Here is a 57,671-nt window from a genome sequence, read left to right on the forward strand (position 1 = left end):
CCCGTGGTGGTCGGGCCGCCGGTGTGCCAGGGAATGATGTGGTCCAGGTGGCGGATGGGCGCGTCGCAGTACGGGGTGCGGCAGGTGTCGTCGCGGGCCTGGATGAAGCGGCGGTGCCCGGGCGGGAAGAGCCGGGCGCGGGAGTCCATCCCCACGAGCTCGCCGGCGCCGGGGTGGGTGTAGACCCGGCGGAGCCAGAGCCGGAACGCGGGGTCATTGGCGCTCCCGGCGGCGCCGCCCGGTCCAGGGCGACCACTGTGCGCCGGACCGCCGGACTGGCCGTCATCGTTTCTGTCCGTGTTTCTGTCCGTGTTTGGGGCCGCGGCGCCGGGTGCAGGCGGACCACTGTATCCCGGGGGACGGCCGGGTCCGGGGGGACGGCGGCCGCCCTCGCCGCTGTGTGCATCCTTTGTGCCGTTGATGAGGGTGCGGGCCCAGCCGGCGGGGACGGTCCCGTAGCCGGGGAGCCGGGCGGGTTCGGCGCCGGCCTGGAAGAGGGTGCGGTCGGTGATGATGAGCTGGATTTCGACGCCGGTGATCCCGCCGGGGGTGCCGGTGGTGCGTTCGACCAGGGCATCGGCCATGAGCTGCCCGCGGCCCCTCGGGTCCCCGGCGGCGCGGAGGGTGTCGGCGTGCCCGGTGAGGGCCTTGTAGACGGCGACGCCGGCGGTCACGGGCAGCAGGGCGGTCAGGCAGGTCATCGCTTCGGGGGCCGGGCGGAGGCTGACGTGCCGCTCGGTGGCGGCGTGCGCGGCGCGTTCGGTGACGGAGCGGGGGTCACGCCGGTACGCGGCGGCCCGGGCCCCGGCGACCAGGGCCCGGTCACCGGCCCCGGCGAACGTCCCGGCGTCGGGCGCCAATTCCTCGTCGACGGCGGCCCGGTCCGCGGCGCTCAGGCAGGCGGTTTCGCGAACGAGCAGGGTGGCGCGCCATTCGTTCAGCTGGCCGGTTTCCAGGGCGGTGAGGGTGTGCGGCATCTCGGTGATCAGGGCTTTGGCCAGGCCCAGGAGCCGGCCGCCCCTGGCCGGGGATTCGCGCCGGGCCAGGGCGATCTGCGCGCCGATCCCGGCGCCGAGCTTCTCGGCCGGGACCCCGAGCCGGGCTTGTTCGCGGCGCTGGAGCAGGTCGAAGGCCACGGCGAGCCGGGCCTGTTCCGCGGTCGCGGCGGATTTCCAGTCCTCCAGTTCCCGGATCCGGTCAATGATCCCGGCACTGTCCGTGGGCGGACAGCCTAAGCCCACCGGTCCGGCGGCCAGCCGGCCCGCGACGGCCGCCTCCCTGGTGCCCGGAATGGCGGCGGCATCGCCCTCGGCGGGGCCGAAGCCGGCGTCGCCGTGTCCTGCCGGAACCACTTCGGGCCCCTGATTGCCGTCCATGAATCCAGTGTTTCAGGGACCTCTGACAATCAGGTTCTTTCCTGCGGATCGTACGTGCCCGCTCCACCGGGTCACCCGTCCTCCACCGGAACCCCTCCTGCCGGGGAGCGCAACGCGCACAATGTGAACTAAGTCTGCTCAGGCCTCAGCCGGGGAAAAAGCGCCTCGGAATTGCCGCGGTCTATCGCCGCGCGCACGGAGGGGTCCAGCGGATAATTTTCATACTCCATATTCAGGAAATCGATCGCCGCAGAGGGTGCGAACGGGAAGTCAGTTCCGTATGTGATGCGGCCCGGGTCAGCTACCTCAAGCAGGCTGGGCAGGGCCGCCGGGCTGGCGGATAGGGCCACGTCGTAATAAAACCGGCGCAAGATGGACTGCTTCTTATCTCCCAGCGCCGCCAGTGCGCTGAGGGCCAGGCCCTTATCGTTGAGCATCGTCAGCAGGATCCTGTAGGCGATGTAAGGCACGAAGCCGCCCGCGTGGGCCAGGATGAACCTGATTCCCGAGAACTTTTCCATCGCACCGGACAGGATCAGGCTGATCGCGGTGCGGGTCGTGTCGAGCAAGAAATCTGCGGCAAAGGCGGGTATGCCCGGCACCGCCGGACCGGGCAGTTCAGCGGGGTGGATGAACACTACGGCCCGGCGGTGGTGCAGGAACTCCAGAAGAGGCTCAAAGCCAGGATCGCCCAGATAGCGGCCGGCGTTGTTGGCCAGCAATACGATCCCGTCCGCGAGCAGGGTGTCCAGGGCGTACTGGGCCTCCGCCAGGGCGCCTTGCACGTCCGGCAGCGTGAGCGTCGCGAAGAACCCGAACCGCTCAGGCCGGGCCGCGACCACCTCCGCACAGTATTCGTTGATCTCCCGCGCCCGCCGACGTGCCTCCGCAGCGTCCCCGAAGTACACGCCGGGAGTGGACAGGGACAAGATGCCGGTCTGCACGTCGTGCCTGTCCATGAACTTCAACGCTGAGCGCTCGGACCACGACGGCAGGCCAATGCCGCCGGGGCGGATGCCCTCTTCAAGCATCCAGCGCGCATACCCGGGCGGAACGATGTGCTGATGCGTGTCAATGCGGTACGGCCGGCCCATCCGGATCCTTGTCCACGTCGTTTCGCTGATATGCGGGCCCTCAGCGGATGTGAACAATCTACTCGCAAATCCGACCCCTGAGCAGACCGCCGAACGGTGCCTGGGACTGCGCTAGACCGTCACTGTGTGCTCTTCGAACTTCTGTGTACCAAGGCCGCGGGCGCTGGGATCCGTTCTCTTAGTCGCCCTGCTGGTTGTCCGTGGTCAGCGCGCGTCCGGGGGTCGAGGTGACAGGTGACGGCAGAGGCTAGAGCGCGTAAATGAACGTCCTGAAGGACACATGAACAGGTGCCGCCCCGCCCACGTGAAAGTAACAATCCATGAGCAACAGCAAAACGCGCAGACCCTATCCCGGAACTACGACCGCCAAGTGCCTCGGCCCCTAGCCATAGGCCTCAGGAATCCACTGACAACAGCATTGAGATTCCTTCTATTTGTGCTTCCGGTTAGGCGGGCCCGACCCAGTAGCGGCGTTTGCCGTTGCGGCTGTCTTCGTAGACGCCACCGTTCTTTTCGATTGTGGCCCGGGAACCGGCGTTATCTTCATCGCAAGTGAGGAGAATTCGGGCGATGCCCAGCTCCCTGGCAATTGGCAGGGCGTTGGCCAAGGCGGCAGCTGCGTGGCCGCGGCGCCGTGCGGAGGGCCTCACGCTGTAGCCGATGTGCCCACCCTGATTGAGAAGGAAATCGTTCAGCTCGTGCCGGATGGCCAGTGAGCCAAGGAAAGTGTCACCGTCCACGATCCACAGGTATGTGCAGGGTACGTACCCTGTTTTCCTCGGGCTCTCCGGCCGGGCATCGTTGACGAGGGCATCGACGAAGCGGCGGAACGACTGGTCATCTTCGAGTTCTTCCAGTGGCCAGTCCTCCGCACCCGCGCCGTCCCGGTGGGCGCCGTCAAATTCGGCGGATCCTTCCAGCCAGGAGGAGTGATAGATGACGTCCGGAGCGATAAGGCGAGGCATTACACGATCGTATTCGAAGGGTTCTCCTTTTCTCAGGAGTTGGTCCGGTCCTCGGTGCACCGGGCAAACCCTCAGCGCCCACCTTGCGCAAAGCCCGCAGGCCCGAAAGCGCCGCCGCATCCGTGCCGAAAGGGCCAACACGGGGCCCCTGGAACCGCTCCGTATTTCAGATCGGTAACGGATGCTCCTATGCTTAGCTGGAGCCTTTGTAAGGATTTGGGGGCGAGTAGTCGTGAGGAAACCGGTATATGAGTAGTGTTCTGACAATCCGCGGAGGCGTCCCGCTAACTGGCCGCGTCACCGTTCGCGGGGCCAAGAATCTTGTCCCCAAGGCCATGGTTGCCGCCCTTTTGGGCAATGAGCCATCGGTGTTGCGCAACGTGCCTGAAATTAAGGACGTCGAGGTTGTCACGAGCCTGCTCCAGCTGCACGGCGTCAGGGTGGACAAGGATCCCGTGACCGGCGATCTGACGCTTGACCCGAAGGGCGCCAAGACGGCCTCCAGCACGGCCATCGACGCCCACGCCGGCGATTCGCGCATCCCGATCCTGCTGTGCGGGCCGCTAATCCATGCCATCGGCGAGGCCTTCATCCCGGACCTGGGTGGCTGCAAGATCGGCGACCGTCCGATCGATTACCACCTCAATGTCCTGCGCCAGTTCGGCGCCGTCGTGGAAAAGCGCCCCGGCGGCATCCACATCTCCGCGCCCAACGGGCTCAAGGGCGCCAAGATTGCGCTGCCCTACCCGTCCGTGGGCGCCACCGAGCAGGTCCTGCTGAGCGCCACGCGCGCCGAAGGCATCACCGAACTCTCCGGGGCGGCCACCGAACCGGAAATCGTGGACCTGATCGCGGTGCTGCAGAAGATGGGCGCCATCATCAGCGTCCAGACGGACCGCACCATCCGCATCGAAGGCGTCCGGGACCTCGGCGGCTACAACCACCGCGCCCTCTCGGACCGCAACGAGTCCGCCTCCTGGGCTTCCGCGGCCTTGGTCACCCGCGGCGACATCTTTGTCGAAGGCGCCACGCAGCGCGACATGATGACCTTCCTGAACACGTACCGCAAAGTCGGCGGCGGCATGGACATCGGCGACGACGGCATCCGCTTCTACCACCGCGGCGGCAAGCTCAACCCCCTGGTCCTCGAAACAGACGTGCACCCCGGATTCATGACGGACTGGCAGCAGCCGCTCATCGTCGCACTGACCCAGGCCGAGGGCGTTTCGATTGTCCACGAGACCGTCTACGAGAACCGGTTCGGCTTCACCGATGCACTGATCCGCATGGGCGCCAATATCCAGGTCCACCGCGAGTGCCTCGGCAGCGTGCCGTGCCGCTTCGGCCAGCGCAACTTCCTGCACTCCGCCGTCATCTCCGGTCCGGCGCAGCTCAAGGGCACCGACATCGACGTCCCGGACCTGCGCGGCGGATTCAGCCACCTCATTGCCGCCCTGGCCGCCACCGGCACCTCCCGCGTCACGGGAATCGACATCATCAACCGCGGCTACGAGCGCTTTACCGAGAAGCTCGCGGGCCTGGGCGCCGATTTCGACATCACCTCGGCCAAGTAGCGGGGGACCCGTGAAGGAATCGGCCAAGAGCCACGTCACGTTCGTGACAGTCGCCGGGATCATCCGGCCCGTGATGAACCTCCTCATGGGAAAGAAGTGGGAAGGCCTCGAAAAGCTCCCCGCCGGGGGCTTCATCGCCGCGCCCAACCACTGCACGGAAATCGACCCGCTGGTGGTGGGGCACATGCTCTACAACCAGAAACGGATGCCGCATTTCCTCGCCAAGGCCGGCCTCTTCAAGGTGCCGGTCCTTGGCGCCGTCCTGCGCTCCACCAAGCAAATCCCGGTGGAACGTTCGACGACGGGGGCGAACCGTTCGCTGCAACTCGCCAAAGAGATCGTGAACGAAGGCGGGGCGATCATCATCTACCCAGAGGGAACCCTGACCCGGGACCCGGCACTCTGGCCGATGAAAGGGCACACCGGTGCCGCGCGGATGGCACTGGAGAGCGGCATTCCCGTGGTGCCCATCGCCCACTGGGGTGCCCAAGAGGTCTTCCCGCGGTATGCGAAGCGTTTCTACATTTTCCCCCGCAAGACCTCCCGCCTGGTGGTCGGGGATCCCGTGGACCTGAGCGCCTTTGAGGGCCGCTCGCTGGACAAGGCGACGCTCGACGCAGCCACGAATGCCATCATGGACGCCATCACCGGCCTCCTGGCGGGACTGCGTGGAGAACAACCGCCCGCGCAACGCTGGAACCCGGCGGCGCACAACCAGCCAACGCACGGCCGTATAGACCCGGACGTCACAGAGTGACGGCGGATTTGGCGATGTCGGCGGCCCGCGAATCCGGGTCCGCCGCCACAGTGGCCGTCCTGGGGGCAGGCTCCTGGGGCACGACCTTCGCCAAGGTCGTGGCCGACGCCGCCACAGCCTCCGGCGTCGAACGAAATATCCGCCTCTGGGGCCGGCGGCCCGAAGTCGTGGACCAGATCAATACCATGCACCGCAACGAGCAGTATCTGAAGGGCATCACGCTGCCGGCCAGCATCACGGCGTCGAAGGACGTTTCCGAGGTCCTGGCGGGCGCGGAGCTGGTCATTCTGGCCGTGCCGGCACAAACCCTGCGGCCGCAACTGAAGGCCTGGAAGGAGCATCTGGCGCCTGGGGCCGTCGTGGTGTCCCTGATGAAGGGCCTCGAGCTCCACACAGATGCCCGCATGAGCGAGGTCATCGGCACGGAGCTGGACCTGCCCGCGGACCGGGTCGCCGTGGTATCCGGTCCCAACCTGGCCATGGAGATCGCCCGGGAAGAGCCAACGGCATCCGTCGTGGCCTGCACGGAACCGGTCACCGCAGGCTGGATCGCGCGCAGCTGCACCGCGCCCTATTTCCGCCCGTACACCACCAACGATGTGGTCGGCGTCGAAATCGGCGGGATCGTCAAGAACATCATTGCTCTGGCCGTGGGAATCTGTGAAGGCAAGCAGATGGGGGACAACACCAAGGCCTCGGTCATCACCCGCGGCTTGGCCGAAACCTCACGGCTGACCCTCGCCCTGGGCGGCGAAGCCCGGACCATGGCGGGGCTCGCCGGCCTGGGCGATCTCGTGGCGACCTGTTCCTCGCCCCTGTCCCGAAACCACACGGCCGGCAGGCTGCTGGGCAAGGGGCTGACCCTCGACCAGGTCACCGCCGAAATGAAGCAAACGGCCGAAGGCATCAAGTCCAGCCAGGCGGTCCACGAACTTGCCGGAAAGCTCGGCGTCGATATGCCGATCACGGCCGCCGTCGTCGCGGTCCTTGCCGGAAAACTGTCCGTAGACGAACTGGGGCCGCTGCTGCTGTCCCGGGACCTGAAACCCGAAGGCGATTACTGAGAGTGTCAGAGAACAACATGACCACAGACGGCCGTACGGGCCAGCCCAAGCCCCGCGTGGCGGTGCTGTTCGGCGGTCGCTCCAGCGAGCACGCCGTCAGCTGCGTGACAGCCGCCGGCGTCCTGGGAGCCATCGACAAGGACAAGTACGACGTCATCCCGATCGGGATCGCCAAGACCGGCCAGTGGGTTTTGGCGTCCGGCGGAACCGACGAGTGGTCGCTCTCCGCCTCGTCGCTGCCCGAGGTGGCCCCCTCGGCGCAGACCGTGACCCTGGCCGAGATCGGCGGCGAGCACCAGCTGATCGTCGCAGCCCCGAACACCGTCCCGCAGGAGCTGGGCGCCGTCGACGTCGTCTTCCCGCTGCTGCACGGGCCCTTCGGCGAAGACGGCACCATCCAGGGCCTCCTGGAACTGTCCGACACCCGCTACGTGGGCGCGGGCGTGCTCGCGTCCGCCGTCGGCATGGACAAGCACTTCATGAAGGTGGTCTTTGAATCGGCCGGGCTCCACGTGGGACCCTACATCGCCGTGACTGACCGGCAGTGGCGCAACGATCCCGAGACCGTCCGCAAGCGCGTGGACCAGCTCGGCTTCCCGGTCTTCGTCAAGCCGGCCCGGGCAGGGTCTTCCATGGGAATCTCCAAGGTGGACTCCCTCGAGGGCCTCGACGCCGCCATAGAGATCGCCCGCGAGCACGACCCCAAGCTGGTCATCGAGGCCGGCATCACGGGCCGCGAGATCGAATGTGCCGTGCTGGAGGGCCGGGGGACCGATGCTCCCCGGACGTCGATGCCGGGTGAGATCTCCGTCGCGGGCGGCGGCCATGAATTCTATGACTTCAACGCCAAATATGTGGACGACGCCGCAGCCCTCAGCTGCCCGGCCGACCTCCCCGAAGAAGCGATCACCCGTGTCCGGGAACTGGCCGCGGTCGCCTTTGACGCCGTCGGAGGCGAGGGACTGAGCCGGGTTGACTTCTTCTACACCCCTGATGGCGAACTGATCATCAACGAGATCAACACCATGCCGGGGTTTACGCCCAAGAGCATGTACCCGCAGATGTGGAAGGCCTCAGGACTGGGCTACGCCGATCTGATTGACGAGCTGATCCACCTGGCCCTGCACCGCAAGACCGGCCTGCGCTAGAACCGCGCTGCGCTGGAACCGGGCGGGCGCGGATGTGCCTGTCCGGGCCTACTTGCTGGTGGGGAGGTTCTGCAGATCCTCTTGACCCACACATTTCCGGGTTGCCGGGATCTTCAGCGCGGCGGCGGAGAGGTCCGCCAGCACGGTGGCCGAACTGATCTTGTCCGGGTCCATCAGGATCTCCGTGGCCGGTTCGCGGCCGAACGTGGTCAGCGTCCACACGGGGTCGCCTTCCTTGATGACCCAGTCGACGTCGTTGACGCTGACACAGCGGTCGGTCGTGGGTCCGGGAACGTTGACGCCGCAGCGCAGAATCACTTGGGACGGATCGCCCCAGGCCGCAGTGGCCTGTGCGTTGGTCTTCCGAAGCTTGGCATCGCCGATCGCGTCCGGCAGGGCCAGCATCATCGGCGCGCAGGCCGCGTTCGCGGCATCCTTGGCAGGCGTGACGTCGACAACCGGGGAACACGAGGTCAAGGCCAGGCCGGCTGCGGCGGCCGCCACAGTCACGGACAGGCGCGCGGAAACCAGACGGCTGAAAGGGAGCATTGATCCAGCTTATCCCGGTCCGCGTGGCGCTATGGTCCCGGTTTGGAGAGTAAAGGTAGCATCTCTAGGAACAGCCTGACTCTTACCATCGAGTAGACTGGGACCTCGTGCATCAGTGGGGCTCTGCCGACAATGACGTTAGTGTTGGCCGCATAACGCACACCTGATTCAATCTCGCACTGTGGGGGAGGGACTGTCGATGACGTCGTGCAGCCGAAAAAAGTCTATACGAGTGGGGCTGGGAGCTTTGATCCTCGCCGGCTCAGTCATGGGCACGGCGACAGCGGCAAACGCCGCGGTAGCCGTTCCCCACCCTCTCATCCGATTCCTGACCACGACGCCGGATCCTTCGCCCGGCGGTGGCTCCGGTGATCCTCTGCAGCCAGCGGACCCCGCTCCTGAGCCTGCACCTGCTCCCGACCCTGTTCCGGTCCCTCCGGCACCTCTTCCGGAGCCAGCCCCGGCTCCTGCGCCCGCACCAGCCCCGGCTCCTGCGCCCGCACCGGCGCCTGCGCCAGCCCCCGCACCGGCGCCTGCGCCTGCGCCAGCCCCCGCACCGGCGCCTGCGCCCGTGCCTGCTCCGGTGCCAGTACCCGCTCCTGCGGTGGTAATTCCCGCTCCTGTTCCGGTGCCCCCGCCCGTCGTGGTCCCGGTCCCCGAGGAAACCCCCTCGGAAACCCCGACCCCAACACGTACGCCCACACCGGCGCAGTCCACGGCTCCCGCTGTCATCGCGACGCCCACTCAGCCGCCGGTCATGGTGAAGTCCGAAGTTCAGGCCGCCGTGGCCGTTGCTACCGGCAGCCCTCTGGCCGTCCAGGCCATCACTGTGCTGGTCCTGCTGGGCCTTGGCTTTGCCTACTTCCGGTTCATCGGTTCGAAGAAGGCCACCGGCGTTCCCCGCACCGGTAAGTCCTGAGCTCCATGCAGGATGAAGTCCTCGTGGAGTCAACTGCGCCGAAGTCCGTGAGAGGCAACCTGCAGATCACGCTGATCACACACTCCTATTGGCCGGAGCAGAGCCCGCCGCAGCGGCGCTGGACTGCCATGATCAAGGAGTTCACGCACTCCGGCTGGGATGTCGACGTCGTGACTCCGGTGGCGCACTATCCCTTCGGTCGGCGGGCCCTCCCGCGCTGGATGGCCGGAAGGCCGTTCCGGCTGCGCAACGGCCAGTTCACCGAAAAAATCCTCCACGTTCCCTACCTGCGCCACGGCAACTCCCGCGCCGCGCGCCTGCTGGACCAGTGCTACTCAGCCCTCATGTCCGTCCCCGCCGGGATGATGGTCCGCAAGCCCGACGTCGTCATTGTCACCGCTCCGGGGCTGCCTTCGCTGGCTGCTGGCTACGCCCTGGCCAAAATGCGCCGCGTCCCGCTGATCGTGGAAATGCGCGATGCGTGGCCGGACCTGGCCCGCGACGCCCGCCTGGTCCAAGGCAGTGTCAAAAGCGTTGTGGAGCACGTGGTGGACTTTGTCCAGCACCGGGCAGACCTCGTGGTCACAGTGACCGAGGGATTCGCGGCCACGCTGCGTTCGCGCGGAGTCCGCAATGTCGCCACCGTCAGCAACGGCGTGCACCTGGACGCTATTCCGGTCGTAGGGCCGCCTGAACCGGATCGGGACGTCTTCGAAGCCCTGTACCTGGGGAACCACGGCGAGAGTCAAAAACTCGATGTCGCCATCCGTGCCAGTGCACTGGTGGGGGACTCGATGCACCTGCACATGGTGGGCCATGGAACGCAGAGGCCGGCGCTGGAGAAGCTGGCGCGTGAGCTGAAGGCTCCGGTCACCTTCCACCCACCCCTGACCGGCGACGACATGCTGGCACGCTACTCCTCGGCTGACACCTGCATCGTCTCCTTGCGGGATGATTGGAAATCCTTCGAAACCACCGTGCCGTCCAAGACATACGAGGTTCTCGCAATTGGCCGGCATGTCACGGCTGTAGTCAAGGGAGAAGCTGCCCGAATCGTCTCGGACGCCGAGGCCGGGGACATCGTGGCCAGCGATCCGGAAGAGCTGGCGGCACTGTGGCGTGAGCTGGCTGCGGACCGCGGCCGCCTGGTCCGTAATGGCGACAGCCGACAGTGGGTCAAAGCCAACGCCGAGTACGAGCAACTCGCCGGCCGCTATATGGAACTCATCAGCGAACTGCTCGCGGAGGCCAGCACTACCCGATGATGCAACTGCTGAAAAACGTCCGGCTGGCCCAGAGCGTTGTCCGCCAGCACCTGACTGACGATCCCGTCATCTTGTTCCTGCAGCTTTCGCGCAGGCTACCCTCGGCCGTGCTTCCCCTTGCCAAGCGCCTGTGCAAGGTGGCGCCGAAGAACTCCACCTCCGCAGCCGTATTGTTCGCGGCACTCGCCGCAGGTGACGGCACCGACGTCGAACGCCGGCTGCGCGCCGCCGCCAGCGGTTCCGTCGAGGGGGAGCGGGCTCGACGGCTGGCCGACGTCGCCCTTGCCGCCAACCTCCCGGAAACAGCGGATGTGTTTCTGGCCAAGGCAGGCACTGCACGACACGCGAAGCAGGCCCGGGCACGGCGCCTCTGGTACGCCGGGGCCGTTAGCGAAGCTGTGAAGGCGCTCGATGGCGCGGGAGCGGCGGGACAGCGCCAACGTGCCCGCCTGATTGCCGAGGCAGCGATCCTGGCCGACGCGTCGCCGTCGCTGGAGCGCCGACCCTATACGGCGGTTCCCGGCCGGATCCTGCATCTGCTGACAAATTCGCTGCCGCACACCGCCAGCGGCTATGCCCAGCGATCCCATTCCACCTTGCTGGCGCAGCACGCGGCCGGCTGGGACGTACTTGCTGTCACCAGGATGGGCTATCCCGTGCAGGTCGGGAAGCTCCTCGCGAAATCCACGGACACCGTGGACGGGATCCGTTACCAGCGGCTTCTGCCGGGCACGATGGCCCAGAACATTGACGCCCGGCTGCAGCAGCAAGCGGAGGAATTGCTTGCCGTGGCCCTGGACTTCAAACCCAGCGTGCTGCACACCACCACGCACTACGTCAACGGACTCGTGGTGCGGGCAGTGGCCGAGGCCTTAGGGATTCCGTGGGTCTACGAGGTCCGCGGCCAACTGGCTGACACCTGGGCGTCCACCCGCGGGCCCGAGGCCCGGAGCAGCGAAAAGTACAGGATGTTTCAGCGCCGGGAAACAGAAGTCATGCAGCATGCAGATCTGGTGCTGACGCTCGGGACGGCCATGAAGGCCAACATCGTCGCGGCCGGAATTCCAGCCAGCAAAGTCCTGATCGCGCCGAATGCTGTTGGCGGTGACTTCCTTAGCGAACCGCTGGACAAGGCCAGTGCCCGGCGTGAGCTCGGTCTCACAGAAGACGCGCAATTCATCGGCACCGTGAGCAGCTTGGTAGCCTATGAAGGGATTGAGGACCTCCTAGCCGCGTTTGCTTTGCTCGCGGCGGACATGCCTCAGCTCCGTCTCCTCATCGTAGGTGACGGGTCCTCCATGCCATCGCTGCAGAATCAGGCGCAGCGGAGCGGGTACGCAGACCGGATTATCTTCACGGGTCGTGTGCCTCGGAGCCGGACGGCTCTGTACCATCAAGCGCTGGATGTTTTCGTTGTGCCGCGCAAGAACTTGGAGGTGACGCGATCCGTGACACCGCTCAAACCCGTGGAAGCCATGGCCTCCGCACGGCCCGTGGTGGCCAGCAACTTGCCGGCGTTGGCAGAAATCGTCGAGGACCGGGTGACCGGCCTTTTGGCAGAGGCGGGGGATCCCGCCGCCTTCGCCACGGCTATCCGGGACTTGCTTTCGGACCCGGAGCTTTCAGCAACGATGGGAGCTGCCGGCCGGAAACGCGTGTTGCAGGAAAGAACATGGGCCGCCAACGCGGTTGCCCTGGCAAGAGAGTTGGAAATGCTGGGAGTAACTAGATGAGTGTCCAGGAAAAAACGGAAGCGGACCAAAGCGAAGCAGCGCGGCCGGACACACCCGCCACGGTCTCAGTGCCCGTCAACCTTGCCCGGTTGAGCAAGGTGGGGCAGCGGCCCGACTTCCTCGATTACCTGGTCCAGCTGTGGGACCGCCGCAGCTTCATCTTCTTTGACGCCCGCGCACGGGTTCAGAGCGGGAACGACAATAACCATTTAGGCGCTGCGTGGCTGGTTTTGACGCCGGCCCTGAACGGGCTCAGTTTCTATCTGATCTTCGGTGTGTTCTTGGGCACCAGCAAGGGCATTGATAACTTCATTGGCTACTTGATCATCGGCGTCTTTACGTTCTCGATGTCCACTCGGTCCATAATGGGCGGAGCCAAGTCCCTCACAGGCAACACGTCCATGATCCGGGCCTTCCAGTTTCCCCGGGCATCTCTGCCTATTGCGGTCAACGTCAGGGAACTGCTCTCCAACGTTCCAGTGACCATCGTTATGCTGCTCTTCGTCATCTTCACGGCACCCGCCGAGGAAATCACGTGGCGTTGGCTGCTGATCATTCCGGCGATTTTGCTGCAGTTCCTCTTCAATTTGGGGATCGGCATGCTGCTGGCCCCGGTAATCCTCAAGATCCCGGACCTGACACACCTGCTCTCGTTCATCATTCGATTTCTCATGTATGTCTCGGCGGTCTTCTTCGCCGAGGACCGATTCGGGAAATACCCCGCCGTGCGCACCATCATGGATTTCAACCCTATATTTCAGGTGATCAAGGTCATCCGAGACTCTGTTCTTTACGACACGACGCCATCCTGGCGGTCCTGGGCGGTCCTTGGTCTGTGGGCGCTGGGATCGGTTGCCGCCGGGCTCTTTGTGTTCTGGCGTGGAGAGGAAAGCTATGGACGTGTCTGAGGCTTCAGGCGGCTACATCAATGAGCCGACAGTAGTAGTAGACGACATCTCGGTGGTCTACCGGACCAAGAATCAAACGCCTGGGCGGACCAACGCCCGGACCTCGGTTCTGCAAAGACTTCGCGCGCCCCGCCGCGGCGACTCTGTGGTGAAGACCAAGGCGTTGAGCAAGATTTCCTTCGTGGCCAACCAGGGCGACTCCATTGGCGTCATTGGCCGCAACGGCTCGGGCAAGAGCACCCTGATGAAGGTGCTCGCCGGTTTGATCATTCCCGACTCCGGCACTGTTTATGCCGCGAGCAATCCCATCCTGCTGGGCGTCAACGCAGCGCTGATCACCTCCATCTCCGGTGCGCAGAACATTCGGCTCGGCTGCCTCGCCATGGGCATGAGCCACGCCGAGATCGATGCCAAGTTCGATGACATTGTGGAGATGTCCGGCCTGGAGCACGAGATATACCACCCGATGAACTCCTACTCCTCGGGCATGGGCGCGCGCCTCCGCTTTGCCATCGCGGCAGCAGTGGACCCCGAAATTCTGCTCATCGACGAAGCTCTCAATACAGGGGATGCACAGTTCAAGGACCGCTCCAAGGCGCGGATGGAACACGTAACCAACCAGGCTGGAACCGTGTTTGTGGTCAGCCACAGCCTCGGGACGATTACCGGCATGTGCAACCGCGCCATCTGGATCGACAAGGGCGATTTCATCATGGACGGAACGCCCGACGAGGTAGCCAAGGAATACCGGAACTTCATCTGGCGCATCAACGAGGGCAACGCAGACTACGGCCGCAAGATCCGGGCTGAGTTGATGGCGAGCCTCCCCGAAATGCGTACCACGCTGCTGCCCAACGGCTGGAAGCGGTCCAGGTAGGGAATGAGTTTTCGAGACAAGACGGCCTATTGGCGCCGCGCGCTCTGGCACGCCCGCCAGGGCGGCATCGGGCAGGTCAAAAGCTACCTGCACCGCAGCACCACGGAGCGTGACGAGGCCAGCCTTGCAGGCGTCCGCGGTGCGGAAGGTGCTTGGCGCGGCTTGGGTCGCGGCCGGCACCTGATCTTCCGGGAAGCGGCTGTTGACGCAGCGCAGCCACGGAATCCGCACCTGCGCGTAGGCATCATCATGGATGACTTTTCCGCGGCGGCGTTCGCCGCCGAGTGGACCGTCGTGGCGCTTAGGCCGGACAGTTGGGCCCAGCAGCTGCGCGACGAGGCGCTGGGCTTCGTAGTCGTCGAATCCGCGTGGGCGGGCAACGCCGGGCTCTGGCGGGGCAAAATCACGGGCCCGGCGGGTCCCTCGGCGGCCTTCATCGAGCTCGTTGACGGGTGCCGGGCCGCTGGACTCCCGGCTGTCTTTTGGAACAAGGAAGACCCGCCCCACTATGAGGACTTCCTGCCTGCTGCGAAACTCTTCGACCACGTCTTCACCACTGACGCCAACATGCTGCCCCGCTACCGCGAGGATCTGGGCCATGAACGGATTTCCGTGCTGCCCTTCGCCGCGCAGCCCCGCATCCACAACCCGTCCCGACCGCGGCACGGTTGGCACACCCGCGAGATCGCCTTCGCCGGCATGTATTTCGCGCACAAGTACGAGGACCGCCGGCGCCAGATGGAGTTCCTCCTCGGAGCGGCCGTGGACGCGACTGCGGGCAAGCGCCCCGGATTCGAAATCTTTTCGCGCCAGCTCGGCCGGCAGCCGCAGTATCAGTTCCCCGGAATCCTCAAGAAGCACGTTGTGGGCTCGCTGTCCTACAAACAGATGCTGACCGCCTACAAGGCTTACAAAGTCTTCCTCAACGTCAACTCCGTTACGGACTCGCCGTCTATGTGCGCACGGCGGATTTTTGAGATCACCGCGGCCGGATCCTGCGTGGTGTCCACGCCCAGCGCCGCCATCACGGAGTTCTTCCCTGGCAATGAAATTCCCACCGCGGACAACCGGGACGACGCCACGCACCTGCTGAAGGCGCTGACCGCCAACCCGGACTATGCACAGCGCCTCGTCCACAAGGCCCAGCGCAGAATCTGGGCGAAGCACACCTTCAGCCACCGGGCAGAGTCCATCGCGGCGGCAGCGCTGCCCGCGCGGGCCGCCGCGGCACCGCGGGCCCAGGTTTCGGTCTTGGTTTCAAGTTTCCGTCCGCAGCAGCTGGAACACGTCATTGCCGGGGTGGCTGCCCAGCAGGACGTGGATGTCCAGTTGGTCTACCTTGCACACGGGTTTGAGATCGACCAAGTCGCGTTCCGCCGGAAAAGCCTGGAAGCCGGGATTCAAGACGTCGTAGTTCTCCAGGAGCCGCAGCAGACCACGCTCGGTGAGTGCCTCAATTCGCTCGTGGCGAAGGCCGACGGCCGTTTCGCCACCAAATGGGACGACGACGACGTCTACACCTCCTTGTACTTGGGCGACCAGGTCCACGCCATGATGTACTCCGAAGCCGAAGTTGTGGGCAAGCGCGCGCACTACATGCACTTGGCCGGGGCCGGGGCGACCATCCTGCGTAACCCGCAACTTGAACACCGCTACGTCGAATCGGTCTCCGGACCGACGATCTTCGCCGCCACGGACACGTTCAGGCGTTTTCCATTTCAGCCGGTGCCGCGCGGAGAGGACTCGCGTTTCCTGAGCGACGTCATCGAGGCCGGGGCCCGGATCTACTCGGCAGACCGCTTCAATTACTGCCAGATGCGGGGCGCCGACGTGGCCTCGCACACCTGGCCCATTACCAATGAAGAGCTTCTGGCTACTTCAAATATTCAGTTCTTCGGTTCGCCCGAAGACCACATTTTAGTTTAGGGGAGACATGGACGAGACGATTTTTGATGTTGCCGTCATCGGGCTCGGCTACATCGGCCTGCCCACCGCGGCCAGCTTCGCCGCCAAGGGCAAGCTGGTAGCCGGCGTCGACGTGAAACAGTCCACCATTGACGCTGTCAACCGTGGCGAGGTTCCGTTCGTGGAACCCGACATGGGCGTGGTGGTCTCAGGCGCCGTCAGCCTCGGCAACCTCGTGGCCATGGCCACCGTTCCTGCTGCTGACGCCTACATCATCGCGGTGCCTACCCCGCTGGCCGAGGGCAACGGTGCGGACCTGTCCTACCTTCGCAGCGCGGTGGAGGCCCTCGCGCCGAAACTTCGCGGTGGCGAATTGGTGGTCCTGGAATCAACGTCGCCTCCAGGCACCACCGAACGCCTGGGCGCGCACCTCATGGAGTTGCGGCCTGACCTCTCACTCGACGCAGCTCCCGGGAAGAAGCAGGTCCACGTTGTGCACTCTCCGGAACGCGTACTGCCGGGCCGGATCATGATCGAAATGGTCACCAACGACCGCGTGATCGGCGGCCTGACCGAAGAAGGCGCCCAGCTGGCCAAGCGGCTGTACGAGGTCATCTGCCAGGGCGAAATCCTCCTGACGGATGCCACCACCGCTGAAATGACCAAGCTGGTTGAAAACACGTTCCGCGATGTCAACATCGCTTTCGCCAACGAGCTCTCGCTGATTTGTGACAATCTGGGCATCGACGTCTGGAAACTGATCGAGCTCGCGAACCACCACCCCCGCGTGAACGTTCTGCGCCCCGGCCCCGGCGTCGGCGGCCACTGCATCGCCGTAGACCCCTGGTTCATTGTGGACGCCGTCCCGGAGCACTCCGGGCTGATCCGGACGGCGCGTGAAGTCAACGACTCCAAGCCGCACCACGTAGTCCGCCAGGCCGTTCAATCCCTGGCCGATCAGCCTGGCGCTACTGTGGCTGTCCTGGGTTTGGCATTCAAGGCGAACATCGACGACGTCCGCGAGTCGCCGTCGGTGACGATCGTCCAGGAACTGGTCCGGCAGCTGCCGGACAGCACCATCCTGGTGGTGGACCCGAACGTTGAGGAACTCCCCGCCGCCCTGGCGGCCTCCGGGCTCTCCCGCCTCCATGGCATGGAAGAGGCCGTAGCCGAGGCAGATCTGGTGATGCTGCTGGTGGACCACGACGAATTCCTGACTCTGGACTCCGAAGCGCTGGCGGGCAAGCAGGTCATTGACACCAAGGGCATCTGGAACCAGCTGGAGTTTGCAGATTCCAGCCGGCCGCACACCCCCGTGGGAGCAAGCGTAGGTGGATAGGGGAAGTCACGCAGTGGCGGCGTCCATTGAAGAGGAGCTGCGTGAGGCCGGCTTTGCACTCAAGGCCCTGCACACGCCGCGGCAAGAGACCCCCCTTGTCCGGATCCTGGTCCGGGCCGCGAAAGCCACGGATCTGGAGATTGCAGGGACCGTCGCCTCGCTTTTCGGCTCCGCCTGCCAGGACTTCGCCGTCGACATCCTCGTGGCGGACGGCGGGCGGCCAAAGCTGGAAGAATGGCTCGCCACCGACCGCCGCTTTTCGTTCCTCGGGGGCGACGGGGAACAACCGGCCGAGGCGGCCTACACGCTGGTCCTCAACGCTGGCACGGCCTTGGGCATGCACTCGCTCGAGGCGATGATGGAGACCCTGCGTCACACGCAGGCATTGGTCCTCAGGGCGCTGGTGGACGGGCAGCCCGGTGCAATAGAACTGTGGCAGACGGCCACCCTCCGGGAGCTGTCAGAATCCGGTGATCCCGAGAAGTCAGCGCGCAGCGCCGGCGGCGAACGCTGGGTCTCCGGCAACGCCCTGGGCCTGCACGACTTCCGGCGGCCCAAACCCAAGCTGCACCTACGCAAGGGGGCCGCGGCAACCCTGGACCTCAACATCGTCGTCCGGGACCTGGCTGACAGCGCCACCCGCCACGACTATGAGCAGCAGATCCGGCACCTTGAAGCCCGACTCAGGAAGTCCGAAATCGAGCGCCGCCGCTTGGAGCAGGGCCTTGCCCCAAACCGGGGTCTCTCACGTGCCCGCGCCATTGCCCGCAAGGGCCCGGCCTACATCTTGGGCCGGCTCAAGGTCCGCGCCGGGCGGGCCGGGAGCTAGGCGCATGCAGATCAAGAGCGTCCTGGTCAGCTCCACGGACCACTCCATGGCTGAGCTGGCACTGGATCTTGGGCTGGACTACGCCCGCACGGACTGGGAACACCGTGATCCACGGACCTGGGCGGAGTGGCAGCACGCCGTCTCCGCGGATCAACTGTGGTGGGCCAACTACGTTGTGCGCGCAGAGTCACTGGCCCACGCCCGGGCGCTCCTTCCCCTGTTCCGCAGCGAGGGACGGGCGCAACGCTTTGTGCTGGTGATCCCCGGATTCTTCCCGGCGGCCGATCTCCCGGTGTGGACCCCGCGCAGCCTCCAGGTCAAGGCCGGCACCAGCGCGCTCACTGTGCCCGGGCTGGGTTTCGCCGTCGTGGTTGAAGGCGGCAAATGGGTGCACGTGCATGCCGCCGCCCTGGCCGCGCTCGGGTGCTGTGCACCTGCTGCGCCGCGACCGGTACTTGGCGGACTGCGGGTCGGCATCACCGAGCCCGGAGACAGTGCCTGGGTCGCCGGCGACGCCCTGGCCAGCCTCATGACGGAGCAGCTCCTGAATCCCGAGCCGGATGACATCTATTCAGTCGACGTGCTGGTGGGGCCCGGCGAACTCACAAGGCAGCTCAGCGAGCAAACAGCAGATAATCCTGGACGCGTCACCCCGCCGGTCTGGACACCGCCGGGGACGGTCCTGCCCCCGGTCGATACCGCCGTCGTCTCGCCCATGGGCTTTCTGCCGTATGCCGAGAAGCCGACGCGCGCACTTGATCCGGGCGAGCTCGGCCGCGGGGGAGAGCTGAGCGAAACCGCCCTTACCGCTTTGCGCCCTCACAAGTACGTTGAGGTAGACGGCACCCGCTTTGGCAGCCTGGACTGGCCGTTGGCGCGGCGCCTGAGCCAGCTCGCCGTCGCCGGCGTACCGCTGCTGGCACGGGATCTGGCGCCGCCGGTGCGTTCCCTGCTTGGGGATCGTCTGGTGCACTGCATCCAGGCCTTCGACGCGGGCGATCCCGTGGTGGCGCGGGAATCGAAGTCGATCGAATTGCGACGCACGGCGCTGGACCTCTACAGCCCGAAGGCCGTTTGGAACACCGTGCTGGGCCAGCTTGGCAAGCCCCAGTTTCCCGTGCCCTCCGTGAGCGTGGTCCTGGCCACCCGCCGGCCCGAGAAGTTGGCGTCGGCCCTGGAACAGCTGGCACGCCAGAGCTGGGACGCCTTGGAAGTAGTGGTGGTACTGCACGGATTCGACGCCGAGCTGCCCGAGGTCCGGCGTGCCGTCGAGGCCTATCCCGGCGAGCTGCAGCTGCGGTCCGTTCCTGCTGACACGATTTTTGGCCAGGTGCTCAATGCCGGCGTCCGCGCTGCCAGCGGCGATCTTGTCTGCAAGATGGACGACGACGACTGGTATGGCCCGCACCACCTGCGGGACCTGGTTCACGCCAAGGACTTCAGCGGTGCCACCCTGGTAGGGGCACAAGTGGAATTTGTGTACCTTGAGAGCCTGGACATCACCACCCGCCGGCCGCCACTCGGTGAGCAGTACTCGGACCATGTTGCCGGCGGCACCATGATGCTCGGCCGCGAAGAGCTTAGACAGCTGGGAGGATGGCGGCCGGTCCACCGCGCCGTCGACCGATGCCTCCTGCAGGCCGTCCAGGCAGCCGGAGGACTCATCTACCGCTCCCACGGCCAGAACTACATGATGCAACGACACTCCGGCGCCGATTCACATGGCGGCCACACGTGGAACCCGGACGACAGCATATTCCTGCAGAGCGTGGCAGAGCAATGGGACGGCTTCCGGCCGCCGCCGCAGCTCAGCGTGGAGAGGAAAGCCAAAGGTGCCCGCGACCAAGCCTTCCGCAGCCATTTTTCGGATATCTCCCGCTAGAAGCCACTGCCAAGCCAATCAACAACTCGATGCCACCTGGGGAATAATTTGAACGTCAAACAGCTCCTCCGCAGAGCCAGGAAGCTCTCCCTGAGGAAGAAGGCCGCTGCGGCGGGGCTGGCTGCTCTGTTCTTCACGGTTCTCGCGGGCGCCTACTTCCGCTCCGGATTCATCCTCCTCCCGGCTCTGGTACTGATGCTTGTGGCCGTGCTGGCTGGAGTGGCGAAGATGGACACTGCGTTACGGCAGGCACGTCGAGCAGCAAAAGTGTCCGCTCTGCTACCGGTCCCCGCCCCGCAGCCGGCAGCCGAGGGTGTGGGACCTGCCCATTGGTGGGGAACGAAATCAAACATCCCGCCCGCCAAACTGTCTCAGCGGCTGACGAAGCTCCGCTCCTTCGACGGCCGGGACGTGCTTGCCCGAAGCGTGACATCAGGTCGCTTGGACTGGCAACAGATGGAACATACCCTTGAGCTGTTCCGGATGGGAGGCCAAGCACAGGACTCGATCCTCAACGTGCTCGACTCGACTGCCAAGGGCAGACTCCTGGTTCTGGCAGACACCTGCTACCGGCAAAACATCCGCCAAGACGACATCCTTAACGCCGCCACGATCTATCAGTATGTCTACGGCAAACTGGGTCCGAAACACTTCCAGGGCAAACGCCGGGGTGAGTTCTTCCTTGACGCTCTGGCACAGACGGGACGCGGTGACCAGACCCTGGAACTCGAGGGCCTCTGTGACGCGGAAAACAAGAATCCGAACGATCTCCATCTCTACAGGGCCAACGCAAGAAATCCTTTCCGTGACTCGTCCCGCACGGTAGACGAATGGCTGGCGGAGATCAATGCCATGTATGAGGCCGCTGGCCTCGCACCAATTCGGCTCAAAGACTGCGCTGAACCGGCCTTCCTCCGGCTGTCCGCGGATCCCGTACCGGCTATGACCGAAGGGCCGCTGGTAACGATCGTGATGCCGGTCTTCCGCCCTGACGCATTTACCGATCTCGCGATCGAGTCCGCGCTTGCTCAGAGCTACCGGAATATCGAGGTCATCATCGTCGATGACGGTTCGGGGGACGTTCTTGCGGACCGGCTTGAGAAGTGGGAACTTGCCGACCCGCGCGTAAAAGTGCTACGCAACACGCCAAACTCGGGAGCATACACCTCCCGTAATATCGGATATTCAACGGCCACCGGCGAATTCATTACCATCTTCGATGGAGACGACTGGCAGCACCCCCAAAAAATCGAAATGCTGGTAGCGGTGGCCGTCCGGCAGGAGGACCGCCGGCTGGTTTCGGCACCGTGGTCACGCGTGGGCGAAGACTTGATGTTCCATTACCGAGGCTGGAGGGGAGCCTATGTGACTCCCGCCCACGTCTCAGCGATGTTTCCTGTCAGCATCATCAAGGAGCGATTGGGCTACTGGGACACCGTTCGAAAAGCGGCAGACACCGAGTTCATTCTTAGATACCAGCTCCTGGTGAACGACAAGGAAGTCCTGGAAGTCACCCAAGCACCCCTGACGCTTTCGCTGGTGGGCTCCACCAACCTGTCAATGGACGACTTCCGGATGGGCTACCGCTCACCCGATCGGGTGGCCTACCGGGCCGCCTACGAACACTGGCACCGCCAGATCCGCCACGGCCACCACAGCGGCTACTTGGACTTTCCCCCTGGTCGGCGTGCCTTCCCCGCGCCGGCCAGGTTTCTGCCCGCCCGGCCAGAGCCGGTTGAACTCGACGAGCTCTTCGTCGGCGATTTTGGCGCCCCTAGGGAGAGCGCTCCGGCTATGTGGCGCGACATCGACGAAGCTCGATCGGCGGGACGCCGAGTCGGGATGATGCATGTTCCCAGCATCCTGAACACGATCTCGTTCAACACATCCTTCAGCGAACAAATGCTTGACGAGTTCGCTGCGCAACGGATCACGCGGGTGGAACTGACGGACGATCTCCATTCCCGGATCGTCAACGTCTACGACCCCACAAGCTTCCAGTTCACGCGCGAATTGCGGGGCGGCCACACAGCGGACACTATAATGGTTCGAGCTTCCGAACCTCCCTTCAACCCGCATACTGGAGTTCACACATATGCCGTCACGACCGTCGCCCGCAACCTTGGCACGATCTTTGGCGGAGCTGTTCAGTGGACCTCCGAGGACCCTGACGTGGCTGCCGTCCTGGAGCGGACCATTGGCAACCCGGCTCCGACGGAAGTTCCGGACAGCGAGGTTCCGAAGTTCCTGGCGACTGTCAACCAAGGCTAGGAACGGGCCGCTGGTGGTTCCAGCCCCTGGCACAACGGCCGCGCGAGCCAACCCGATCGACTGGAACCATGTCGATGATTGGGATTCGGACAATCACGTCGCCAAGCTCACTGCAGCGCCCGGGGCATCCATCACTTCACTTCCGGAGCAGGATACACACATCGTCTTTGAGCCGGCACTTCGCGATGGACTGCCACTTAGGATGCTCTTCGAGCCGGCGAACAGCGAGACGCTGGTGATTTCACTGCACGGGGCCATGAACCGTGGTCGGTTCAGGATTCCCCGGTTCGAATGGCGGCGTACGCTTAACCGTCTCGACTCGGCCAGACTTTACCTCTCCGACAGTACGCTCGAGATCAACGGCTCCCTGGAAATCGGCTGGTACATCGGCACGGAAGGCCAGGATCTCATTGCCGACTATGCGGCAGTGGTAAACCAGATTATTGCCGCCGGCGGCTACTCAAGGGTGGTTTGCGTCGGCAGCAGTGCGGGCGGATATGGCGCACTTGCCTTGTCCCGCCGGATCCCCAACTCCGTTGCCGTAGCATTCTCGCCCCAGACAACCATTGGCGGCTATCACTTGGCTCAACGAAAGGCGTTAGCATCCGCCGCCTTTCCCCGGCACAAGACCTATGAGCAGGTCGAGAACGATTTCGGAACCAGAATCAATTTGCGCAAATTGTACCAAGAAGTGCGCCCGGTTAATTTTGTGCATTTTGTTCAAAACACCGGTGACCAGTTTCATTTTGAGGCCCATTATGTGCCGTTCGCCTTGGCGAACGGCGTCAATCCGGACAAGGGCGGCTTCAACCCGCGACGGCGAGTAAATTTTGTGGCTGAGCGCTACGAAAACGAGCATGCACCTCCCGCCCTGGGATACTTCCTCGACCACATCCAGCAGGCGCATTTGAACTTCTACGGCCGAGAGCTTCCTCTCATGCCCCCCGATCCGGTACGTGACGCAGAACTAGGACCACGATGACATTACTGCCTGCCCCTCCCGCGGACGCGGATCTGGACCGCCTGATGTACAGGTACGGCTTCGTGGTGTCTAAGTCCCCGGCTGAAGCTCCTTCGCTGGCCGGCTGGAAGACCGTGCCCGTGGGAGATGTATACCTGACGGTGCATCCGGAGACCCGGTTTGTCACCGCCGTCGCGGATGGGCGGCATCTCGCGCTGGTGGGACAGGCTTTTGACCCGGAAAAAGGAATCTATCTGGAGGGCGATGTCCTGGCAGCTCTCTTGGACGCCGTAGCCAGCGACGAAGATTTTTACGCCGTTCTCGACCGGCTGGCGGGTAGGTTCGCGCTGATTGTCCAGACGGACGGCAGGACCGAAATCTATCAGGACGCCATGGGGTCCAGATCGGTCTTTTACTCCACAGCCGGGGCGCCCATTGCGGCGTCACACGCCGAGATCGTGGCCGATTTGATCGGCGCGCGCTTCGCGGACTTCTTCGTGCCTTTTCTTACCTCGCGAAATTACCAGCAGCGGGATGTGAAGTACCTGCCCGGCGTCGCGACGCCTTACGAGCACGTGGTTCAGCTGACACCGAACACCAAGTTGATCATGCCGCACCAAACGGTCGAACGCTTCTGGCCGCGGGAAAACATCGGAATGCAGACGACAAATGAGGAAGCAGTTGCAGCCTTAGTGGCGCACCTGCACGGTCTTCGCTGGTACTTGGCGATCAACGGACTGCGCCCTGTGCTGGGCTTGACGGCAGGCACGGACAGCAGGGGGGTCTTTGCTGCCACGAAGGACAGCAATCCGGTCATCTTCACCTACGTACGCAGCGAAGCGGCCACCATGACAGGCTCACCGGACGCCCGTATGGCGTCGGAGATCGCTGGAGCCTATGGGCTGGAAGCGCAGGTCTGGCCCATCCACAACCGCCTCACACTCAATCAGACGGACGACGCGCTATCCGAGGCGTTCCGCCGGGCCACCGCCTATTATCGAGGGCCCGGCTCGCCATGGCTCGGGCGCTTGGCGGCGACAGGGGAAAAGGTGCGGGACGGGCTCTTTATCCGCGGCTTCGGCGGGGAGGTGATGCGTGGCTTCTACCAAAGCCAGGACAAGCGCATTACCAAAGTCAACGTCCAGCAACTTTCAAATGCCTATGATGTCAACGCCGGCTCGCGCATCACACGGGGCTTTTTTGAGGACATGATGAGCCGGGTGTCGTTCACAGCGGACTCGCTCAAAGGTTACGACCCGAACGACATTTTCTATTGGGAGCACAGGATGGGAACCTGGGGGAGTGTGTCCATGTCTGAGGCCGATCTGGCTATGCCATCGATGGTGGCGTACAACTCCCGTAATCTCTTCAAGACGTTTATGGCGCTGCCGGAGGCGGTGAGGGCCAGCAGGTCGGCCTTCGAGGTGGCCACCCTCGAGTTGGCCCCAGCCTTGAAGGATATTTCTTCCTAGGCCGGAAATGTCCGTTTCGAGACGCAGCGGCGTCTCGAAACGGACATGACTAACGGTGACTGGGATACCGTCGTAGTCCGCTCAGAGTGAGGCGTAGAGCCGGCCGGTGCTAGTCAGGCTGCCGTCCGTGTTGTACAGGGCAGAAGACCCCATTACCGGGTCACTGATGGACCGCGTCTTCCACGCGAATCGCTCAACGAACGGCAGCTGTCGCATTCCGGCTACGGTTGCCCGCATGAAGTCGTTGGTCTGGGTCCTGCTGTAGCGGCTGGGGCGGGTTGACGTGGCGCTCCAGTCCGCTACCGCATACTCGGTCACCCACACAGGCTTGCCGTACTTTTCATGCAATGCGGTGACCTTGTTCAGGAAGTCCTGAGCGTTGGGCCACGCATAGCAATGCATGGTCACGAAGTCGACGCGGAGTCCACGTTTCTTGGCCTTGGACATAAATTCCTCAAGCCACAGGCTCGAGGGCTTAGCTGTCGCTGGCGACCCCAGCCTCAGACCGGTTGCCTGAAGTTTGGGCCATAGGCTGATCGCTTGGTCCACAGTCATGTTCGCCTGGGACCGGACGTCCGGCTCGTTAAACCCCAGAAGATGCTTGGACTTCGTGAGCGGCAACTGGCTGGTGGCGTACTTGATGGCTCCCTGATCCAGGGATTTTGCGCTCCGGATCATGGGCACAAAGCCTGGCGTGGTGGTCACGGTGTATTTGGAGCCCCAGGAGTAATACCAGCTAAGATTTAGGCTCCTAATCTGCCGGAGTGCCAAAGCATCAGTACCTGCGTGGCTAACGCCCTTCAGCGCTTTGACAGCCGGGAGCACCGTTGGGGACATTGCCATGCCGGGCTGTAGAAGGGCCGCCTGCGCTGGGACGGCGTTGGCCGCGAGGAGTGCGCCGGGAGCCGCCATTGCGGCGAGGGGGATCGTGAGAAACTTACGGCGCTCCATAACGACCTTTCTGAAATAGTTGGCTGACGCTTTTAGTGCGGCGGAGGCTGCGCCGGTGGATCTCCGGATTTGCGTGACGCACAAAGGGTAGGGCGAGAAAAAAATAGCACGGTTGGCTCAGCCTAAAGTGCGATTCGAACGCAGGATTGGCGCAGTTTTTGGCCTGGCCATTATCTATCCGATCCAGCCCCGGGGGTTTTCATCGTTTTGGCTTCGCGGGGGTTTGTTCAAAAGCTCAAATTTGCCGTGGCGAGGAAAGTCTGGTATCAGGGCTCAATTTGTCCCGGTCGTGATGGGCTACGACTTTTGATGCTTATCCGGATGTCAGGAGTATGTCGACACTTCCCCGTGGCCGCGAATACTCTCGGGCAGCGCCGGCTTTGGTAGCATTGCCTGTGGCTCCCTTGCCCCATGGCACCTCACGCTTGTGGTTCCCGCGCCCCCGATGGCACCTCACGCCTGTGGTTCCGCGCCCCCGATGGCACCTCAAGAGATCGCAGGTTCATGAAGTTCAAGATTGTCAATTACCAGGCCCACCGAATCAGCGGTTGGGTGTACGAGCCCGACGCCGATCAGGGAACGACGGTGTTGGACCTCGTGGTCAACGGGGAGACAGTCTCCTCGTTCACTTGCAACATCTTCCGGGACGAACTCTCGGCTGAGGAGTTCAGCACCCGAAACGTTGGCTTCCTTGGCAATTTGCCTCCGCAGTTCTGGACCGGTGATGAGCACGACGTCGCCCTCATCCACCGGGGGACAGGCAATGTCCTCAGGCAAAAAGGGATCAGTACATCTGATTCCAGGATCGCGGGCACGGAGCTCAGCGCCGACTTCATGGTTACTCCGCAGGGCCAAGTGGCCGGATGGGCAAGCGCTGAAAATCGTCCGGCATACGCCAGAGTGACCGTGGACGGAACTGTCATCCACCAAGGGAAATCCGACCGGCGTGTCCTCCCCTGGAAGCGCGACACGGTGCAATTCGACGCCCCCTTCGGCTATATGCACGGCATCCAGATTCCTGCGGATTTCTTCGACGGGCAGGCCCATCGGGTCCAGATACACGCCGGTGGCGAGCCGCACACGCCGGTGCTGGTGTTGGACCAGACGCTGGAGCTCGCGGCAGAGCACAGTGACGCCGCAGCTCGCGAAGCACAGCGGCTGCAGCATGGTGCACCCGGAACTTCCTCCGCGTGGCTCAAGCCCGCACGGGTTCGCTCCGAGATGAGCGTGGCTCGCGTGGCACTGACGGAATGCTATGTCTCGATTGCTTTGTCGGGGGAGTCCCGTTACCGGCGGCTGGTCCTGCGACTGGGTGAGGCGGAAGTGACCCTCACGGCACTGACTGAGCCTTCCGAGAACACCCCCGAGTCCGGTGAGATCCAACGGTATGCCGGTGAAATCCCACTTCAAGGCAGAATCGCTGACTCCATTCCGCTGTACACCCCGGGTGCCGAAGTTGGTGGCACCTACGATCTCCGTCTGGGAGATGTCACGGGCCGCAGGCCCGCGGGGCTTCCCGAGGCAATCATTCAGGACGCAGGCGGGGAGTTCGTGCTCTCAGGGACTGTTCTCGACGGGGGGATGTTCACCGGGTGGGCATTCCACACGGCCGATCTCGATCTCCCCGTAGAGCTCGTCTTGCGTGAAGTAACCGAGGCGGAAGAGACGGAGCTCAACCGGTCCTCGGCTGTCTTGAAGAACAAGGACGCCAAGCTGCAGCATGGCATCCGCCGAGCGGGGTACGCGCTGGCGCTGCCTTCCTCGGTTCTTGGGCTCCGTGCTGCCCATCTACGCCTTGTTGCCGTCCACCCGCAGGGGGAGTGGGTGCTCTGGGAGGACCGCGCCTTCTTGGCAACCGACAGCTTCTTGCTGGCTCAGGCGCTGCAGGCGTCATCCTCAATGTACGCAACTGAGCTTCTTCGCAATGCTAGGCGGGCTGGCCGCCGGGAATTTGTTGAGACTTTTCTGGGGACGTACCAGCAAGCCCGGACGGACATCAGCCTGGAAGCGCTCGAAGCAGCGATTTTCTCCCAAAAGCAGGGCGCCGGCGCTGTGCTGGAGCCCGCGCGAGGGGCGATCTGGTATTGGGTCGAGGAGCTGCGCGTCAATCCCGGCCGGCTCCAGTGGTTCACCGCTAACGCGATCCGCAATCGCACTGGTGGAGCCCGCGATGTCCTCGCTTACGCTGCCTCAAAAGGCCGCTACGACTTTGGCCAGCTTCATGGGGTCCTGGAGTCCTGCCGCGCACAACTTTTCCGGGAGTCCGCTGCCGGGATGTTGCGCGATGATCATTGGAAATCCGGTGTGCTCGCCATGGCCCGGTTCCTCTATGCCGCTCCTCGAGATCAGACGGACCAGCTCGATGCGCTCACGCTGTACTCCATGCTCGAAGAGTGGCGGGGCCTGAAGGACATTGCCGGCGTCGACCGCGCCTTTTATGGTGACCTCCTTCGGTGGCGTGGTGATTTCGCAGAGTCGTGGAGGGTGCTCACAGCAGAAGATTCCGATGTCGAGCATGACTACTCGCAGAACCTCTTGGCGCTCAACGCGCTCAATCCCCGCGTGACTCGGGTGCCCGGTAACGCCGACGCCTGGCTGGCCGGCTTGAACGAGCTGCTCGAAGAGGGCGGGGCCGCCCCGATCTCGATGCAGGACGGCGGCGTTAGCTTTTACAACGTCACCACGGACCTGCCCCCAGCGGCTGAGGACCCGGACGCCCCGCTGGTGACCGTCATCATGCCGATATACGAACCCAGCGCCGCGACCAACACCGCGGTGGATTCACTCTTGCGGCAGACCTGGCGCAAGCTTGAGATCATCATGATCGACGACTGCTCACCCGAGCAGGACGCCGACGGCCGGCCCACTCCGTACCGGCAGCAGCTGCAGGACCTTGCCGCCCGCGACCCCCGCATTCGTCTGGTGCTCAATGACGTGAACCGTGGCTCCTATTCCGTGCGCAATGATGCACTCGACCTGGCCACCGGCGAGCTGATCACTGTGGCGGATAAGGACGACTGGCACCACCCGCAGCAGATCGAGCTGCAGGTTCGCGACTTCTTGGCGGCCCCCGAACGCGTGGCGAATATGACCAATTGGGTGCGCGTGGACGAGCACCTTACTCTGGTGCTGCGCTCCGCCACGGGACGGGTGGTGTACCCATCCATGGCCTCATTGATGTTCCGTCGCGACCCAGTGCTGACGGACCTCGGCTACTGGGACACCGTCCGTAAATCCGGGGACTCAGAGTTCAAGAGCCGGATCGAGAACTACTACGGCACCGCCGTGCAACCGATTACCACAGCGCCCCTGGCGTTCGCTCTCATGGACGGCGCGAACCTGACCCGTGACGACATGGGTGTGGGTTACCTTGCTCCGGAACGCCGGGCCTACCTTCGTGGCTACAAGAGTTGGCATCGCGAGATTCGGGAATCTGGCGAATCACCGTACATGCCGAAGTCGCCAGACGCGCGGCGCTTCGTCGCCCCGGCCGCTTACCTGCCAGGGGCGCGCTCGGAAGGGCCGGCACAGTACGACGTGGTCTTCGCGTCGGAGTTCGGCTTCCTCGCCGGCAACTCCACTTCGCTCTTCAATGAGATCTCGGTCTGTCTGAACGCTGGCCTCCGGGTCGGTGTGATCCCGATCCAGAACGGCCTGATCCCGTCCGCTTCCAGGCGGCAGTTCAGCCGCAAGATCGATGACCTGGTCCTGACGGGCCAGGTGGACCGGCTGTCCCTGGGCACCGCAGCTGAGACTGATCTTCTTATCGTGCGGTGGCCCACCGCGCTGCAGGTGGCGCCGGACGTGCCCGCCAGGCTGAAACCCAAGAAGGCCGTCATCGTCTCCAATCACCCGCCGTTCGAACCGAGCGGGGAGCGGCGCAGCTATGACATCGGCGTTGTCACCCGCAACGTCGAGGCGCTATTCGGCGTCCGGCCGCTCTGGGCTCCGCAGAGTGAGCAGATCGGCGCTATGATCGCGCCGCTCATGCCGGCCTCAGACCTGACAAGCTTCTCCTGGAAGGGCATTATCGAGCTCAAAGAGCAGGCGACCCACAACCGCTACCGGGCGGGCCGGCCCACCATTGGGCGGCATGCGCGCGATGACGCCGCAAAGTGGCCATCTGACCGGCAGGTCTTTAAGCAGGTGTACCCGGCTGACGGCTCCGCGGATGTCTGCATACTTGGCGGCGCCAAGGTGCCTGTGCGGAAGGGCTTCCTCCCGCGGAACCCTGCCTGTTGGGAGATCTTTGTCTTCAACGAGATCAGTGTTGAAGAATACCTGTCCGAGAAGATCGACTTCTTCGTCTACTTCCACAGCGACGGCTGGCTTGAAGCCTTCGGCATGGCAATCCTTGAAGCCATGAGCTACGGGGTGGTGTGTGTCCTGCCACGCCACTTTGAACCAGTGTTCAAAGATGCGGCAGTCTATGCTGAGCCGGACCAGGTCAAGAATGTCATCAACGAGTTGTGGGATTCGCAGCGCTATGCGCAACAGCAGCAGCGCGCAGTCCGTTTTATCGAGCAGGAATGTACTCCGGAGGCCTATCTGAGGCGCTTGTCCGGTCTGGGCGTGGAAGTAGAGCAGAATGAAAGCTAAGAAGACATCGATCAAGCATCTGGACAGCGTCCCGCGCCATGACTGGGAGGGCCCGGCCGGCCTCGACGTCCAGGAGCGCGGCCTCTACACAGAGCGCTTCGAGGGTGAGCAGTTCGATTTCATCTTCGACCCCAAACCTGAGACGGGGCGCCTCATTGTGTTCTTCTCGGGAGATGCCCGACGAAGCACGTTCGAGCCGCCCGTATTCCAGCGCTGGAGCTGGGCTTCCAAGTTCCCTGCCAGCTGCCTTTACTTCTCAGACCCGGCGCTCTACCACCACAGTAATCTCGGGCTCGCCTGGTATGCCGGCAACAGCCAGGGCGACTACCTTGCGCACATAGCCGAGATCGTGGCTTCAGTCGCGAACACTATTGGCGCCGGCGAGGATCAGGTCTTCTCCTATGGGTCCAGCGGCGGAGGGTTCGCTGCGCTGCGCTTCGCGCGTTACTACCAAGGACTCCGGGTGATCGCGGTTAACCCGCAGACGGATTTGTGGAAGTATCCCGTCAAGTGGACAAAACGCATGTCGAAGGTCTGCTACGGCTCAGATGATCTTGGGGGGGTCCCGCAGGACCAGCAGTATAAGTTCTCAGCCCTAGATCCCGATGTGACGGCGGGAGCTCGCAGTATCTTCCTCGCTCAGAATGTGCAGGACACTGACCACTATGAGAACCACTTCACGCCCTTCAGAAATTACTTGGAGTCCTCGGTCCATGCAGAGAAGCTCACGATCTGCGAATTCTCTGATGAATCTGGTCATGCCGGCGCAGAAAACCAAGAGACCTTTGACGAGATACTGATCCACTTGAAGTAGAGGCACCGTCTAATACTTTCACTAGTGATATCGAGGGAATGACAATGTCTGATCGACTAATTGAGAAGGTAGCTGTGGGCTTAAACCTGGCGGACCTAACGGGATCCTCCGACGATGCCTGGAAAGCCGCGCTCAAAAAGACGTCCCACGCGTGGGTTAAGCGGGACATGTCGCAACTCGCAGACATCCAGGTGGCACTCGAGGAGGAGCCAACGACCTACGCAGTTGTGGTCTACCAAAGTCCCGTAGAGCAGTTGGTCGAAGCCCTCCTGAAAGGGGAGGAGCCGGAGCAGGCCATGGCCGAATGGCAGGATTTCGCGGGTTCGCTCCTGGAGTTGCACGAAAGGTTCCCGCACCGGGTGTCACTCGGCCCTCGTCCTTCATCACCTGCCGGCCTTGACAACCTCGTCGATCACGTCGCCCGATCAACAAATCTTCCGCTGAAACTTTCAACCGACACGAAACCCAGTGTGTGGACCTCGGCCCAGGACCGAGATCCAGAAAAATATGGAATGCAGCTGGCCGCACTTCAACTCTTAGATCTCCCTGGAGCGAAAGTGCTGGCAGAGCAACTTGAAGTTACAAGTGTCGGAGCGGTAGAGAAGCCGTCCAACCCTGATCTAATTGCGGAATTTTTGACGTCTCGCAGCAGGTTGCTTCAGGATCGTGCAGAGTATATAAAGTTGCGAGCAAATAATCGTGATCAAAAGAAGGAATTAGACCGCATCAGGAAAGAGAACGCCCTCCTAATTCCTCAGCTTCACCGTACGCAGGAAGAACTTGAGAGCGCGCTTCTCGAAAAACAGTCTCTGATGGCCAAGGTCCATGAAATGCGCAAGGGCCGGGTCTACCGCAAAGCCAAAATCCAACAACTCGAACGTGAGCTAGAAGAGCAATCCGGAAAGCTCGAATGGCTTCGTTCTGTCCGTGATCAGCACCGTAACTCAGCAAGGGAACTGCGGGTCGAACAGAAACAGGCAAACGCCGCTATACGCTCACTAGAAAAGCAAGTTGAGATGCTGAGTGCGGAGTTGAAATCCATCAAAAGCTCCCGGTCTTGGCGGTACACGAGAGTACTTCGCCAGATCGACGGTGCCCCAGACCGCCGAGTTTGAAGAGTTCACGCATTGTTCGACGCTATTGAGCCCGTGCGACTCTGTGCCGCCGGGGGAAACCGCTATGAGCTCATGGACGCCCTGCAGGGGTGACTACCCGGGGGGTCTGCATGCCTCGGCGGTTAAGATCATCGACCTCGAGATCCAAAGGTCGTTGCGCGCCGTGTAGTGCTGGTTTGAGACGAATTTTCCTACGAGTACAGGACTAACGATTTGATGAGTGTTTTCGCAGGTAAAGACGGACTTAAGGCTGCAAACATTGCCCACCGTCAGGGTCACTTCGACCAGGCCGGTGTGCTGTACGCGGAGGCAATGCGCCGGCTCCCAGCCCTCCGCGATGCTGTGGAGTTCAATATGAAACTCATGGCGGCCAGGGGATGGCGGGGTACCGGCCTGGATAGGTTCGAGCAGGCTGTGCACCAGCCTGGCGTCTACTGGCAGCGTCTCGCACTCTTGATGGACGCAGTCAACTTTCGGGCTGAGCACCGCAGCGCGGTCGATCGCAGTGAGACGACCATCGACAAGATTCTCGGGCAGTCTCTACTCAACAGAGAAGTCTCGGGGAACCACAAAGTTTCTGTGATTATGCCGACGTTCAATCGGGTAGAAATAATTGCAGACAGCATTGAATCCGTCCTCAACCAGGATTATCGGAACTTTGAACTGATAATTGTCGATGACGGTAGCACTGATACTACCCGCTCAGTAGTTGAGAGTTTCAACGACGATCGAGTCATCTACGTCTATCAAGACAATTCGGGGGCCGGCGCAGCCCGCAACGTCGGACTGGCTGTTTCGACGGGTGACATAATCGCATATCTGGACACCGACAACCTTTGGAACCCGCGTTATCTGAGCGTTGTGGTCAAGAGTTTTGCGAGCAACGCAGGCCGCTCAGCCATGTACATGGACTTCGTCGATTATCAAGTCCGTTCCGATGACACAATAAAATTACGATCGTATCGCCGACCCGAATTTGATCACGAGTCGCTTCTTCAGAAACCCTATATTGACCTAAACACGTTCGCCCACCGTCGTGAACTATATGAAGTGCTCGGCGGTTTTGATGAGTCGCTGCGACGTCGTCAGGACTACGATCTGGTCTTGAAGTACACGTGGTTGCGGGATCCATTGCACGTGCCTGTAATCGCCGCTCTTTACTTGCGGGATGTAAAGCTAAAGCAAATTACGAGCATGAATAGGGAGGATGCTTTTAGCCCGGCCAGGATTAACCAAACGGTTGAATCCTACTTTAAATCCGGCCTTCCTCTCAGTCCTGAGAAAAAGAAGATTTCTGTGATCGTCTGGGATCGTTGCAGAAATCACTTTTCCAAGCCTTATGCTGTAGCGGAGGCTTTGTCTAAAACCCATGAAGTTGAACTCATTGCCTTTGATTTCTTTGGCGAAGGTGTTTTTGGGCCGCTGAAGCAAGCCACCCCCGCCTTTGTCACTAAATACTTTAAGGGAAGTGACTTTCCGAGTTTTTTCCACGCCATGGAGGCGGCGATGGAAGCAGTGACCGGCGACCTGATGTACGTGGTAAAGCCAAGGCTTCCGAGCTTCGGTCTGGCGATGCTAGTCAACGAGAAGAAAAGCATCCCATTCGTTCTTGAAATCAATGACCTCGAAACCGTTGTTAGTTCGCCGCGAGTAGGTGACATGCACACCGAGCTGGATTTCCAAGATTTCGATGTCTCGGACGATGAGTTACTCAATCCTTATTCCTTGGCATGGTCCCGTCTGCTTGATCCTCTTGCCAAACGCGCACCAGTCCTCATGACCCACAATCGTGGCCTGGATGACCATTACGCTAATTCTTCGATGTATATGCGGAACTTGAAAGACGAGGAAGTATACGATCCTGACCGATTCGATCGCGAGGAGGTACGTCGCGAGCTTGGGTTCACCAAGGACGACCGCGTCATCTTGTTTGGCGGCCTTATTCGTAAACATAAGGGCATATACGAGTTAGTTGAACTTATCGAGCGACTCGCGGACCCTCGGTACAAGTTGCTGTTCATAGGATCGCGTGTCACGCCTGATCAGGAGGCGCTCGTCAGGAGGTTCGGCGATAGGATTGTCAGCCTACCTGCGCAGGACCGCGAAGGAATGGCGAGGGTCAACCTGGCGGCAGATTTAGTCATTCTGTGGCTGAACCCGGCTGTCCCCGCCAGTCACTACCAGTTCCCGTACAAGGCCACCGACGCTTTCGCAATGCGCACACCCGTCATTGCTAATAGCATCTCCGACTTGGGTGATCTGGGCCGCCAGAATTACCTGTCCCTAGTCGATTTTGGCGACTGGGACGGAATGCTCGCGGCGGTAAGGAATGTCTTCGACGATCCCACGGCCACAGGGATCATGACAGAAGCTGCACGCCGACTTTACCTGCGGCAATTCTCGTACGCGGCTGCAAGGGCCAACGTGGAGATCGCCAAGGTCCGACTGGGGGACCATGGGGACGCTCCCTATCCCATATCAGTAGAGTTCGGCGAAGCATATAGGCGAATGCGCACGGAGGTTGAACGGCGCTCAGCTGGATTGGGGCGTTCTGAGAACGAATCCACTCAGGTTGTCACGGTTTACACGGATGCCCTACCGACTCCTGAGCAGGTGCCTCATGGAGACGTCGTTGCATTTGTGCTGGCGGGTTCGGCCGAAGACGGCGCCGCAGCGTCGCGTCTCATCGAGCAGCGCGCAGATTTTCCCGTCTCTACTATCCTCATTGTGGAGGAGGACGGTAGAGCGCCGGCGAAACCGGCGCTGAGCCGACTCCTGTCGCGGTCGACGGCGAAGTACGTACTCGTCACATCGAGTGATGCGCTTCCTAGCCGCGAATGGGTGCGGAAGGCATACGCGTCCGTCACGGATCTGGGGGTGACGCTGGTGCGGGCTCAAACCGGCCTTAATGTCCAGAACCACGAGCGCTGGATGCATGTCTTCGGCGCACGCCGGGCCTACGAACGGTATTTGAACGAAGACACGGTGGGGGGAGACGAGCTACCGGTTGCGCGTGACCTTCTACTGGTGGAGGGCGTCCTTGCTCCTTCTCCGGCCGAAGATGGTCAGGATGATGCCACCGAGGGCGGGGAGATACATGTGGTCGATGTTCGGGACCTGGAAGGATCCGGGGACGCGCGCTTTCATCGTCGAATTAGCGTGATAATGCCCTGCATTAACCGTGAGGCCGGACTTCGTGCCGCAAAACTGCTCCGCTCTCGAGCTGGCGTGGAGGCGGATTTTGTCGTAGTTATCGACTCTCGCCGGGAAGGATTTATTCGGACTCTAAACGTTGCGGCTCGTCGCACGGAGGCCGACTATGTTGTCTATCTGGCCGAGGACGCATTCCCCGGCGAAGACTGGCTAGTAGCCGCTTCCTCCGCCATGAGCGATAGCGGGTCCAAGTTATTGGCATTCAATTGCGGTAAGTGGCACGGGCGAGTTGCCGCCTTCGGAATGGTCGATAGGAGCTGGGCGTACTCATTGTACGGTGACCAGATATTGTTCGAAGGTTACAGGTCGCACCGGGCAGATAACGAGATCACCGTCATTGCGCGAGCGAGGAAAGTTTATATCTATTGCCCCGCCGCCGTGCTTATTGAGAATGATGCTAAAAAAGATTTCCACAGTGCTGAAAACGATGCCGCGAACTTCACGGAAGTCGACAAGAAATTGTTTAAAAAACGATTCAAAGAGGGTTTCGAAGGCCTTGTAGAACAGCATGACCTAGATCCTCTGTACGCTGAGTACTTTGAGCAGAGAAGACTTCGTGACGAAGCGCCCCCGCTGGTTATCGAGTAGGCGCGCATCACGTCCATCCAGACTTATGTTGCCGTAAGCAGAGTTGGAGCCCTGGCACTAGGGCGTTCCAGCACGTGTACAGAGCTTGGCGCATAGACATACGGTCGTTCGGCCTCGCTCCAAGGGCGTCTGCAGTCATTGACGTATTTTGCCATTATTGGCCAGATCGCGAGCCTGATTGTCAACTCGGGGTCGTGGGCTCCGGCGTGCGCGCCGGTTCCTTGCCCGATCGGACAGCTTGGCCACGGTTTACGGAAGCGGTCCCCGACTGGGCCGGTGGCGAACCTATCGGTGGCCCATCTTGTTCACCGAATGGAAATGGCTGTGGAGTCTCAGGACATCGTGGACACTCGGACCGGTTTTGCTCGGGTCATGAGCAAAATGCACCCCGATATCAAGATCCGGCATTTGGTGGCAACATGGCCTGACGACGCTGAGAGGGGTGCGGTTACACAGTTCTGCGAACGTCATAAGGTGTCCCGGGCCTGGTTTTACAAGATCCGGGCGGCGGCTGCCGCCGGGGGGACGATCAAAGCCTTGGAAACTGCCTCGACCAAGCCGGCGACCAGCCCGGTCAAGGTCGATGCCTCTTTGGCGCAGCTGGCTCTCGCGACCCGGGAGTCCCTGAAGAGCCTCGGCTATGACTACGGGCCGTTGAGCTTCGCCGCCAAACTGCGACGCCAGGGGGTCCAACCGCCATCACGTGCCACCTTGGCCCGGATCTTCACCCGGGCCGGAGTCGTGGTCCCGGAACCGAGGAAGAAACCGCGCAGCGCCTACCAAAGGTTCGTCTATCCAGAACCCAACGGCTGCTGGCAGATCGACTCGACGGAGTGGCTGCTGGCCGGCGGAGCCAGGCTGGCCATTTTCCAGCTCATCGACGATCATTCCCGCCTGGCACTGGCATCGCTGGTCGCAGACGCCGAGACATCCGAAGCGGCCATCCGGGTGGTGCGAATAGCTATCGATCGCCACGGAGTGCCCCAAAAGTTCCTATCGGACAACGGGGCGGCGTTCAATCCCACGCGGAGGGGCCGCACCGGGGCCCTGGTGGAATACCTCAAGGCTCTCGGCGTCGTGCCGATCACCGGACAACCCTACAAACCCGCCACCCAGGGCAAGACCGAACGCTTCCACCGGACCCTGCACACCTACCTGAACCGCCATCCCCAGGCCGCGACCGTCGCCGAACTACAGGCCCGTGTCGATGTCTTCGACACGTACTACAACACCGAGCGTGAACACCGGGCGCTGCCGCCGGGCACGACCCCGGCCGAGGCCTGGAACGCCACAGCGACAGCCTTCGACGCACGGGGAACCGAAATCATCAGCCACCCGCGACCGCCCAAAGGAACCGTCTACATCGGCCTCAACGGCACGGGCAAGCAACCGTCCACGAAGTCCTGAGACATGAACCGTCCACGATCAGTTGAGACAAGAAGTGTTAACGATGAGGTGAGACAGCACGTCGAATGGAAGTGGCAGATGCTGACAGTGGCACGGGGGAGCCACATGCGAGTTGCCTCGCCGAAAGCCGTAGCAGGGTCCGCGGCCACTACTTGGACGCTGAGGTGCCGGATGCTGTCTCTGCATCCATAGGTGGCTGGAACTATTAGCCTTGTTTGCACCCGCCTGCCCGCGCTTCGACGCCGAGTACCACGAACTTCCGCAGTCTTGCTGGTGTCACCAAGTCCGGTGGAGAAGAATACCGACGCCTGCGGCCGGTGTGAGATCATCTCCGGTATGAAAGCTCTAACGTCATCGTTCGCTTTAGCTAACCTTGCCCTGCGGGAGGGACGCCAAGAAGATGCCGTTCTGCTATACGCGGCAGCCAGGGAAGCTACGCCTGAACTCAGGACGCACATCGATTTCAACCTGGGCTATTTGGGTCGTCAGCTCCAAGGGGAGGAGAAATCACCAATAGTTGTAGCCTCCACAGAATCTGCGCTTTATAGGGAACGCATTCCTGCTCAGACGGTACTCGTGATTGTTGTGGCGGAGTCGCTTGCAGAAGCTGGCCAGACCGCTCGGTTGTTATCCAGAAGAGCAAGCGTTGCCATCGGTATGGTGGTGCTGATTCAGGGTAATGAAGCGTCTTCAATAGAAACATCTATTGGCGAGATACTCGGTGCCACCAAAGCTAAATATTCACTTATTGTGAAAGCAGGAACATTCCCCGGGGCCAAGTGGCTAGAGAGTGCATGTACAAGCTTGGCCGACGGCGTCGCCGAAGCGGTTTATGCAAACACTGGTCGCCTGTCTGGAGAGTGCAATTTAGACCGGAGCTGGCTAAATTTGTTTGCTTTGACCTCAGCCTTGAGAAAAGAAGTGCTTGAGCAAAATAGAGCTCCTGAATATAGGGTTGAAATTGACTTCCTGCTCGTTGATGTTAGCAGTACAGCCTCCAGCGCTACACAACTCGATCCACCCCAAGAGTCGCTACATATCCTTTCTACCCCCGATCTACATCGTGGTGACTCGTTTCTTTTCACTAAAGACGTATGTGTGGTTATGCCTTGTATAGATGTTGAGGCCGGACGCCGGACGGCGAGGCTGCTTATAGAAAGGTCCGGCTTGCCCGCTGATTTTGTACTGGCGGTCGACACTGGTCGACAAGGTTTTATCCCCACGCTCAACCAGGTTGCACGGCGGAGTTCTGCTCAATATATTGTGTATCTCGCGCAAGATGCGTGGCCTGGAGACGGCTGGTTGCTTAGCGCTTATGACCGAATCCGTCAGGAGAAGACGTCCTTGCTGGCTTTCAACTGTGGCAAGTGGCATGGCAGGGTTGCGGCGTTTGGGATGGTGGAAAAATCCTGGGCCTACAGCCTCTACGGTGACGAAATTCTTTACGGAGGTTACCAATCCCACCGGGCTGACAACGAGCTTACCGTAATCGCTCGTGCACAGAATAGGTTCGTTTATGCACCCGAATGTGTTCTCGTCGAGAATGACTCCGAAAAGGTTTTCCGCCGTTCCGAGCGTGAGGCGGGTCATTTCAGACGGGAGGATGCCAGGTTATTTCGACAGCGGTTCCGTAATGGGTTCTGTGGCCTCGCGGACCGAGCTTATTTGGAGGAGCTTCACGACGAGTACCTGGACTTGCCGGCGCACTACGCTACGGGGCGCAAGGTAGAGATCAACTAACCCGGCGCGCCGGGCATGACGTTTGCGGCCAGGACGGACATCATCGTTCGCATCCAGTTAGACGATATGAACTGTGGTGCTCGCCTGACGTAGGACTGGAACCCCGTTCAAAGGAATTCGTGGATTGCCCGTCCACGGCCTGTTCCGCAATCTGGTGCGGGGTGTGGACTGGTAGAGCCACATTTGAACGTCTGGAGGTTCCAGTCATGAATAAGCGTACTTATATTGGTTTGGATGTGCATGCGCGCAGTGTGAAAGGCTGCGCGATCGACCGTGAAACCGGCGAGATCCTGCGTCAGAGCCTCGCCGACAACGATGCCGGGATCACCGAATGGGTCGCCGCGCTGCCGGGGCCGGTCCTCGTTGTCTATGAGGCAGGTCCGACAGGATTCGGGTTGGCCCGGCCACTGACCGGTGCAGGGATCGAGTGCGTGGTCGCGGCCCCGTCGAAGCTTTAACGGCCGTCCGGAGACCGGGTGAAGACCGATGCGCGCGATGCCGAACATCTGGCCCGGTTGGCCCTGCTGGGACAGATAGACCCGGTTCGGGTCCCAAACCTGGCGGATGAGGCGGCCCGGGATCTGGTGCGTGCCCGCGAGGACGTCCGCGCGGATCTGATGCGGGCCAGGCACCGGATCTCGAAGCTCCCGCTGCGCCACGGCCTGGTCTACTCGGGCGGACAGGCCTGGACCAATGCCCACCACACTTGGCTGCACCGGCAAGGGTTCGATGATCCTGCCCTGCAGGCCGCCTACGAATCCAGCCTTGAAGCGGCCGAACTGACGCTGGAGCGCAGAAACCGTTTGGACGCGAAGATCACGGCCCTCGCCGCAACCGACCGTTATGCGCCGGTGGTCCATGCGCTGATGTGTTTGCGCGGAATCTCAGTGCTCACCGCGTTGGGCCTGGCAGTGGAGATCGGTGATTGGACCCGCTTCACCGGCAGCACTATTGGCGCCTATCGGGGGCTGGTTCCCTCCGAACATTCTTCCGGTGCTTCCCGGTCCCAGGGTGCGATCACCAAGACCGGGAACACTCACGCCCGCCTCCTGCTGGTCGAGGCCGCATGGCACCACCGCCGGCCCTACACTCACGTCAGCCAGGAGATGCGCTCGCGCTGGGACGCAGCCGATGAGGCCTCCCGGGTCCGCGGCCACCAGGGCAACCACCGTCTGCACCGGAAATGGGAACAGTTCGAAGTCCGGCACAATCGCCGGGTCATCGCGAACGTCGCCGTCGCCCGCGAACTGGCCGGCTGGTGCTGGTCCCTCGCCGCCCCCGTCCAACAGGAGCACCCATGGACCGATGAATAGACGTGGCCGTTCCTACCGATCCCGGCGGCTTGGCAGCGTGGAGGAGACCCGCGAAACACCTATGGACAACCGGCGAAACACTGGTGACGCCCGACATCGTTAGACCAGCGGCACCCCTCCAGCCGAACACCTCGTCCTGCGGTAACCAACCCGCGCATATCAGTCTGACAGCGCCGTCGATCATGACGCGCCAGTCACCGGGACCAGACAGCGAACGGACACAAGAAGAGCGGTCCAAGACAAACCAGCCTTGGACCGCTCACCCTTGCCCTCTTGACAAAGAACCCTTACATATCAGGTGTGACGGAGCGTGAGACCGGCGGCGACATCGGGCGGGACCACCCCATCACTTGGCGGGAGCGCCGACGGAAGTCGACCGAGACCCACGGTTGCCGTCCCGTCACCGCCGAGGGGAGCGGCGACGAAAGCGTCCTTAGGTCTGCAAAGTCGATGCCTATCTGATGCTGGAGGCCACGAGGAGCATGATCGCAAAGTCTGTGCCCCGTCTGAGGGTGCGTCGGCGGAGGACGGCATTCTGCTGCAATCCAAGAGAACCCGCCGTAAACCGTGCAAGGGTCCCGGTGATCGCAACGCGCCGATCACGTGCCGGTTACTATCGATAGCCGGCCAGAAGAATCACCGGACCGCCGGATTCCCGGCTTCTAGGAAGGGAGCCTAGCAATCGGCGCGGCCTGCCTGAACGCTGGCGCCGGTGGGAAATCATCTGGGCGGCTCCCGGTTGGCGCTCTGTCCCGCCGACGTGCGGGCCGCCTGTGTACGGCGCTTAAATGGAATGACGAGACCGTTGTGCGTCAACGCACATGTCAGGAGAGTGGGGCGGACGGCGCATCTTGTTACCATTGGGGGCGGTTCATTAACGTCCAAAGAACAGGGAACGCCACCAAACATGTCGTCGGCAAGAAACGAAAAATCAAAGCCACTCACAGATCTAGGCATCGCCCACGGCCGCATCAACAAGGTTGAGGGGCGCCGCGTTACTGGCTGGCTCTACTCGCCGACTCGGGATGTCACGCCTGTTCTCATGGTGGATGGCCGTCCCGCCACCCTCGTTGAATGGCCCGCTCAGCGGACGGACGTTGAAGCTGCCTTGGGGGTGACCGGGAAGACAGGATTTCAGTTTCAGATCGACGGTGCGGCGGTAGGCGCCAGGATCGAGTTGTTTGCCCTTAGCGGCCAGAAACTTCATAAGATCCATCACGAATACGCTGAACACCCGGTCTCGGATCTCAGCGTCTTCCGCCAGCTTGATCGTATTGCCAAGATTTCCCAACAGAGCGACGCAGTCGCGATCACATCCTGGGACGGCGCCCATAATCCGATCGGCAGAGCTAAAGTGCTCTACGATATTGCCCAGACCAGTCGACCTGCGGCGATTCTAACTTATTTATTCGGGGAGTTCGGTGGACGCCTTTGGAAACCGCTGGCTGAGAATGATGTCCCCCTTCTGACTATTCCCTGGGGTGACCGAGCACGCTACCACCGAATGCTTCGTGCGATGAACGTTAACTTTCCGACTGTGTGGATCTGCAAACCGCGCCTGCCGAATTTTGAATTAGCATCGCAGATTGCAGCCGATGATGCAAAGCTGATTCTTGACTTGGACGACAACGACGACCATTTTTCAGAATCTGTTCCGTCGCGGATGAAGATTTACGGCGCATCTGGACTGGGACAAAGCAAGTACTATCAAAACCGCGTTCAGGCTCGAACCGTGGCAAGTATTACGCTCCGCGAATCGTACGGGGGCGAAATTGTGCGCCACGCTCGGGCCGAAGCCCCTGAAACGTCACCGCGTGCGGCAGCGCCCGAAATAGCTTCGTCCGCGGAATCGTCCGATATTTCCGCCAAGCACATTGGCTTCATCGGAACAGTGAGATCTCACAAAAACATACTTGCGGCTGCGAAGTCGATTGCAGTAATCAATTGGCGCTATAAGCAGAACCTGAAGTTCCACGTTTACGGAGACGTGCAGCCTGAAACTCTGAAGAAGGAGCTACTAGAGCACGGCGTCGAACTAAAAGGAATCGTCCCGGCGGCTCAACTGTACTCCGAGCTGTCACGCATGGACCTAGTCCTCACGGGCTTCCCTTCCCCCGACGGCCAAGACGAGGAAGTGACTAGGTATCAGATCACTTCCAAAATCGGGGACGGGCTGGCAGTCAAACGTCCGGTGCTAGTTCCGAACGGTCCCAGTGTGGCAGACCTCGTGGATACCCCTGGTGTCTTTGCCTTTGATGAGGTCAGTTTCCCGCAGAAGGTCGTTGACGCTCTGGCCTTCAGGGGCGATATCTCCCTCCCGCCACAGTTTACGCTGGCCGGTGCGTATAAGGGCTTTGCCTCGGCCGAGGCCGAAGCGTCCAAGCAGCCGCGTGCGGCGGAGGTTTTCGCCAATTCCGTCCTGTGGCAAGATCGCGACGCTGACATCGCTACTCGCCCCAGGATCCTTCTTCTGTGGAAACAGCATGACGCCGGTATATACGGGCGACGCATTGACCAGGTCGCGCGGTCTTATAAGAACCGTTATCCCGACCATGATGTTCGTGTCTTGGAATTGTGGCATGAAAAAAACGGGGAGGAATACGTAAAGCGCTCGTCTAGCCACATGTCTGATGCAGGAAATGTATTGACGTCTGCTGACCGCAAGATCGATAATGTATGTGTTGACGCAGATGGGGTCAGCTACGACATGATCGACTTTAGTTCCAGTGCGGCCTTGGAGGGCCGGGTCTTCCAGTACCTGACTAATCGATCGATGCTTCCGGCCAATACGGTGGTTGTTCTCTTCCCGTTTATTAGATTCTACGAAAAGCTTCAGGATCTTTTCTCTCCGTATACCAAAATTGTCGATGTAGTGGATAACCAGCTCTCCTGGAGTAATCTCAACACTGATCGCGGCCGCCAAATCGCGCTGCAGTACAACACTATGCTGACCAATGCGGACGCTGCAGTGTTCAATTCTGCCGTGAATATGGAGTATTTCGCTGACGCAGACATTATTCCGAGTGATGTCCCCACACACATTATTCCCAACTGGTATGCTCCTCCGGCCGGAATGAGAAGCATCGCTCGTGATCACGGTGAAACTGGCGAGTTCAACGTCGTGTACAGCGGCAATATGAATGACCGAATCGACTGGGACACAATTCGCTCTACTGCCGAGATAAGCGAGAAAATCGTCGTGCACTTGGTCGGTGCGGCAGATAGAGCGCCATCGGGTTTCTTCGAAATTCTGAAGCTTCGGAATGTCCTGTATCACGGACCTCAGACCGAGCGATTCTCGCTTTCGTTGCTCTCCAATGCGCAGTTGGCGATAATGCCACATGTGCCGGACGACGTCTCCAACTTCATGAACCCCATGAAGTTGCACATGTATCGGGCCATGGGTGTTCCCACCATTGCTACTCAGGTCGAAGGAATCGACCCGGATATCGATTCTGTAACCGTGTGCCCGTCTAAAGCCGATTTTGTTGATGCTGTCAGCTTGAAGTTCGCCCAGTGGTCTGATGAGGGAGGGCAGCCGGCGCAGGTCAAACTGCGACGTTCGGCTTCCGTGCACCAGGAGGAGTATCTTCGTCTCATCCAGTCGGTTGCGCCCTGGGGGCCGACCGACTCACGGTCAAAAGACTCTGCTGAGGAAGAAATCGTTAGGGGGCTGGTCAGTACGCTAAGGTCGAGCTGACCTTGAATTCTGACAAAGCGGTTCGAAAGCAATCAGGGACTGGCCCGAACTGGGTTCTTAGACTAGCGTTGCCGCACTGATGGGATGAGTACGTCCGCTATCTGCCGTTGGAAGGCTCCGTCTGCAACAGAGACGGAGCCTTTCTGCGTTCGCTCGCCGCAGTCGGCGGGGAAGTGATTCCCCGTTACCTGCTCATCAACTTTTAGCGTGGTGTCCTTCGGATGAAGGTGCTCTCCGCGGAGTGCGCGGCATGCCTACGGATAGTGGTGGTCGAACCGGTGGAGAGGGTGGGTGCCTGCCCTGACTCCGGGGTGTTTTCATTCCGGATCCAGGCCCGCCCGGTCCACAGCGTTCGGGACGTCTACTGCGGCGGGGCGCCCTTGGAAGTGCTTGTCCGCAAGCGTCGGCTGGCCTGCCTTGGAGAGGGGTGCCCGCGCCGGTCCTTCGTGCATACCACCGATGAGATCCCGCTGCGTTCCCGCCTGACCAGCACGCTGGTGGCCAGTATGGTGGCCGGCCTCTCTGCAGAGCCGCGTGCCGTCTCCAGGGTCGCGGCCTCCTAGTCTGGGGCATCAAGGAATATGGCCGCCAGCCGCCGAAGACCGATCACATCGACGCTTTCCACGGCGCTTGGGCCGAGCTCGAACGCGCCGTCAAAGCGACCAGAATGCGGGCGGCGAAATCCCTACCCCAGACGCTGAAAAACCGGCGCAGGGAGCTCTTAACGTTCTGCCGGGCCAGGGTCACGAACGCTCGCGGCGAGGCGGCGAACCTCAACGCCAAAGACCTCAGACGGGCCACTACAGGCTCCGGAGATTGTTGTACAAGGCAGCGCAACAAGCATGCTGAATACCTGCCGTCGCGCCAAAAGTGGAAGACCCTATAACCGCATTGTAGTTCGCTGGGCTGCGGCAGCCGAGTGCGGGGCGTTTCATTATTTTTGATGGGGGTGACCTTGACAGTCGCGTCGCCGGTGGTAGCCAGGACCTGTATTTCGACCCACCACCGGCAGGCGTCTCGATTGAGCTTGTTCGGTTCGGGCCACGCGGCAGCCTTGACCAGTTCCTCGACGCGTCTCGCTGTCGGTGCGCAGCAGTCAGTTTTCCATGACGTGCCAGACGGCTTTGGAGCTCACCGTCGGGTCGACGACCGAATAGACTTCGTCCAACCGTCCGGCTGCCCTGCTGCAGCTGAGTGTGTTGTTGCCGCGCAGGAGGAGCGTCCGGTGGGCTCAGGCCGGCTGCAGGCTCGCACCGGGAGAGGCGAGCCCGAATTCATCGTCAGCCAAGTAGAGCCTCGAAACCATCCGATGCATCGCGCATGGCTTCCGGACCTTCACCTACTACAGACTCAGGTGCCTCGCCGCCGGAGGCCGCGGACCTGCTTGAGATCACGCTTTAACCATGCCTGGTTAGGCAAGGCGCATAAAGGTTATCACAATAACCAGAATTGCGATCAAGATCTTTAGAGAATCGTGTGTTAGATTCCAATCTTAGAAAACCATTAAAATATTATTTGCTGATCAATATGGCAATCCCGTTTATCGGGCGACTGGGATGAGAATATTACAAATCTCCGAAGATACAAGAATAATCGCGACCTCCAAAGAGCTACGGTATAAAATGCATGGGTCCAGTACACTCCATTGAATACTTCAAGGACGTGAGTTCCTGGTTTGCAAAACGCCAGGCTGGAAAGACCTGCACCACGCGGCGCAATAACCGTGCTTGCATTTGCGAATAGGGCTACCTGGGCAGCATGCTCCATTCTCTCTAACCTAACAAAAATGAATCCTCTATTTCTAAGTGAAAACAAGGCCTCTTCGGAGAAAACAATTCCTCGTTTCTGTCGCATTACCACCACGCGAACACCCGGCAAAAACGCCGAAGTTTCTTCCTTGTAAAGATTCCCACGCAAGAAGTCGATCGCCCATGAAGATCCCGCGTCGAGGGAGTTCCGAAAATCACGCCCAATATTTGTTGCAATAAAATTTTCGGCTTTTATGAAATATGTTGACTTGGATGCATCTGGATACAGGATATTTTCGCGTCGAATGTCGACTGATTCCAGCATTTCGAAATGAAAAGAAGACGGACCGCATCCGGGGCTCCTAGCTAAAGCAGGCTGAACTTGTTCGGATTCCGACTCGTGGATTTGGACATCGCTCTGGTCGTGGGCGGTGGTCGCCCGGGACGGGACGTTCCTCGCTAGCGGCTGCGGGGCGGCTTTGATTCAATGTAGCGTGTATGCATGAATATGCACCCACGGCCTGGGCACCACGAGCGGTTCCGCATCGGAGTCGAGTGGCAGGGCCAGACCGTCGCGTCCCTCGATGTCGTCGGTTCTGCTGTCGCGGACGTATCAATCCGGCCTACGTTAGTGCGCCACGGTGACACTCTTGTCCTTGCCTACTACGACGATTCAAGGCGTCTCACAATCGCCCACAGAACTGTTGGGATCCCGAACTGGAGTTTCCAGGCGATCGATTCGTGCATCGGCTGGGACAGCCACAACTACGTTGACCTGGGTTTTGACAACTCCGGGCGCCTTCATGTAGCGGGCAACATGCATGCATCTCCGCTTCAGTACTGGATCGTTGACCTCACCAATTCATCGCGGGAGACGCGTCGGCTCGACGTCTTATCGAGAGCCGAGAAGGAACAGAGAGTCACGTACCCCAGGTTCCTTCGGGACAATGTCGGAGACTTGCTCTTCACTTACCGTGACGGTACCAGTGGCGACGGAGATTTTGTCTGCCTTCGGTGGGACGACAAAGCAGCCAAATACGAGTCTGTGTCTGATCGCCCACTTATCGAGGGTAAGGGGAAGCGTAATGCCTATATAGACACCAACGCCCCGATTCTGGGGCCAGATGGTGGCTGGCACTTGCTTTGGGTGTGGCGCGACTCTCCGGATGCTGAGACAACCCACACCGTCAACTATGCGCGCAGCGCGGATCTAGTGAAGTGGAGCGATGCTGGTGGAAAGTCGCTCGGCCACCCCCTTGTCGATGATGCCCGCATCGTGGTGGACCCGGTGGGGCCCGGCTGTGGGCTCATCAATAACAACGTTCGTTTGGGATTCCTCCCCGATGGGCGGCCGATGGCCGTCTACCACAAGCGAGACGATCGTGGCTCACAGCAGATATGGGGAGCGGTTTTCGACGGTAATGAGTGGATCAGGCGACAGGTCACTGAGTGGGACTACCGATGGGATTTCTCCGGACTTGGTTCTCTGGATTTCAAACTCGAAATTGGTCCCCCGGTCACGACCGCATCGGGTGTCATAGTCGACGTACGCCGAGACGAAGAGGTGCAGACTTTAGCGCTGAGTGAGTCGTTGTTGGTTACTTCACAGCACTCGGCATCACCTTGGAACCCGCTCCGCCGGTTCTACCGCGACGGTGGACTGTATGACAGGTTGACGCCGGGACACGGCTGGGCGCCGGAAGACTCCGGAGCTGAATGGTTCATGTTGCACACCTCGGTACCTGAACAGCGGGACCAGCAGCCAGTTGGTCAGGCTCCCGCCGCGCAACCATTGATTCTGGTGGAAACGTCCCGGTCAGTCAGCGATTAGCGCGGAGAAGTGGGACGGTCTTTTGCTGCTGCTCCTGCTTGGCCCGGCCGAGGGTGTTGTGCATCACTCCTGGCGTTGCAGGGGCGGTGATAGCGACCCTGCGTTATATAGTGGATCCGTTTGGTTGCGCCATCTGCGCCCAAGACACGAAATTTACTGCGGCTACTGGGGGACTAGTGACACTGCGACTAACCGTGATCGGTACGGGATACCTCGGCGCGACTCATGCGGCATGCATGGCAGAACTCGGATTCGAAGTTCTGGGCGTCGACGTCGACAAAGAGAAGATCGACAGCCTCAGCCGAGGCGAACTGCCCATCCACGAGCCCGGCCTGCCGGAACTGCTGCGGAAGCACACAGAGTCGGGCCGCCTGCGCTTCACCACCTCGTTTGAAGAGGCCGGCGCCTTCGGTGACGTGCACTTCATCGCCGTCGGCACCCCGCAGCGCGCCGGCGAGCACGCTGCCGACATGACCTACGTGGACGCATCGGTGGCAGCGATTGCCCGCGCGGCCACGAAGGACTCGCTGATCGTCGGAAAGTCCACAGTTCCGGTGGGCTCCGCACGTCGCCTGAAGGGCCTCGTCGCGGAAGAAGCGCGCGACGGCGTGAAGGTCAACTTTGCCTGGAACCCCGAGTTCCTGCGCGAGGGCTTCGCAGTGGAGGACACCCTGCGTCCGGACCGTCTGGTCATCGGCACAGACTCGGCCGCCGCGGAGGCCACTCTGCGTGAGGTCTACGCCGACGCCATCAGTCGCGAGACCCCGTTCATTGCCACGGACTTTGAGACGGCCGAACTGGTCAAGGTCGCGGCGAACGCGTTCCTCGCGACCAAGATCTCCTTCATCAACGCATTCTCCGAGGTCACCGAGACCGTTGGCGGCAATATCCGCACCCTTGCGGACGCCATTGGCCTCGACGCCCGGATCGGCCGCCGCTTCCTCAACGCCGGCATCGGCTTTGGCGGTGGCTGCCTGCCCAAGGACATCCGTGCACTCCAGGCACGCGTCTCCGAGCTCGGCCTGGATAGCACCATGAGGTTCCTGAACGAAGTTGACGAAGTCAACCTCCGCCGCCGTGACCGTGCGGTGCACGTCGCCGAAACCCTGCTTGGCTCCTTGGAGGGCAAACGCATAGCCGTCCTCGGCGTCGCGTTCAAGCCCAACAGCGACGACGTCCGCGACTCACCTGCACTGGACGTGGCGGCCAGGCTCTTCAACAGCGGAGCGGACGTCAGCGTCTACGACCCCGCGGCCAACGCCAACGCTGCCAAACGGTACCCGCGCCTGAACTATGTCGATTCGCTGGCCACGGCCGTGGCAGATGCTGACCTGGTCATGGTGCTGACCGAATGGAACGAATTCGTGAACGTCGATCCTGCGGAGCTGGCGGCTGCTGTGTCGCACAAGCGCATGTTCGACGGTCGCAACGTCCTGGACCACGAGAAGTGGAACGCAGCCGGCTGGGACATCGTCTCGCTCGGCCACAAGAGCGAACTGCTGGACCTCGTGGCTGCGGCTAACTAGAGAAGCTGTAGCTACAGACAAAAACTCAGCCCGGTCGAATGAAGCCGATTCATTCGACCGGGCTCGGTTATTTCTTGCTCCCGGGGCGACCTGGAGGGTCGCCTCCACAGCTTAGGAGGCGCTCAGCGCATCACAGCGACGCGTACAGCCTGCCTGTGCTGGTCAGGTGCCATTGGTGTGGAACAGTGCCGAGCATCCCATCCTTGGGGTCCAGGGTCGGCCCCTGGCCTTCCAGACGAAGTGTTCGACGAACGGCATCGCTCGCACCCCGGCCACGGAGGCGCCCCATGAAGTCCTCGTTCTGGGCCCGGGAGTAGATGGAGGGACGCGACGCCGTCGCATCCCAGTCGGCCACCGCGTACACAGTCACCCAGATCGGCTTGCCGTACCTCTCATGCAGTTCAGTGACCTTGTTGAGGAAGTCGTCCGCTTCGGGCCAGGCGTAGCGGTGCACGGTCGTGAAATCGACCCGCGGCCCCTTCTTTTGGCCTTCGCCATGACTCCGCGAGCCAGCGGTTCACGCTACCGTAGGCGCGGGGGAGCCAAGCAGCAGATACTGGCCGGCGGCAAAGGCTAGAGCGAGCGGTAGAGCTCGCCCGTGGGGGTCAGCGACCCGTTGTTCCGGAACAGGGCAGAGGCTCCCATGATGGGATCGCCGTGGACCCTGGTCTTCCAGGCGAAGCGCTCCACGTAGGACATCTCCCGGAGTCCGGCAACGGTTTCCTTCATGAAAGCCAGAATTTCTTTCTCCGTGAACCGGGAGGGCGAGGAGGCCGTGGCTTTCCAATCGGCCACGGCAAACTCAGTAATCCATATTGGCTTTCCGTAGCGTTCATGCAGCTTCTGCACCGTCTTCAGGAATGAGTCTGCACGGGGCGAAGCGTAGGAGTGCATCGTGACAAAATCCACCTGCAAGTCCTTCGCTGCTGCCTGGTCCATGAATTTTTTGAGCCAGTCGCCCAGCGCCTGAAACGGAGCCGGAGACCCCAGCCTGAGGCCCGATTGTTCCAGCTGTGGCCAGAGTTTGATGGCAGTGCCCACTGACATGTCCGCCTGGGCATCATAGTCAGGTTCGTTGAAGCCGAGGAGATGTTTGGCGCCCGTCCACTGTACCTCCGAGCGTACTTGCGCGACGGCTTCCCGCTCCAAAGATCCGCGCCCCCAGATCATCGGCACATATTCAGCGGCTTGCCTCGAAGCCGGCTGGAGGGACGGGTAGCTTGCTCCCCAGTTGTAAAACCAGTCCAAGTCCAGCGAATCTAGCTCACCGAAGTCGAATCCATTAAAACGGGGCATACCGACGCCCTTGCTCGCATATCCGGGCTTGGGCCGGCGGGGTCGCAGCGTGGCTCTCGGTGTGGCTCCTGGTGTGGTCTTAGCAACACTCGGCGCGGGCGGCGCCGACGGCGGCCAGGGCCCGGGTGCCGTATCCGGAGTGCACGCCGCCAAGGCGGCGGCGCCGGTGGCGAGGGGGATGGTGAGAAAGGTCCTGCGGTCCATATGCACCCCCTGGCATCGTGGTCGAACTGGCGCCCATCACCCGGCGGACCGGTAACAGTCGTGAGGGCGTGGTGGTCAAACAGCGCAGTGTGGGTAAAGCACTGTGCTGGCGAAGTACTGCGGCAAACCTGCGTCCTCGGCGGCTCGACCTCCATTGTTTCATGAATGCCCCCGTCGGTTCACCACGGGAATGCGACCGCAGGGCACCGTCGACCACTGCATTTTGCCCGTGGGAGTTGCCGCCGTGAATGGAGCCCGAGCGGCGTGTCAAGGGGTGCATTCGCTATTCCGGCGTAGTGAATTGGTTCGGCCCCAAGATTTCAAAGGCTGGTCGTGAGCGGCGCCGGACATTGGTCCGCGTCCGCTGAGGCGCTTAAGCCGCGCTGAATTCCGCAGTCCGGTAGCCGACGCCCAGTAGCTCCTCGATCGCCGCCACCGTGCGGGCTGCGGCCTTGCCGTCGCCGTAGGGGTTCACTGCGTTTGCCATGGCGGAAAAGTGCGCGGAATCGTGCAGGAGTCGGCTCACCTCGGCAACAATCCGTTCCTCGTCGGTGCCAATGAGCTTCACGGTGCCGGCTTCCAGGGCCTCGGGCCGCTCCGTGTTTTCCCGCATCACCAGGACGGGCTTGCCGAGGCTGGGCGCTTCCTCCTGCACTCCGCCGGAGTCCGTGAGGACGATGTGCGCCCGGGACAGCAGGCGGGTGAATTCGCCGTAGGCCAGTGGCTCGGTCACCAGGACGTTGGCCTTGCCCTCCAGCGCGGGAAGCACGGCCTCGCGTACCACCGGGTTCTTGTGGACGGGAAGCACGATGACAAGGTCCGGCTCGGCGTCGGCGATCCGGGCCAGCGCCCGGCCCACGTTGCGCATGGATTCGCCCTGGTTTTCGCGCCGGTGTGTGGTGACCAGCAGGATCCGGCGGCCGCTCGCGTCCAGTTCTTCGAGCCGGGGGTCCGTGAAGGGGAGCTGCTTGTCCACCGTGGTGAGGAGGGCATCGATCACGGTGTTGCCAGTCACCACGATGTCCTCCGGACTGATGCCTTCCCTTTCCAGGTTTTCCCGACTGGTGGAGGTGGGTGCCAGGTGCAGGCGGGTGATCTGGCTGGTGATCTTGCGGTTGGCTTCCTCCGGAAACGGCGAGAGCAGGTCGCCGCTGCGCAGCCCGGCCTCGACGTGGATCACAGGAATGCCGTGGTAGAACGCCGCGATGGCGGCGGCGGTGGAGGTGGTGGTGTCACCCTGGACGACGACGGCGTCCGGCCGAGTACCGGCGAAGAGCTTCTCCAGCCCGTCAATGGTCCGCGTCATAATGGCCGAGAGGGATTGCCCCTGCTGCAGGATGTTGAGGTCGTGGTCCGGAACGATGCCGAAGAGTTCGTTGACCTGGTCCAGCATCTCGCGGTGCTGCCCGGTGACCGTCACGATGCAGCGGAAGAGCGGAGACTCCTGGAGCGCGCTGACGATCGGCGCCATCTTGATGGCTTCCGGCCTAGTTCCGAAGATCGGCATGATGCTGTGCATGGTCATTCCCCAAGGGTGTGCGAGCGGTTATTAAGGTCTGTGGGCCGGGTTCAGCCGAAGAAAAGGGCAAGCGCGATGGCCGGCACCGCGATGACAACGAAGAGCATGGCCAAGAAAGCCACACGCCGTTTGCGCCGATATGATGCGGCCCGGATGAGCTGCTGGGCTTCTTTTTCCCGGATAGCGGCAGCCTGGGCCGCAGCTTCAGCGGCCGGGCCTGTAGTGTCCCGATCCGGTGCGTCCTCTGTTCCGGCATCCACAATTGGGGCATCCTGCTCGACCGAAGCCTCGGCAAGTGGTTCCTTGAGCGGAAGCGGCACCGCGCCGGGCACCAGGAGGCCGTCCGGGATCTCTGCGTGCATGCGGCGCCTGCGCAGGTGCCGGGGCGCGGCAACCAACGGGGGAGGGTGGTCAGGAGAGTGTTCCAGCGTGCCCTCCTTGCCTCGGTCAGATGCCCGAACCGGCTAACCAATTCAGCCGGTTGAGGTTCAATTGTTACATTTCCGCTCACTGATTGGCGCATTCCGGCCGCAAGGAAGCGTCGATCAGTCCTCCGGTTTCGATCACAAACCGCCGCAGCCATTGGCCCAAATCCAGGTCCGGATGCGAGGCAACCATCTGTACGTCCGCCGTCGTGCACTGGCCAATCAGGCGCCCCGCGCGGGTGAGGTGATAACTGGACGTCACTACGGTGACGGACTTCCAGCCGTTGGCCTTGACCAGGCCGGAGATTGCCAGTGCTTCGCCGCGGGTGTCCAGGTCCGGGGGGCGGAAGCAGATGACGGCCGCGTTGGGGAAGGCGGCCGAATTGCACGCCTCATCCGCCGCCCGGTTGCCGAACGTGTCCGTGTGCGAGATCACGAGGACCGGAACGTGGAAATCGGCCTGGAACTGGCGCGCCACCGGCAGGCGTTCGGACGCCGCGCCGCCCAGCATGATGACGGCGTCCGTCCGGTGCACGCTGAGCGGGTCCACGTTGACGAACAGTTGGAGGGCGATGATCAGCCACAACAGGAGGCCTCCGACGGCGACGGCGAGCACCCTGCGGGTGGCGGTATTCACCGCGGCAACTGAAGGAAGCACGGCTAAGAGTTTGGCACGCGGTTTTCAGGTGGCGAAATGGTGCGCCGGTACTGCGCCAAAACTTGCATAAAAGAATGCGTGATGCAGTTGTGATTTTGGAGATCAAAGTTACTGGGGTGACAGATGTGGATTGCCGTTTATGCTGTAGGCAACTTACGTCGCTCCCACCAACAGGTCTCCACCTGCGGTCTCACCCCTAAGCGAGCAATCTTGCGAAAACTAAACATAGCGGCAACCGTGATTGCCGCCGTGATGCTGGCAGCAACCTTGCCGCAGGCCGCCGTGGCCGCTGTCGAGGTGCCGGCCGCCGGACAGGTGTCCGCCGGAGCGCTGGCGCCGGCGGCTGCCATGCAGACTGGTGCCGTGCCGGCGGTGTCGGATCCAAGCCCGCAGGGGCAGGTGGATGACTTTGTGCGCCCGGAACCTCCCGCAGGCAGGGCAAAGTCCGAGTACACCTACGTCAGCGCGCCGCTGGCCGGCACGTTGAAAACCACATTGGTGACGGTGCAGCTGGCCGACAAGTCTGCCGCCGAAACGGACGCGGCCGTCCCCATGGCGGCGGCGAAGGCCTCGCTCAGCGCCGCCAACCGCTACTGGGCCTACGCCACCGCGGGCCGGGTGGACATTGCGCTGACTTCCTCGCGCCAGCTGCACAAGTCCGCCGCGACCTCCAAGCAGTCGCCGGCGCAGATTGTGGACATCGTCTCCCAGGAGCTGGGCTGGACGCAGAGTTCTTACACGGCACTGGTCATGTTCATCCCCGGCGCCTACCTCACAAACGGCGCCGCGGGCATGACCTACAGCAACGGCAACATCGGCGGCCGCATCCTGATGCCAAAAAACAGCCAGCTCTCCACGCCTGTCCTGGCACATGAGTTCGGGCACGCCCTTGGCATGGACCATGCCAACAGCCTGCTGTGCGGCAGCGGGGCCATGGACGTGGCCTCCGGGCCATTCGCCGGGTTTGCGGATGCCACCTGCAGCATCAAGACCTACGGCGACAACCTGGACCTGATGGGCATCTCGCACTTCGACATCATGCCGGAAATCAGCGCCAGCTTCTGGGAAATGGGCCGGTTCGGCAACGGTAACGAGATCGCCAACCTGGGCACGTTGTCCGCCCCCCGCACGGTGAACCTCAAGCCTTGGGCCGGAACGGGTGCCAACCGCGCAGCGAAGTTCACGGACCCGAAATCCGGCGAGGTCTATTTCCTGGAACTCCGCACCCCGGTCGGTTACGACTCCGTCATTGCGCAAGACGGAAACCGCGGCGTGAAGATCACTCAGCAAGGCGGAGGCAACACCTCGATCCTGCTTCCGCCCAATACCCGGGCAACTGCCTTCAACGGCTACTACAGCAACACCCAGGCCTGGCAGGCCGGCCAGACTTTCACGACGCACGCCGGCACGAAGGTCTCCATTGGCGCTGTCAGCGATACCGCGGCTACCGTGACGATCCGTCCGCCGGGTGCGCCCGCGAAGGGCTCCTTCGACAGCGCAGCCTTCGCGGTAACCTCGTCCGGCGCCACCATCAACATCCGCGGATGGTCGGTGGATCCGGCGGCGGCCTCCACCTCCACCCAGACGCACGTTTACGTCACAGCACCTGACGGGACGACGACGGGCCACGCCTTCACCGCGGACAAGCCGCGCGCCGACGTCAACGCGGCGCTGGGCATCAGCGGAAACCACGGCTTCCAGGAGTCGATCACCGTCAAAGCGGCCGGACAGTATCAGGCCTGCGCCTATGCAATCGGCATCTTCAACAACACAGCACTGGGCTGCCGGACCCTCACCCTGGCCGGCACGCCCGCTCCCGAGGGATCCCTCGATGAGGTCAGCACCGCCATGGTGTCTGGCAAACCGTCCATCAAGCTGCGGGGCTGGGCCGTGGACCGCGGCCAGACCGGCACGTCCATCCCGGTCCACGTCTACGTGACTACCCCTTCAGGAGCCACCACCGGCCAGGCCTTCACCGCCAACGTGCAGCGCCCGGACGTCAACCAGGCTTTGGGGGTCAGCGGCACGCACGGGTTTGCCGTCACCGTCCCGGCGACGGAGACCGGCACGTATCGGGTCTGTGCCTACGCCATCCCCGTCGCCCCGTTTGCTGCCGGTAACACCACCCTGGGCTGCCGCAACGTCCCGGTTGCTGTCAGTGACCCGCCCACCGGATACCTGGATTCCGTGGCGTTCATCAACGCCGGGTCCTCGGCGCGGCTGGACGTCGCAGGCTGGTCCTTCGACGCCGGCGTACCGTCGGCGTCGATCCCCGTCCAGTTGAGTGTCACGGCGCCCGACGGCAGCACCAAGTCAGTGACCACCACCGCCAATGCTGCCCGGAGCGACGTCAATGCCGCCATGGGGATCGCCGGTTCGCACGGGTACCAGACATCCGTGAGCGTGACGAAGGCCGGTACGTACCGCGTCTGCGCCACCGGAATCGCGGTCGCGACCCTGACCAAGGGCAACGGCTTCCTGGGCTGCGTGAACGCTACGGCGACCCTTGCTGCGCCCCCGGTCGGCTACGTGGACTCCATTGTGGTCCAGACCAGGACGCCGTCGGCGGTTATCACGGCGTCCGGCTGGACGTACGAACCCGGTACACCGGCGGCCTCCAACGCCGTGCATATCTACGTCACGGGCCCGGACGGCAAGACCAAGGGCTACCCCTTCACCGCGAACGGGACCCGGCCGGACGTCAATGCCGCGTTTTCGCTGACCGGAAACCACGGATTCCAGAACAGCATCCCGATCACCCTGTCCGGCCGCTACCGCGTGTGCGCTTACGGCATCTCCGTGAGCCCGCTGAGTGCGGGCAACACACTGCTCGGCTGCCGGGATGTGGTTGCGCAGCCTGCCGCCCCGGTGCGGGGCTACCTCGACACCGCCCGCCTGTCCGGGACCAGCACCAATAAATCGATCGTGGCGACCGGCTGGGCCATGGATCCGGGGTTCACGAGCCAGAGTGTTCCGGTCCGCGTCACTGTGAAGTCACCGGATTCGAGCTCCAAGAGCTACAGCGTCACGGCCAACATCTACCGGCTGGATGTGAACCGGGCACTGAACGTGAGAGGTAACCACGGATACCGGGCCGCGCTCCCCATCAAGGCCCGGGGCAAGTACACGGTCTGTGTCTCCAGCGCCGGCGCCGGGGTCCTTCGGACCGGGGTTTCCGCGCTGGGATGCCAGACCCTGACCTACTGACGGACCGGAGGGTTCCTTCGAACCCTCCGGCCCGGCACGGTCAGTCCCTCGCGGTAGCGTAGGGCTGTGCCTGAAACTGTGCCCGAACCTGTGCCCGAAACCGCTGTCCCCGAAACGGCTGTCCCTGAAACCGCCGTGCCCGATGCCCTGCCCGCGGACGCCGCACTGACCGTTGCCGGCCTCTCGGAGTCCCAGCTGCTGGGACGCATCTTTCCGCGGCTCACGATCCCGCAGCCCAATGGCGGACCGGCGGCGGCGTCGTACTTGCTGCTGGGGCCGGGGGACGACGCCGCGATTGTCGCCGCGCCGGACGGGCGGACCGTGCTGAGCATCGACACCCAGGTGGCGGACCAGGATTTCCGGCTCGAATGGAACAACGGCTACCGGACCACCGGGTACGACGTCGGCTGGAAGGCCGCGGCGCAAAACCTCAGCGACATCAACGCCATGGGCGCCCGGGCCACGTCCGTTGTGGTCAGCCTGACCATGCCGCCGGAGACCCTCGTCTCCTGGGTGGAGGATTTCGCGGACGGCCTCGTGGCCGGCATCAGGGGGCTGGGGGCTGCGGCCTGCGCGGTGGCGGGCGGCGACCTCGGCCGCGGCCGCGAACTGGCGGTCAGCGTGGCGATCCTGGGGACCCTTGACGGCAAGGAACCCGTCCTGCGCTCCGGGGCCCGGCCGGGGGACACCGTGGCCCTAGCGGGAACCGTGGGCCGGGCCGCCGCCGGGCTGGCGTTGCTGGAGTCGAGCGTCCCGGTGGGCGCCCTGACCGCCGGGCAGCGTTCCCTCCTGGACACCCAGTGCAGGCCGCAGCCGCCGCTCGCCGCCGGACCGCTGGCCCGTGAGGCGGGGGCGTCCGCCATGATGGACATCTCGGACGGCCTGGTCCGGGACGGAAACCGCATGGCGGCCGCCAGCCGCGCGGTGCT

The 57,671-nt window shown here is 62.2% G+C and carries 43 protein-coding genes (1 of these 43 running past the window's edge); 31 read left to right on the forward strand and 12 right to left on the reverse strand.

From position 1 onward, the window contains the following. From AC1DNG_RS15935 to AC1DNG_RS15945, 3 genes are all read right to left on the reverse strand, one after another. On the reverse strand, positions 1-1,376 hold a 1,376-nt coding region (locus AC1DNG_RS15935), incomplete at its 3' end, for an HNH endonuclease (protein WP_476887745.1). Between the two features lie 128 nt (positions 1,377-1,504). Next, positions 1,505-2,470, reverse strand: coding sequence for an amidohydrolase family protein (locus AC1DNG_RS15940; RefSeq protein ID WP_476887746.1), 966 nt, complete (start codon positions 2,468-2,470; stop codon positions 1,505-1,507). Positions 2,471-2,916: 446 nt separating this feature from the next. Beyond that, the gene (locus tag AC1DNG_RS15945) at positions 2,917-3,435 is read right to left on the reverse strand and encodes a GNAT family N-acetyltransferase (protein ID WP_230012081.1); all 519 of its coding nucleotides are present in this window, start codon (positions 3,433-3,435) and stop codon (positions 2,917-2,919) included. A 248-nt stretch (positions 3,436-3,683) separates the two neighbouring features. On the opposite strand from AC1DNG_RS15945, the gene murA reads away from it, so the two are divergent. Genes murA through AC1DNG_RS15965 form a run of 4 tightly spaced genes read left to right on the forward strand, consistent with a single transcriptional unit; the run spans position 3,684 to position 7,978 of the window. Beyond that, complete coding sequence (gene murA / locus AC1DNG_RS15950; protein WP_028278332.1) at positions 3,684-5,009, forward strand: UDP-N-acetylglucosamine 1-carboxyvinyltransferase; 1,326 nt, start codon at positions 3,684-3,686, stop codon at positions 5,007-5,009. A gap of 10 nt (positions 5,010-5,019) precedes the next feature. After that, positions 5,020-5,766 (forward strand): lysophospholipid acyltransferase family protein, encoded by a 747-nt coding sequence (locus tag AC1DNG_RS15955; protein ID WP_476857219.1) that lies wholly within the window; start codon positions 5,020-5,022, stop codon positions 5,764-5,766. A 14-nt stretch (positions 5,767-5,780) separates the two neighbouring features. Continuing rightward, a complete protein-coding gene (locus AC1DNG_RS15960; RefSeq protein ID WP_476857278.1) occupies positions 5,781-6,830 on the forward strand; it encodes an NAD(P)H-dependent glycerol-3-phosphate dehydrogenase in 1,050 nt (349 codons plus the stop codon). A gap of 17 nt (positions 6,831-6,847) precedes the next feature. Further along, on the forward strand, positions 6,848-7,978 hold the full coding sequence (locus AC1DNG_RS15965; RefSeq protein ID WP_476887797.1) for a D-alanine--D-alanine ligase family protein: 1,131 nt from the start codon (positions 6,848-6,850) through the stop codon (positions 7,976-7,978). A 48-nt stretch (positions 7,979-8,026) separates the two neighbouring features. On the opposite strand, the gene AC1DNG_RS15970 is transcribed toward AC1DNG_RS15965, so the two are convergent. Next, positions 8,027-8,527, reverse strand: coding sequence for a DUF3515 family protein (locus AC1DNG_RS15970; RefSeq protein ID WP_476887747.1), 501 nt, complete (start codon positions 8,525-8,527; stop codon positions 8,027-8,029). A 368-nt stretch (positions 8,528-8,895) separates the two neighbouring features. Between AC1DNG_RS15970 and AC1DNG_RS15975 the strand changes: the two genes are divergently transcribed. The 13 genes from AC1DNG_RS15975 to AC1DNG_RS16035 all read left to right on the forward strand — a co-directional run bounded on the left by AC1DNG_RS15975 (position 8,896) and on the right by AC1DNG_RS16035 (position 24,888). Next, positions 8,896-9,138: a hypothetical protein gene (locus tag AC1DNG_RS15975; protein ID WP_476887748.1), complete on the forward strand. Its 243-nt coding sequence runs from the start codon at positions 8,896-8,898 to the stop codon at positions 9,136-9,138. A 17-nt stretch (positions 9,139-9,155) separates the two neighbouring features. Next, positions 9,156-9,446, forward strand: a complete 291-nt coding sequence (locus AC1DNG_RS15980) for a hypothetical protein (protein WP_476871129.1) — start codon at positions 9,156-9,158, stop codon at positions 9,444-9,446. Between the two features lie 5 nt (positions 9,447-9,451). Beyond that, positions 9,452-10,711, forward strand: a complete 1,260-nt coding sequence (locus AC1DNG_RS15985; protein WP_476887749.1) for a glycosyltransferase family 4 protein — start codon at positions 9,452-9,454, stop codon at positions 10,709-10,711. After that, positions 10,708-12,444, forward strand: coding sequence for a glycosyltransferase family 4 protein (locus AC1DNG_RS15990; protein ID WP_476887750.1), 1,737 nt, complete (start codon positions 10,708-10,710; stop codon positions 12,442-12,444). Before AC1DNG_RS15985 ends, AC1DNG_RS15990 begins: the two co-directional genes overlap by 4 nt. Before the next feature lie 98 nt (positions 12,445-12,542). Next, positions 12,543-13,352: an ABC transporter permease gene (locus AC1DNG_RS15995; RefSeq protein WP_476887798.1), complete on the forward strand. Its 810-nt coding sequence runs from the start codon at positions 12,543-12,545 to the stop codon at positions 13,350-13,352. Next, positions 13,339-14,229, forward strand: a complete 891-nt coding sequence (locus AC1DNG_RS16000) for an ABC transporter ATP-binding protein (RefSeq protein WP_476887751.1) — start codon at positions 13,339-13,341, stop codon at positions 14,227-14,229. Before AC1DNG_RS15995 ends, AC1DNG_RS16000 begins: the two co-directional genes overlap by 14 nt. Positions 14,230-14,232: 3 nt before the next feature. Continuing rightward, the gene (locus AC1DNG_RS16005; protein ID WP_476887752.1) at positions 14,233-16,155 is read left to right on the forward strand and encodes a glycosyltransferase family protein; all 1,923 of its coding nucleotides are present in this window, start codon (positions 14,233-14,235) and stop codon (positions 16,153-16,155) included. A gap of 7 nt (positions 16,156-16,162) precedes the next feature. Continuing rightward, on the forward strand, positions 16,163-17,473 hold the full coding sequence (wecC, locus tag AC1DNG_RS16010; RefSeq protein WP_476887753.1) for a UDP-N-acetyl-D-mannosamine dehydrogenase: 1,311 nt from the start codon (positions 16,163-16,165) through the stop codon (positions 17,471-17,473). After that, on the forward strand, positions 17,466-18,302 hold the full coding sequence (locus AC1DNG_RS16015; RefSeq protein WP_476887754.1) for a hypothetical protein: 837 nt from the start codon (positions 17,466-17,468) through the stop codon (positions 18,300-18,302). Before wecC ends, AC1DNG_RS16015 begins: the two co-directional genes overlap by 8 nt. 4 nt (positions 18,303-18,306) lie before the next feature. Next, positions 18,307-20,184, forward strand: a complete 1,878-nt coding sequence (locus AC1DNG_RS16020) for a glycosyltransferase family 2 protein (protein WP_476887755.1) — start codon at positions 18,307-18,309, stop codon at positions 20,182-20,184. Between the two features lie 48 nt (positions 20,185-20,232). Continuing rightward, entirely contained in the window at positions 20,233-22,455 is a 2,223-nt protein-coding gene (locus AC1DNG_RS16025) for a glycosyltransferase family 2 protein (RefSeq protein ID WP_476887756.1), read from the forward strand. A 13-nt stretch (positions 22,456-22,468) separates the two neighbouring features. Beyond that, positions 22,469-23,437 (forward strand): alpha/beta hydrolase family protein, encoded by a 969-nt coding sequence (locus AC1DNG_RS16030; RefSeq protein ID WP_476887757.1) that lies wholly within the window; start codon positions 22,469-22,471, stop codon positions 23,435-23,437. Next, on the forward strand, positions 23,434-24,888 hold the full coding sequence (locus AC1DNG_RS16035; RefSeq protein WP_476887758.1) for a hypothetical protein: 1,455 nt from the start codon (positions 23,434-23,436) through the stop codon (positions 24,886-24,888). Before AC1DNG_RS16030 ends, AC1DNG_RS16035 begins: the two co-directional genes overlap by 4 nt. A gap of 81 nt (positions 24,889-24,969) precedes the next feature. Here AC1DNG_RS16035 and AC1DNG_RS16040 read toward each other — a convergent pair whose 3' ends face one another. Beyond that, entirely contained in the window at positions 24,970-25,713 is a 744-nt protein-coding gene (locus tag AC1DNG_RS16040; RefSeq protein ID WP_476874374.1) for a glycosyl hydrolase, read from the reverse strand. 630 nt (positions 25,714-26,343) lie between these two features. On the opposite strand from AC1DNG_RS16040, the gene AC1DNG_RS16045 reads away from it, so the two are divergent. From AC1DNG_RS16045 to AC1DNG_RS16085, 9 genes are all read left to right on the forward strand, one after another. Beyond that, a complete protein-coding gene (locus AC1DNG_RS16045; protein WP_476887759.1) occupies positions 26,344-30,438 on the forward strand; it encodes a glycosyltransferase in 4,095 nt (1,364 codons plus the stop codon). Continuing rightward, on the forward strand, positions 30,428-31,252 hold the full coding sequence (locus tag AC1DNG_RS16050; RefSeq protein ID WP_476887760.1) for a hypothetical protein: 825 nt from the start codon (positions 30,428-30,430) through the stop codon (positions 31,250-31,252). Before AC1DNG_RS16045 ends, AC1DNG_RS16050 begins: the two co-directional genes overlap by 11 nt. 44 nt (positions 31,253-31,296) lie before the next feature. After that, a complete protein-coding gene (locus AC1DNG_RS16055) occupies positions 31,297-32,367 on the forward strand; it encodes a hypothetical protein (protein WP_476887761.1) in 1,071 nt (356 codons plus the stop codon). Between the two features lie 216 nt (positions 32,368-32,583). Next, positions 32,584-36,168, forward strand: a complete 3,585-nt coding sequence (locus AC1DNG_RS16060; protein WP_476887762.1) for a glycosyltransferase — start codon at positions 32,584-32,586, stop codon at positions 36,166-36,168. A gap of 372 nt (positions 36,169-36,540) precedes the next feature. Then, positions 36,541-37,575, forward strand: a complete 1,035-nt coding sequence (locus tag AC1DNG_RS16065; RefSeq protein ID WP_476887763.1) for a DDE-type integrase/transposase/recombinase — start codon at positions 36,541-36,543, stop codon at positions 37,573-37,575. A gap of 288 nt (positions 37,576-37,863) precedes the next feature. Beyond that, entirely contained in the window at positions 37,864-39,315 is a 1,452-nt protein-coding gene (locus AC1DNG_RS16070; RefSeq protein ID WP_476887764.1) for a hypothetical protein, read from the forward strand. A 206-nt stretch (positions 39,316-39,521) separates the two neighbouring features. After that, a complete protein-coding gene (locus AC1DNG_RS16075; protein WP_476887765.1) occupies positions 39,522-39,773 on the forward strand; it encodes a hypothetical protein in 252 nt (83 codons plus the stop codon). 18 nt (positions 39,774-39,791) lie between these two features. Then, on the forward strand, positions 39,792-40,628 hold the full coding sequence (locus tag AC1DNG_RS16080) for an IS110 family RNA-guided transposase (RefSeq protein WP_476887766.1): 837 nt from the start codon (positions 39,792-39,794) through the stop codon (positions 40,626-40,628). 712 nt (positions 40,629-41,340) lie between these two features. After that, positions 41,341-44,328: a glycosyltransferase family protein gene (locus AC1DNG_RS16085; protein ID WP_476887767.1), complete on the forward strand. Its 2,988-nt coding sequence runs from the start codon at positions 41,341-41,343 to the stop codon at positions 44,326-44,328. A gap of 317 nt (positions 44,329-44,645) precedes the next feature. Here AC1DNG_RS16085 and AC1DNG_RS16090 read toward each other — a convergent pair whose 3' ends face one another. After that, a complete protein-coding gene (locus AC1DNG_RS16090) occupies positions 44,646-44,780 on the reverse strand; it encodes a hypothetical protein (RefSeq protein WP_476887768.1) in 135 nt (44 codons plus the stop codon). Positions 44,781-44,938: 158 nt separating this feature from the next. On the opposite strand from AC1DNG_RS16090, the gene AC1DNG_RS16095 reads away from it, so the two are divergent. Then, the gene (locus AC1DNG_RS16095; protein WP_476887799.1) at positions 44,939-45,214 is read left to right on the forward strand and encodes a transposase; all 276 of its coding nucleotides are present in this window, start codon (positions 44,939-44,941) and stop codon (positions 45,212-45,214) included. Positions 45,215-45,831: 617 nt separating this feature from the next. Here AC1DNG_RS16095 and AC1DNG_RS16100 read toward each other — a convergent pair. Continuing rightward, on the reverse strand, positions 45,832-46,401 hold the full coding sequence (locus AC1DNG_RS16100; protein ID WP_476887769.1) for a glycosyltransferase 61 family protein: 570 nt from the start codon (positions 46,399-46,401) through the stop codon (positions 45,832-45,834). Positions 46,402-46,578: 177 nt separating this feature from the next. On the opposite strand from AC1DNG_RS16100, the gene AC1DNG_RS16105 reads away from it, so the two are divergent. Together AC1DNG_RS16105 and AC1DNG_RS16110 are read left to right on the forward strand one after the other, a co-directional pair. Then, a complete protein-coding gene (locus AC1DNG_RS16105) occupies positions 46,579-47,907 on the forward strand; it encodes a BNR repeat-containing protein (RefSeq protein ID WP_476887770.1) in 1,329 nt (442 codons plus the stop codon). Between the two features lie 182 nt (positions 47,908-48,089). After that, positions 48,090-49,433 (forward strand): UDP-glucose dehydrogenase family protein, encoded by a 1,344-nt coding sequence (locus AC1DNG_RS16110; protein ID WP_476887800.1) that lies wholly within the window; start codon positions 48,090-48,092, stop codon positions 49,431-49,433. A gap of 130 nt (positions 49,434-49,563) precedes the next feature. Here AC1DNG_RS16110 and AC1DNG_RS16115 read toward each other — a convergent pair whose 3' ends face one another. From AC1DNG_RS16115 to AC1DNG_RS16135, 5 genes are all read right to left on the reverse strand, one after another. Next, positions 49,564-49,887 (reverse strand): glycosyl hydrolase, encoded by a 324-nt coding sequence (locus AC1DNG_RS16115; RefSeq protein WP_476887771.1) that lies wholly within the window; start codon positions 49,885-49,887, stop codon positions 49,564-49,566. 119 nt (positions 49,888-50,006) lie between these two features. Beyond that, positions 50,007-50,729, reverse strand: a complete 723-nt coding sequence (locus AC1DNG_RS16120; RefSeq protein WP_476887772.1) for a glycosyl hydrolase — start codon at positions 50,727-50,729, stop codon at positions 50,007-50,009. A gap of 577 nt (positions 50,730-51,306) precedes the next feature. Beyond that, positions 51,307-52,452, reverse strand: a complete 1,146-nt coding sequence (gene wecB, locus AC1DNG_RS16125; protein WP_476887801.1) for a non-hydrolyzing UDP-N-acetylglucosamine 2-epimerase — start codon at positions 52,450-52,452, stop codon at positions 51,307-51,309. 50 nt (positions 52,453-52,502) lie between these two features. Next, complete coding sequence (locus AC1DNG_RS16130; RefSeq protein ID WP_476857245.1) at positions 52,503-52,814, reverse strand: hypothetical protein; 312 nt, start codon at positions 52,812-52,814, stop codon at positions 52,503-52,505. Positions 52,815-52,959: 145 nt separating this feature from the next. Further along, the gene (locus AC1DNG_RS16135) at positions 52,960-53,535 is read right to left on the reverse strand and encodes a YdcF family protein (RefSeq protein ID WP_476887773.1); all 576 of its coding nucleotides are present in this window, start codon (positions 53,533-53,535) and stop codon (positions 52,960-52,962) included. Positions 53,536-53,745: 210 nt separating this feature from the next. Between AC1DNG_RS16135 and AC1DNG_RS16140 the strand changes: the two genes are divergently transcribed. Together AC1DNG_RS16140 and thiL are read left to right on the forward strand one after the other, a co-directional pair. Then, positions 53,746-56,742 carry a hypothetical protein gene (locus AC1DNG_RS16140; RefSeq protein WP_476887774.1) on the forward strand — a complete coding sequence of 999 codons (2,997 nt, stop codon included), beginning with the start codon at positions 53,746-53,748 and terminating at the stop codon, positions 56,740-56,742. A 165-nt stretch (positions 56,743-56,907) separates the two neighbouring features. Then, positions 56,908-57,671: the 5' portion of a thiamine-phosphate kinase gene (gene thiL, locus AC1DNG_RS16145; protein WP_476887802.1), read on the forward strand. Its footprint extends 262 nt past the window's final position; 764 of the gene's 1,026 nt are visible here — the first part of the coding sequence; it begins with the start codon at positions 56,908-56,910; the stop codon falls past the right edge of the window.

This window comes from Arthrobacter sp. 01T425, assembly GCF_056398725.1.

What these genes read in the sequence shown, in the direction of transcription:
- AC1DNG_RS15940 (WP_476887746.1), bottom strand. Translation starts at nt 2,470, where the DNA reads ATGGGCCGGCCGTACCGCATTGACACGCATCAGCACATCGTTCCGCCC.
- AC1DNG_RS15945 (WP_230012081.1), bottom strand. Translation starts at nt 3,435, where the DNA reads ATGCCTCGCCTTATCGCTCCGGACGTCATCTATCACTCCTCCTGGCTG.
- murA (WP_028278332.1), top strand. Translation starts at nt 3,684, where the DNA reads ATGAGTAGTGTTCTGACAATCCGCGGAGGCGTCCCGCTAACTGGCCGC.
- AC1DNG_RS15960 (WP_476857278.1), top strand. Translation starts at nt 5,781, where the DNA reads ATGTCGGCGGCCCGCGAATCCGGGTCCGCCGCCACAGTGGCCGTCCTG.
- AC1DNG_RS15965 (WP_476887797.1), top strand. Translation starts at nt 6,848, where the DNA reads ATGACCACAGACGGCCGTACGGGCCAGCCCAAGCCCCGCGTGGCGGTG.
- AC1DNG_RS15970 (WP_476887747.1), bottom strand. Translation starts at nt 8,527, where the DNA reads ATGCTCCCTTTCAGCCGTCTGGTTTCCGCGCGCCTGTCCGTGACTGTG.
- AC1DNG_RS15985 (WP_476887749.1), top strand. Translation starts at nt 9,452, where the DNA reads ATGCAGGATGAAGTCCTCGTGGAGTCAACTGCGCCGAAGTCCGTGAGA.
- AC1DNG_RS15990 (WP_476887750.1), top strand. Translation starts at nt 10,708, where the DNA reads ATGATGCAACTGCTGAAAAACGTCCGGCTGGCCCAGAGCGTTGTCCGC.
- AC1DNG_RS16000 (WP_476887751.1), top strand. Translation starts at nt 13,339, where the DNA reads ATGGACGTGTCTGAGGCTTCAGGCGGCTACATCAATGAGCCGACAGTA.
- AC1DNG_RS16005 (WP_476887752.1), top strand. Translation starts at nt 14,233, where the DNA reads ATGAGTTTTCGAGACAAGACGGCCTATTGGCGCCGCGCGCTCTGGCAC.
- wecC (WP_476887753.1), top strand. Translation starts at nt 16,163, where the DNA reads ATGGACGAGACGATTTTTGATGTTGCCGTCATCGGGCTCGGCTACATC.
- AC1DNG_RS16020 (WP_476887755.1), top strand. Translation starts at nt 18,307, where the DNA reads ATGCAGATCAAGAGCGTCCTGGTCAGCTCCACGGACCACTCCATGGCT.
- AC1DNG_RS16035 (WP_476887758.1), top strand. Translation starts at nt 23,434, where the DNA reads ATGACATTACTGCCTGCCCCTCCCGCGGACGCGGATCTGGACCGCCTG.
- AC1DNG_RS16045 (WP_476887759.1), top strand. Translation starts at nt 26,344, where the DNA reads ATGAAGTTCAAGATTGTCAATTACCAGGCCCACCGAATCAGCGGTTGG.
- AC1DNG_RS16050 (WP_476887760.1), top strand. Translation starts at nt 30,428, where the DNA reads ATGAAAGCTAAGAAGACATCGATCAAGCATCTGGACAGCGTCCCGCGC.
- AC1DNG_RS16055 (WP_476887761.1), top strand. Translation starts at nt 31,297, where the DNA reads ATGTCTGATCGACTAATTGAGAAGGTAGCTGTGGGCTTAAACCTGGCG.
- AC1DNG_RS16060 (WP_476887762.1), top strand. Translation starts at nt 32,584, where the DNA reads ATGAGTGTTTTCGCAGGTAAAGACGGACTTAAGGCTGCAAACATTGCC.
- AC1DNG_RS16065 (WP_476887763.1), top strand. Translation starts at nt 36,541, where the DNA reads ATGAGCAAAATGCACCCCGATATCAAGATCCGGCATTTGGTGGCAACA.
- AC1DNG_RS16075 (WP_476887765.1), top strand. Translation starts at nt 39,522, where the DNA reads ATGAATAAGCGTACTTATATTGGTTTGGATGTGCATGCGCGCAGTGTG.
- AC1DNG_RS16090 (WP_476887768.1), bottom strand. Translation starts at nt 44,780, where the DNA reads ATGCACGAAGGACCGGCGCGGGCACCCCTCTCCAAGGCAGGCCAGCCG.
- AC1DNG_RS16100 (WP_476887769.1), bottom strand. Translation starts at nt 46,401, where the DNA reads ATGCTGGAATCAGTCGACATTCGACGCGAAAATATCCTGTATCCAGAT.
- AC1DNG_RS16105 (WP_476887770.1), top strand. Translation starts at nt 46,579, where the DNA reads ATGAATATGCACCCACGGCCTGGGCACCACGAGCGGTTCCGCATCGGA.
- AC1DNG_RS16120 (WP_476887772.1), bottom strand. Translation starts at nt 50,729, where the DNA reads ATGCCCCGTTTTAATGGATTCGACTTCGGTGAGCTAGATTCGCTGGAC.
- wecB (WP_476887801.1), bottom strand. Translation starts at nt 52,452, where the DNA reads ATGCACAGCATCATGCCGATCTTCGGAACTAGGCCGGAAGCCATCAAG.
- AC1DNG_RS16130 (WP_476857245.1), bottom strand. Translation starts at nt 52,814, where the DNA reads ATGCACGCAGAGATCCCGGACGGCCTCCTGGTGCCCGGCGCGGTGCCG.